This is a genomic window from Rhizobium sp. CB3090 (assembly GCF_029714285.1).
Classification (GTDB): Bacteria; Pseudomonadota; Alphaproteobacteria; order Rhizobiales; family Rhizobiaceae; genus Rhizobium.
On the sequence record NZ_CP121662.1, the window covers coordinates 2329359 to 2384923 of the forward strand.

Annotated in this window: 59 protein-coding genes (2 of these 59 cut by a window edge); 31 read left to right on the forward strand and 28 right to left on the reverse strand. The window is 59.4% G+C overall.

Features of this window, described 5'->3' with window-relative positions; translation table 11 throughout:
* Positions 1 to 564: the final stretch of an MFS transporter gene (locus QA646_RS11285; protein WP_283055549.1), read on the forward strand. Its footprint begins 837 nt before the window's first position; the window shows 564 of its 1401 coding nt (coding positions 838–1401); the start codon falls outside the window, past its left edge; the stop codon is at positions 562 to 564.
* A 106-nt stretch (positions 565 to 670) separates the two neighbouring features.
* Here QA646_RS11285 and QA646_RS11290 read toward each other — a convergent pair whose 3' ends face one another.
* Together QA646_RS11290 and QA646_RS11295 are read right to left on the reverse strand one after the other, a co-directional pair.
* Positions 671 to 1939 (reverse strand): RNA polymerase sigma factor, encoded by a 1269-nt coding sequence (locus QA646_RS11290; RefSeq protein ID WP_283055550.1) that lies wholly within the window; start codon positions 1937 to 1939, stop codon positions 671 to 673.
* Positions 1940 to 1970: 31 nt separating this feature from the next.
* Positions 1971 to 2366, reverse strand: a complete 396-nt coding sequence (locus tag QA646_RS11295; protein WP_283055551.1) for a YciI family protein — start codon at positions 2364 to 2366, stop codon at positions 1971 to 1973.
* Between the two features lie 435 nt (positions 2367 to 2801).
* Here QA646_RS11295 and QA646_RS11300 point away from each other — a divergent pair, with 435 nt between their 5' ends.
* Both QA646_RS11300 and QA646_RS11305 read left to right on the forward strand, forming a co-directional pair.
* The gene (locus tag QA646_RS11300; protein ID WP_283055552.1) at positions 2802 to 3179 is read left to right on the forward strand and encodes a VOC family protein; all 378 of its coding nucleotides are present in this window, start codon (positions 2802 to 2804) and stop codon (positions 3177 to 3179) included.
* A gap of 164 nt (positions 3180 to 3343) precedes the next feature.
* Positions 3344 to 4135: a phosphatase PAP2 family protein gene (locus QA646_RS11305; RefSeq protein ID WP_283055553.1), complete on the forward strand. Its 792-nt coding sequence runs from the start codon at positions 3344 to 3346 to the stop codon at positions 4133 to 4135.
* 23 nt (positions 4136 to 4158) lie between these two features.
* Here QA646_RS11305 and QA646_RS11310 read toward each other — a convergent pair whose 3' ends face one another.
* The gene (locus QA646_RS11310) at positions 4159 to 4569 is read right to left on the reverse strand and encodes a response regulator (protein WP_283055554.1); all 411 of its coding nucleotides are present in this window, start codon (positions 4567 to 4569) and stop codon (positions 4159 to 4161) included.
* 197 nt (positions 4570 to 4766) lie between these two features.
* Between QA646_RS11310 and QA646_RS11315 the strand changes: the two genes are divergently transcribed.
* A complete protein-coding gene (locus tag QA646_RS11315) occupies positions 4767 to 6488 on the forward strand; it encodes a phosphoethanolamine--lipid A transferase (RefSeq protein WP_349254251.1) in 1722 nt (573 codons plus the stop codon).
* A 482-nt stretch (positions 6489 to 6970) separates the two neighbouring features.
* On the forward strand, positions 6971 to 8011 hold the full coding sequence (locus QA646_RS11320; protein ID WP_283058844.1) for an LLM class flavin-dependent oxidoreductase: 1041 nt from the start codon (positions 6971 to 6973) through the stop codon (positions 8009 to 8011).
* Between the two features lie 38 nt (positions 8012 to 8049).
* Here the strand turns inward: QA646_RS11320 and msrB are convergent, their stop codons facing one another.
* Positions 8050 to 8538 (reverse strand): peptide-methionine (R)-S-oxide reductase MsrB, encoded by a 489-nt coding sequence (gene msrB, locus QA646_RS11325; RefSeq protein ID WP_283055556.1) that lies wholly within the window; start codon positions 8536 to 8538, stop codon positions 8050 to 8052.
* A 200-nt stretch (positions 8539 to 8738) separates the two neighbouring features.
* On the opposite strand from msrB, the gene QA646_RS11330 reads away from it, so the two are divergent.
* The 3 genes from QA646_RS11330 to QA646_RS11340 all read left to right on the forward strand — a co-directional run bounded on the left by QA646_RS11330 (position 8739) and on the right by QA646_RS11340 (position 10377).
* Positions 8739 to 9494: a COG4280 domain-containing protein gene (locus QA646_RS11330; RefSeq protein ID WP_283055557.1), complete on the forward strand. Its 756-nt coding sequence runs from the start codon at positions 8739 to 8741 to the stop codon at positions 9492 to 9494.
* Positions 9491 to 9697: a hypothetical protein gene (locus QA646_RS11335; RefSeq protein ID WP_283055558.1), complete on the forward strand. Its 207-nt coding sequence runs from the start codon at positions 9491 to 9493 to the stop codon at positions 9695 to 9697. The genes QA646_RS11330 and QA646_RS11335 overlap by 4 nt, the downstream gene beginning before the upstream one ends.
* Before the next feature lie 98 nt (positions 9698 to 9795).
* Positions 9796 to 10377 carry a histidine phosphatase family protein gene (locus QA646_RS11340; RefSeq protein WP_283055559.1) on the forward strand — a complete coding sequence of 194 codons (582 nt, stop codon included), beginning with the start codon at positions 9796 to 9798 and terminating at the stop codon, positions 10375 to 10377.
* Here the strand turns inward: QA646_RS11340 and QA646_RS11345 are convergent.
* Positions 10352 to 11779, reverse strand: a complete 1428-nt coding sequence (locus QA646_RS11345) for a PLP-dependent aminotransferase family protein (protein WP_283055560.1) — start codon at positions 11777 to 11779, stop codon at positions 10352 to 10354. The two genes, QA646_RS11340 and QA646_RS11345, sit on opposite strands and share 26 nt — an antisense overlap.
* A gap of 94 nt (positions 11780 to 11873) precedes the next feature.
* Here QA646_RS11345 and QA646_RS11350 point away from each other — a divergent pair, with 94 nt between their 5' ends.
* The 4 genes from QA646_RS11350 (at position 11874) to QA646_RS11365 (ending at position 18052) form a co-directional block, all read left to right on the forward strand.
* Entirely contained in the window at positions 11874 to 12557 is a 684-nt protein-coding gene (locus tag QA646_RS11350) for a pyridoxamine 5'-phosphate oxidase family protein (RefSeq protein WP_283055561.1), read from the forward strand.
* A 26-nt stretch (positions 12558 to 12583) separates the two neighbouring features.
* Positions 12584 to 13246, forward strand: coding sequence for a GNAT family protein (locus QA646_RS11355; protein ID WP_283055562.1), 663 nt, complete (start codon positions 12584 to 12586; stop codon positions 13244 to 13246).
* A 250-nt stretch (positions 13247 to 13496) separates the two neighbouring features.
* Positions 13497 to 14498: a sterol desaturase family protein gene (locus tag QA646_RS11360; protein ID WP_283055563.1), complete on the forward strand. Its 1002-nt coding sequence runs from the start codon at positions 13497 to 13499 to the stop codon at positions 14496 to 14498.
* Between the two features lie 230 nt (positions 14499 to 14728).
* Entirely contained in the window at positions 14729 to 18052 is a 3324-nt protein-coding gene (locus QA646_RS11365; RefSeq protein WP_283055564.1) for a thiamine pyrophosphate-dependent enzyme, read from the forward strand.
* 89 nt (positions 18053 to 18141) lie between these two features.
* On the opposite strand, the gene QA646_RS11370 is transcribed toward QA646_RS11365, so the two are convergent.
* The 14 genes from QA646_RS11370 to QA646_RS11435 all read right to left on the reverse strand — a co-directional run bounded on the left by QA646_RS11370 (position 18142) and on the right by QA646_RS11435 (position 32099).
* On the reverse strand, positions 18142 to 18987 hold the full coding sequence (locus tag QA646_RS11370; protein WP_283055565.1) for an aspartyl/asparaginyl beta-hydroxylase domain-containing protein: 846 nt from the start codon (positions 18985 to 18987) through the stop codon (positions 18142 to 18144).
* A gap of 359 nt (positions 18988 to 19346) precedes the next feature.
* Positions 19347 to 19736: a fluoride efflux transporter CrcB gene (crcB, locus tag QA646_RS11375; protein ID WP_283055566.1), complete on the reverse strand. Its 390-nt coding sequence runs from the start codon at positions 19734 to 19736 to the stop codon at positions 19347 to 19349.
* Between the two features lie 394 nt (positions 19737 to 20130).
* Positions 20131 to 20955 carry a class I SAM-dependent methyltransferase gene (locus QA646_RS11380; protein WP_283055567.1) on the reverse strand — a complete coding sequence of 275 codons (825 nt, stop codon included), beginning with the start codon at positions 20953 to 20955 and terminating at the stop codon, positions 20131 to 20133.
* A 126-nt stretch (positions 20956 to 21081) separates the two neighbouring features.
* Positions 21082 to 22182 (reverse strand): helix-turn-helix transcriptional regulator, encoded by a 1101-nt coding sequence (locus QA646_RS11385; RefSeq protein ID WP_283055568.1) that lies wholly within the window; start codon positions 22180 to 22182, stop codon positions 21082 to 21084.
* A 295-nt stretch (positions 22183 to 22477) separates the two neighbouring features.
* Positions 22478 to 23521, reverse strand: a complete 1044-nt coding sequence (locus QA646_RS11390) for a Gfo/Idh/MocA family oxidoreductase (protein WP_283055569.1) — start codon at positions 23519 to 23521, stop codon at positions 22478 to 22480.
* Positions 23522 to 23529: 8 nt separating this feature from the next.
* Positions 23530 to 24315 carry a ThuA domain-containing protein gene (locus QA646_RS11395; RefSeq protein ID WP_283055570.1) on the reverse strand — a complete coding sequence of 262 codons (786 nt, stop codon included), beginning with the start codon at positions 24313 to 24315 and terminating at the stop codon, positions 23530 to 23532.
* Positions 24316 to 24516: 201 nt separating this feature from the next.
* Positions 24517 to 24858: an SMR family transporter gene (locus tag QA646_RS11400; RefSeq protein WP_283055571.1), complete on the reverse strand. Its 342-nt coding sequence runs from the start codon at positions 24856 to 24858 to the stop codon at positions 24517 to 24519.
* A 121-nt stretch (positions 24859 to 24979) separates the two neighbouring features.
* Complete coding sequence (locus tag QA646_RS11405; protein ID WP_283055572.1) at positions 24980 to 25543, reverse strand: TetR/AcrR family transcriptional regulator; 564 nt, start codon at positions 25541 to 25543, stop codon at positions 24980 to 24982.
* Positions 25544 to 25625: 82 nt separating this feature from the next.
* A complete protein-coding gene (ugpC, locus tag QA646_RS11410; protein ID WP_283055573.1) occupies positions 25626 to 26726 on the reverse strand; it encodes a sn-glycerol-3-phosphate ABC transporter ATP-binding protein UgpC in 1101 nt (366 codons plus the stop codon).
* Positions 26727 to 26779: 53 nt separating this feature from the next.
* The gene (locus QA646_RS11415; RefSeq protein ID WP_283055574.1) at positions 26780 to 27664 is read right to left on the reverse strand and encodes a carbohydrate ABC transporter permease; all 885 of its coding nucleotides are present in this window, start codon (positions 27662 to 27664) and stop codon (positions 26780 to 26782) included.
* Between the two features lies 1 nt (position 27665).
* Positions 27666 to 28568: a sugar ABC transporter permease gene (locus tag QA646_RS11420; protein WP_283055575.1), complete on the reverse strand. Its 903-nt coding sequence runs from the start codon at positions 28566 to 28568 to the stop codon at positions 27666 to 27668.
* 72 nt (positions 28569 to 28640) lie between these two features.
* Entirely contained in the window at positions 28641 to 29909 is a 1269-nt protein-coding gene (locus tag QA646_RS11425) for an extracellular solute-binding protein (RefSeq protein WP_283055576.1), read from the reverse strand.
* Positions 29910 to 30157: 248 nt separating this feature from the next.
* On the reverse strand, positions 30158 to 31051 hold the full coding sequence (locus tag QA646_RS11430) for a sugar phosphate isomerase/epimerase (RefSeq protein WP_283055577.1): 894 nt from the start codon (positions 31049 to 31051) through the stop codon (positions 30158 to 30160).
* Between the two features lie 13 nt (positions 31052 to 31064).
* The gene (locus QA646_RS11435; protein WP_283055578.1) at positions 31065 to 32099 is read right to left on the reverse strand and encodes a Gfo/Idh/MocA family oxidoreductase; all 1035 of its coding nucleotides are present in this window, start codon (positions 32097 to 32099) and stop codon (positions 31065 to 31067) included.
* A 133-nt stretch (positions 32100 to 32232) separates the two neighbouring features.
* On the opposite strand from QA646_RS11435, the gene QA646_RS11440 reads away from it, so the two are divergent.
* The 3 genes from QA646_RS11440 to QA646_RS11450 all read left to right on the forward strand — a co-directional run bounded on the left by QA646_RS11440 (position 32233) and on the right by QA646_RS11450 (position 34142).
* Entirely contained in the window at positions 32233 to 33276 is a 1044-nt protein-coding gene (locus QA646_RS11440; RefSeq protein ID WP_283055579.1) for a substrate-binding domain-containing protein, read from the forward strand.
* A gap of 90 nt (positions 33277 to 33366) precedes the next feature.
* Positions 33367 to 33756 (forward strand): group II truncated hemoglobin, encoded by a 390-nt coding sequence (locus QA646_RS11445; RefSeq protein ID WP_283055580.1) that lies wholly within the window; start codon positions 33367 to 33369, stop codon positions 33754 to 33756.
* An 8-nt stretch (positions 33757 to 33764) separates the two neighbouring features.
* Positions 33765 to 34142 carry a DUF423 domain-containing protein gene (locus tag QA646_RS11450; protein WP_283055581.1) on the forward strand — a complete coding sequence of 126 codons (378 nt, stop codon included), beginning with the start codon at positions 33765 to 33767 and terminating at the stop codon, positions 34140 to 34142.
* A gap of 44 nt (positions 34143 to 34186) precedes the next feature.
* Here the strand turns inward: QA646_RS11450 and QA646_RS11455 are convergent, their stop codons facing one another.
* From QA646_RS11455 to QA646_RS11475, 5 genes are all read right to left on the reverse strand, one after another.
* On the reverse strand, positions 34187 to 34501 hold the full coding sequence (locus QA646_RS11455; RefSeq protein WP_283055582.1) for an antibiotic biosynthesis monooxygenase: 315 nt from the start codon (positions 34499 to 34501) through the stop codon (positions 34187 to 34189).
* A gap of 18 nt (positions 34502 to 34519) precedes the next feature.
* Positions 34520 to 34798 carry a hypothetical protein gene (locus QA646_RS11460; RefSeq protein WP_283055583.1) on the reverse strand — a complete coding sequence of 93 codons (279 nt, stop codon included), beginning with the start codon at positions 34796 to 34798 and terminating at the stop codon, positions 34520 to 34522.
* The gene (locus QA646_RS11465; RefSeq protein WP_283055584.1) at positions 34795 to 35193 is read right to left on the reverse strand and encodes a DUF2325 domain-containing protein; all 399 of its coding nucleotides are present in this window, start codon (positions 35191 to 35193) and stop codon (positions 34795 to 34797) included. The genes QA646_RS11460 and QA646_RS11465 overlap by 4 nt, the downstream gene beginning before the upstream one ends.
* A gap of 126 nt (positions 35194 to 35319) precedes the next feature.
* Complete coding sequence (locus tag QA646_RS11470) at positions 35320 to 36609, reverse strand: TonB family protein (RefSeq protein ID WP_283055585.1); 1290 nt, start codon at positions 36607 to 36609, stop codon at positions 35320 to 35322.
* Positions 36610 to 36613: 4 nt separating this feature from the next.
* Positions 36614 to 37057, reverse strand: a complete 444-nt coding sequence (locus QA646_RS11475) for a hypothetical protein (protein ID WP_283055586.1) — start codon at positions 37055 to 37057, stop codon at positions 36614 to 36616.
* A 185-nt stretch (positions 37058 to 37242) separates the two neighbouring features.
* Between QA646_RS11475 and QA646_RS11480 the strand changes: the two genes are divergently transcribed.
* The 7 genes from QA646_RS11480 (at position 37243) to QA646_RS11510 (ending at position 42293) form a co-directional block, all read left to right on the forward strand.
* Positions 37243 to 37416, forward strand: coding sequence for a hemin uptake protein HemP (locus tag QA646_RS11480; protein WP_283058845.1), 174 nt, complete (start codon positions 37243 to 37245; stop codon positions 37414 to 37416).
* 9 nt (positions 37417 to 37425) lie between these two features.
* Positions 37426 to 38493: a ChuX/HutX family heme-like substrate-binding protein gene (locus QA646_RS11485; protein ID WP_283055587.1), complete on the forward strand. Its 1068-nt coding sequence runs from the start codon at positions 37426 to 37428 to the stop codon at positions 38491 to 38493.
* A 10-nt stretch (positions 38494 to 38503) separates the two neighbouring features.
* Positions 38504 to 39436, forward strand: a complete 933-nt coding sequence (locus QA646_RS11490; protein ID WP_283055588.1) for an ABC transporter substrate-binding protein — start codon at positions 38504 to 38506, stop codon at positions 39434 to 39436.
* 37 nt (positions 39437 to 39473) lie between these two features.
* Entirely contained in the window at positions 39474 to 40550 is a 1077-nt protein-coding gene (locus QA646_RS11495) for an iron ABC transporter permease (protein ID WP_283058848.1), read from the forward strand.
* A 7-nt stretch (positions 40551 to 40557) separates the two neighbouring features.
* Positions 40558 to 41349: a heme ABC transporter ATP-binding protein gene (locus QA646_RS11500; RefSeq protein WP_283055589.1), complete on the forward strand. Its 792-nt coding sequence runs from the start codon at positions 40558 to 40560 to the stop codon at positions 41347 to 41349.
* A 179-nt stretch (positions 41350 to 41528) separates the two neighbouring features.
* On the forward strand, positions 41529 to 41879 hold the full coding sequence (locus QA646_RS11505) for a hypothetical protein (protein ID WP_283058849.1): 351 nt from the start codon (positions 41529 to 41531) through the stop codon (positions 41877 to 41879).
* Between the two features lie 9 nt (positions 41880 to 41888).
* Positions 41889 to 42293 (forward strand): hypothetical protein, encoded by a 405-nt coding sequence (locus tag QA646_RS11510; protein ID WP_283055590.1) that lies wholly within the window; start codon positions 41889 to 41891, stop codon positions 42291 to 42293.
* Between the two features lie 28 nt (positions 42294 to 42321).
* Here the strand turns inward: QA646_RS11510 and QA646_RS11515 are convergent, their stop codons facing one another.
* Both QA646_RS11515 and QA646_RS11520 read right to left on the reverse strand, forming a co-directional pair.
* Entirely contained in the window at positions 42322 to 42873 is a 552-nt protein-coding gene (locus tag QA646_RS11515) for an RNA polymerase sigma factor (RefSeq protein WP_104823976.1), read from the reverse strand.
* Positions 42874 to 42885: 12 nt separating this feature from the next.
* Positions 42886 to 43092: a NepR family anti-sigma factor gene (locus QA646_RS11520; protein WP_283055591.1), complete on the reverse strand. Its 207-nt coding sequence runs from the start codon at positions 43090 to 43092 to the stop codon at positions 42886 to 42888.
* Between the two features lie 267 nt (positions 43093 to 43359).
* On the opposite strand from QA646_RS11520, the gene QA646_RS11525 reads away from it, so the two are divergent.
* From QA646_RS11525 to preA, 4 genes are all read left to right on the forward strand, one after another.
* Positions 43360 to 44154 (forward strand): response regulator, encoded by a 795-nt coding sequence (locus tag QA646_RS11525; protein ID WP_283055592.1) that lies wholly within the window; start codon positions 43360 to 43362, stop codon positions 44152 to 44154.
* Between the two features lie 225 nt (positions 44155 to 44379).
* Complete coding sequence (locus tag QA646_RS11530) at positions 44380 to 45336, forward strand: sensor histidine kinase (protein ID WP_283058850.1); 957 nt, start codon at positions 44380 to 44382, stop codon at positions 45334 to 45336.
* Between the two features lie 587 nt (positions 45337 to 45923).
* Positions 45924 to 47285 (forward strand): NAD(P)-dependent oxidoreductase, encoded by a 1362-nt coding sequence (locus QA646_RS11535; protein ID WP_283055593.1) that lies wholly within the window; start codon positions 45924 to 45926, stop codon positions 47283 to 47285.
* A gap of 13 nt (positions 47286 to 47298) precedes the next feature.
* The gene (gene preA, locus QA646_RS11540; protein ID WP_283055594.1) at positions 47299 to 48612 is read left to right on the forward strand and encodes an NAD-dependent dihydropyrimidine dehydrogenase subunit PreA; all 1314 of its coding nucleotides are present in this window, start codon (positions 47299 to 47301) and stop codon (positions 48610 to 48612) included.
* 98 nt (positions 48613 to 48710) lie between these two features.
* Here the strand turns inward: preA and QA646_RS11545 are convergent, their stop codons facing one another.
* A complete protein-coding gene (locus tag QA646_RS11545; RefSeq protein WP_283055595.1) occupies positions 48711 to 49355 on the reverse strand; it encodes a TetR family transcriptional regulator C-terminal domain-containing protein in 645 nt (214 codons plus the stop codon).
* A gap of 299 nt (positions 49356 to 49654) precedes the next feature.
* On the opposite strand from QA646_RS11545, the gene QA646_RS11550 reads away from it, so the two are divergent.
* The 3 genes from QA646_RS11550 to hydA all read left to right on the forward strand — a co-directional run bounded on the left by QA646_RS11550 (position 49655) and on the right by hydA (position 53213).
* The gene (locus QA646_RS11550; protein ID WP_283055596.1) at positions 49655 to 50908 is read left to right on the forward strand and encodes a Zn-dependent hydrolase; all 1254 of its coding nucleotides are present in this window, start codon (positions 49655 to 49657) and stop codon (positions 50906 to 50908) included.
* Positions 50909 to 51015: 107 nt separating this feature from the next.
* A complete protein-coding gene (locus QA646_RS11555) occupies positions 51016 to 51549 on the forward strand; it encodes a DUF559 domain-containing protein (RefSeq protein ID WP_283055597.1) in 534 nt (177 codons plus the stop codon).
* Positions 51550 to 51758: 209 nt separating this feature from the next.
* Positions 51759 to 53213: a dihydropyrimidinase gene (gene hydA, locus QA646_RS11560; RefSeq protein ID WP_283055598.1), complete on the forward strand. Its 1455-nt coding sequence runs from the start codon at positions 51759 to 51761 to the stop codon at positions 53211 to 53213.
* A 183-nt stretch (positions 53214 to 53396) separates the two neighbouring features.
* On the opposite strand, the gene QA646_RS11565 is transcribed toward hydA, so the two are convergent.
* On the reverse strand, positions 53397 to 53810 hold the full coding sequence (locus QA646_RS11565) for a cupin domain-containing protein (protein WP_283055599.1): 414 nt from the start codon (positions 53808 to 53810) through the stop codon (positions 53397 to 53399).
* A gap of 124 nt (positions 53811 to 53934) precedes the next feature.
* On the opposite strand from QA646_RS11565, the gene QA646_RS11570 reads away from it, so the two are divergent.
* Both QA646_RS11570 and QA646_RS11575 read left to right on the forward strand, forming a co-directional pair.
* The gene (locus QA646_RS11570; protein ID WP_283055600.1) at positions 53935 to 54726 is read left to right on the forward strand and encodes an ABC transporter ATP-binding protein; all 792 of its coding nucleotides are present in this window, start codon (positions 53935 to 53937) and stop codon (positions 54724 to 54726) included.
* Positions 54727 to 54816: 90 nt separating this feature from the next.
* On the forward strand, positions 54817 to 55565 hold the 5' portion of the coding sequence (locus QA646_RS11575; RefSeq protein ID WP_283055601.1) for an ABC transporter permease. Its footprint extends 139 nt past the window's final position; only the first 749 of its 888 coding nucleotides appear in the window; it begins with the start codon at positions 54817 to 54819; the stop codon falls past the right edge of the window.

A 55565-nucleotide genomic window follows, 5' to 3' on the forward strand; every position in this document is an offset into this window, starting at 1 on the left:
GGGGTCTATGTCGGCTTCCAGTTCATCGCGACGCTCTATTACCAGAATGTCGTCGGCTGGTCGGCCTTCGCTACTGGTTTCGCCTTCGCCCTCGGCGGTGTCTGCGTCATGTTCCTCGCTCCCCGCTTCGCCACGATCGGGCAGAACCGCGGCACGACCTTGCTGATGACGCTGGGCGCGGGGCTGCAGGCCATCAGCTATATCTTCTGGGTTCTCTCGGTCGGCAACATCAACCCGATCCTGCTCGTCGCCGTCTCTCAGCTATTGCTCGGTGTCGGCTATGCCATGACCTATCCGTCAGTGCAGGTGGCGGCATTGTCCGATGTAGAAGATGACAAATCGGGCCTCGCCTCCGGGCTGTTGTTCGCCTCGTTCCAGATCGGCGGCGGCATCGTACTGGCAGCCGCATCCGCCATCTTCGGAGCGGCCCCAAGCTTCGGCTGGAATCCCTATATTGCCGGCACCGCCTTCGTCGCGATACTGGCCGCCACGGTGACATTGCTGGCCGCGGTCGGTCCGAGAACGTCGACATCGCGTTCGAATGCATACCAGGCGGCAGAATAGTTGATGTCGCGAATACCCGCGTCGTTTGGCGCGGGTATTCGCAATCAGACGGTTTCGATCGTCCTGAAGCTGATTGCAGGAAGCTGCCATTATCCGGCGAATACCATTATGACGATAGCGATGCCGCTTCGGCGGCACGTCGCAACAGCAAGTCACGCTCCCGCTGGTTTCCGGCAAGTGCGGCGGCCGCTTCGAAAGCGGCTCTCGCCTCTTCGTGGCGAGCGAGCTTCTGAAGCAGGTCGCCGCGAACGCTCGGCAGTAGGTGATATCCGCTGAGCGCAGGCTCGTCTGCAAGCTGATCGACGATCGCCAGCCCCGCCTCCGGCCCCTTCGCCATACCCACCGCGACCGCACGATTGAGTTCGATGATCGGCGACGGCACAACCGCCGCCAACTCCCCATAAAGCCCGGCAATGCGCGACCAATCGGTCGCCTCAGCCGTTCGAGCTTCCGCATGGCAGGCGACGATGGCCGCCTGCAGCGCGTAAGCACCGCCCGCACCGCCGAGATCCCGCGCCCGTGCAAGTGCCCGCAGTCCCCGCCGGATCTGTAGCAGATCCCAAAGGGCGCGGTTCTGTTCCAGCAGAAGGATCGGCTCGCCGGCTGCGTCCGTACGCGCCGCGGTGCGTGAGGCATTCAGTTCCATCAGCGCGAGCAGCGCATGCGCTTCGGGTTCGTTCGGCGCGACGGAGGTGAGAATACGGCCCATGCGCAATGCTTCGTTGCAGAGCTGCGGCCGCAACCAGTCCTCGCCGCGTGCCGCCGTATAACCCTCGTTGAAAATCAGATAGACGACCTCCAATACGGAGGCGAGCCGCTGCGCGAGTTCGTCGCCGCAGGGTGTCTCATAGGCCAGCCCCGATTCCGAAAGAGTTCGTTTGGCGCGGACGATGCGCTGGGCGATCGTCGCCTCCGATAGCAGGAACGCTCTGGCGATCTCCTCCGTCGTCAAGCCGCAAATCATCCGCAACGCCAGTGCGACGCGGGCTTCCCGCGATATCAGCGGATGGCAGGCGGTGAAGACGAGACGGAGCAATTCGTCGCCAATGTCGTCATCGAGGGCAGCGTCTGGATCGGGCATGGCCTGCTGCTCCTCATCCATATCCAGAGCGATCATCTCATGCTTGCGCTCGATCATCGGGCGGCGGCGCAGATGATCCAGCGCCCGCCGCTTGGCGGTCGCCATCAGCCATGCACCCGGTCTTTCCGGAACGCCGGTCTCGGGCCACCGCTCCAGCGCGGCCAACAGCGCCTCTTGCGTCAGGTCTTCGGCCAAAGGGACGTCGCGTAGCATCCTTGCCAGGCTGGTGATCAGCCTGGGCTGCTCGATCCGCCAGACGGCCAGGATCGTGCGATGGGCGTTGGCGGCCGTCATGGCCGCCTATCCCCTCTTTCGGCTGCTAGCTTCAAGCGACCTCAACCGTGACCGAGTGTGTGCTGCATGGGTTCATATCCGGCGGGAAGAACGGACGAACCTCGCACGTGCCTTCCCAGCCCGGCATGTGATCTATGTGGAGCTGCATGAATTCGACCGTCAGCGCCAAAGCCTCCTCCTTGTTCTGAAATTCGAAGATCGCATAGCCACCGACCACTTCCTTGGCTTCCACGAACGGGCCGTCGACGATGACGAGCTTTCCATCCTTGATGCTGACCCGGGCTCCGGTTTCCATCGGCATAAGTCCGGCGGTATCGATCATGCGGCCAGCCTTGATCTCGCGATCGGCGAGCTTACCGATGGCTTCCATGAGTTCCGGCGTCGGCATGCCGACCTGAGCGGAAGTGATGATAGACATGAAACGCATTTGACCATTCCTTTCGAGCCGAGCCGCTGGCGCCATTGCCGCGGAATTGTCTCGCTCAATATGACGACGAAGCAACCCTTCGGAAATCGACAAGCGATTTAAAAAAATACGCATTCGAGACGCCAATTCGATTCGAGGGTGATGCAGATCGATCTAATGTCCCGCAACGACTGCAATTCCTCCGGGGCATCGAGAGCAGTCCACCCGATCAATTCAGCACATGCAGGCAACCTGCCCCATGCTGGAATTCGGAGGCTTCCTGTTCAAAGTCGCCAATAGGCGCCCGACACTCTTCCCCGACACTCTTCATTGACTTCGAAAGGGCGTTGCAAGATGGTTGGCATCAACGCCGAAGCCATTGGATTTCGAAAGGGTAACGTACCCTCAGCCTTGGCAGGCATCAAACCGCGGAGTGGACAACCGGAGCCTGCATCTATGTTCGATCATATCTCGATTGGTGTAAAAAGCCTGGAAAGAGCACGGCAATTCTATGATGCGACGCTAGCGCCGCTCGGCTATGAGCGACTGTCGAATTTCGACGGCACGATCGGATATGGCGCGGAGCGGGCGCAGTTCTGGGTCATGGAGGTCGAGCGCCCCGTTCCGGCAGATCGCGGCTCCGGCCTGCATTTCTGCTTCGTCGCGCCGAGCAAGGAGGCTGTCGACGCCTTCTATGCCGCAGGCCTTGCCAATGGCGGCTTAGACAACGGAAAGCCCGGTATTCGGCCCGACTACAGTCAATTCTATTACGCAGCCTTCATCATCGACCCTGACGGCTATCGTCTCGAAGCCTATTTCCAGACCGGCGAGTAACGGAGGTGCAAAGCAGAACAACAATACCGCCGTCGAGGAGACAAACCGCATTTCCCAAGCGGTTGATGTTTCAGGCTGCTGTCAGGCTTCTACCGTAGGGAACACTGGGCGAAGATCGTCAGCGCGTTTCGCGAGAGTCGAACCCTTGCCCCGTTCCATATGCGATGACGGAAGAAGACGGCCTTTTCCCGATGTATGATGATTATGCTGTTTACCCCAAACGTGCTGCGCCGTTCGGCAATCCGCTTGCCTCCTTCCTGGCACTGTCTGCACTTTGGTGTTTGCTCCTTATTCTCTTCAACAGATTTCCTGAGATCGATCTTTCCGTCGCCCGCAGCGTCTTTACGAACGCGCCTTGCCCATGGTCCGATCCGGCAGACGATGTCTGCGGCATGTTTGCCTACGACAAGGATCGGCTTTTCGTTATCCTGCGCTCCATCACACTCGCTTTACCCTATGTCGCGATTGCCGTGCTGCTCGCAGTTCTCTTCCTGTCTTGGAGGAAACTCGGATCCAACTGGCGCACGCCGAAAATCGATCGGTGCATAGCAGCGCTGCTGTCGCTTGCGCTTGGCTGCGGCCTCATTGTCAATCTGATCCTGAAAGCTTTCTCCGGCCGACCGCGTCCCCGCGATACCGATCTTTTCGGCGGCGCGTTCGATTTCGTTCAGGCAGGCTCGTTTGCCGGCAAGTGCCTCAGGAATTGCTCTTTCGTCTCCGGAGAGTCGTCATCGGCCGGATGGCTTCTCTGTCTTGCCCTGCTGCTACCGCCGCGCTGGCGCCTCCCGCTCGGAGTACCGCTCGCCGTGATATCGGTTATGATGCCGACGATGCGTGTTCTGACCGGCGCCCACTATCTGTCCGACGCAGTCCTGGGTTGGCTTTTGTCGCTGGTCATGTTCGCAGCCATGCTGACCATTTTCGAGATCTTCAGCCCCAGATCGCAGCAGCCTTGATAACAGCATCGCGGCTGCGCCCTTCAGCCGGCTTTCGGAAGAATGTGCGAGCGGCAATTTCCCGATTGTCCGGCGCCTGAAGGCGTCGTTGCTTTGCGGATGCGAGCAGTGAGTTCGCTAAGCCCGAACGGCTTTATGAGATAATCGACCGCACCAATGCTCATTCCGGCCATCTGGTCCGATAGCTGATCATAAGCGGACATGATGATCACCGGCATCGAGGAGACCTTCGGCCCCATATATCTCAGCAGTTCCAGGCCGCTTCCGTCCGGCAGGCGAAGGTCGAGGAGGACCACGTCATAAGCTTCGCCAGCGACCGCCGTCATCGCCGTCCGAAGGTTCATCGACCAATCGACTGCCCAGCCCTCGGCAAGCAAATGATCCTGTACCGCATTGCCGATAGTGGCATTGTCTTCGACCAGCAAAATCCGCACGACTTCTCCCTTGTTCGAGAAAAGAAGCTATGATCGGGATTTCTGACGGCGACCTGAAATTGACGTGCCCTCGGGCCGAAAAGAGTAGATAAGGGGCGGCGATCAACAATCAGTAGTGCACAAACGAATATCGTTCAGGTAAATGTCAGCAATGGCGGGCAGGTTCCCGCGCTTTAAAATGGTCGAAGTCGCGCCCTATGCGCTGCGGTTTACGGTTTCCGACCGCTCTGCGGGAAACGCTTTGGAGAAAAACATTGAACGATAAAAACACGCAGCCTGGCCGACAAAGCGTCCGGCCAGCAATCGGCAGCGTCACTCTTTGCCTTTTAACCACGATTTATATCCTTCTTGTGACGAACCAGACGTTTTGGACCAAGGCTTATGGCTATTTCGTCGCGGAACCGACCGCCTTTGCCGCCTTCGCCATTGGCATCTCCGCGGCCATCATGGCGCTCTTTACGTTTTTCTCCGCCAAATACGTCACCAAGCCGGTCCTGATTTTCTTTGTTCTCGTGGCGGCGGTGTCCTCCTGGTTCAACGATCAGTTCGGGGTCATCATCGACAAGGAGATGATCCGCAATGCGGCGGTATCGACGGGTGCGGAGGCCGGTCACCTGATTACGCTGCGTTTCGCAACGCATGTGCTGCTGACGGGCGTTCTACCCTCTCTGGTGATTGCATGGGTGCGCATTGCACATCGTCCGATCCTCAAGAAGCTTGCCTATAATACCGCCGTCATCCTCTCCTGCCTCGCCGTCTTCGTGGTTGCAGGCACCAGCTTCTACAAGACGTTCGCCGGTGTCGGCCGCGCGCACCCCGATCTCGTGGACACGCTCAATCCGGTCATGCCGATCACCAGCGCCGTGCGTTACGCCATCAACTCGCGAAAGGATTCAAGCATCGTCGCACAGCCCCTGGGCACGGATGCTCACAAGGTTGGCACGACCGACAATGGCAAGCCGCGCGTGACCATCATCGTCGCCGGTGAAACCGCGCGAGCTCAAAACTTTTCGCTCGGCGGCTATGGCAAGATGACCAATCCGGAGCTGGCGAAACAGAATGTAGTCTATTTCCCCAAGACCAGCAGTTGCGGGACGGCGACGGCAACTTCGATCCCTTGCCTGTTCTCCGTTTATACACGGGAGCAATATACCCACCTGAAGGGCCTCGAAACGCAGAACCTGCTTGACGTGCTGACCCATGCCAAAGTCGATGTCACTTGGCTCGATAATGATACCGGCAGCTATCACGTCACCGACCGCGTCCCCTACACCTATCTGCCGACATCGGCTGATCCCCGCTTCTGCAAGGATGGCGAATGCCTGGATGCGATCCTAGTGGACAAGGTCGATAATTGGCTGGACCATATCAAAGGCGATAGCGTTCTCGTGCTGCACCAGCTCGGCAGTCACGGCCCTGCCTACTACCAGCGCTATCCCGATGAGTTCCGCCGCTTCACGCCCGATTGCCGCGCCAATGATTTCGGCAGTTGCACCCCGGAAGAAATCACCAACGCCTATGACAATACGATCCTCTATACGGACCATATCGTTTCGGCGGTGATCGATAAATTGAAGCAGCGCTCAAACTCGCTGTCCGGCGCAGTCGTGTATTTCTCCGATCATGGCGAGTCGCTTGGCGAGAACGGGATCTACCTGCATGGTACGCCCTATCTCATCGCCCCGTCGGAACAGACCCATGTGCCGTTCCTGGTCTGGCTGGCCGACGATCTGGCGAGGACGGGCGGCTATGACATGACCTGCTTGGCAAAGCATGCCGCTGACGGCACCTATTCTCACGACAATATCTTCCACAGCGTCCTCGGTCTGATGGATGTTGCGACGAAGGTTTATGACCCCAGCCTGGATGTGTTCGCCGGATGCCGCCGTCCGCCGAACAAGCTGGCTCAATTGAATTGATGGCTGTCAGCCTCGAACTCGATCTGCGATCTCGCCAAGCGGAGACCGCAGATCGTCCCACACCGTTCAAAGCCGCGCCGGCTGACGCACCGCCGCCATTCTCCTCGCGCAGCTTCATGCGAAGCGTGCCTTTGATTACGAGAAACAATTCGTCTTCTTCTTCGTGATGATGCCAATGAAAGGCGCCTTCGAGTTTGATCTGAAAGTCGTTGATGTCGCCGCCAATGTGCGGGATCCAGGGCTCGCTGAAACCCGCAAAAGCTTTCGTGAGATTGACCTTCTTCAGCTCTGACATGCGCTTCCTCCTTCTTCCTCCAGCGATCGGATGCACACCCAAGCGCAAAGTCCCGGCAATTTAGGGGCACGACCACAGCCATATCGAATTCTTCGAAGGAAACCTCCGAAACTTTGCGGGTGGTTCACCTGCGGGAACGCGGGTAAATGCCCACGACGCAATCGCGATAGGCGACGGAAACATCATGATGGCAAATACTGTCGAATTCGGGCTCGATACGTTCGGCGACGTGACCCAAGACGAAAACGGGACTCCGGAATCTCACGCACAGGTCATCCGCAATGTGATCGACGAAGGCGTGCTTGCGGACCAGCTTGGGATCGACTTCTTCGGCATCGGCGAGCATCATCGTGAGGATTTCGCCGTCTCATCGCCGGAAACAGTGCTTGCCGCCATTGCCGGCCGCACGTCGCGCATCCACCTCGGCTCGGCGGTGACGGTCCTGAGTTCCGATGATCCCATCCGCGTCTTCCAGCGCTTTTCCAGCCTGGACGCCGCCTCGAGCGGACGCGCCGAAGTGATCCTCGGCCGCGGTTCCTTCACAGAATCTTTCCCGCTCTTCGGCTTCGAGCTGTCGCAATATGAAAAGCTGTTCGAGGAAAAGCTCGATCTCTTCGCGGCCCTACTTTCCAACGAGCCGGTCACCTGGAAGGGAACGACCCGCCCGCCGCTCAGCAATCAGCGCGTCTTCCCGACGATCGAGAAGGGTCATCTGAAAACATGGATCGGCGTTGGCGGCAGTCCGGCTTCAGTCGTCCGCGCCGCGCAATATGATCTGCCGCTGATGTTGGCAATCATCGGCGGCAGCCCCTATCGCTTTCAGCCCTATATCGATCTCTATCACAGGGCATTCGCGCAATTGGGCCGCCCTGTTCAGCCGATCGGCATCCATTCTCCAGGCTATATGGCCGATACCGACGATCAGGCTCGCGAAGAACTCTGGCCGAGCTACAAGGCGATGCGCGACCGTATCGGCCGCGAGCGCGGCTGGCCACCGATGACGCGCGACGAATTCGAAAGCGAGATCGAAAGCGGCTCACTCTATGTCGGCTCTCCCGAAACGGTCGCCGCCAAGCTCGCGCCGGTCATCAGGACGCTGGGCATCAGCCGCTTTCAATTGAAATACAGCGCCGGCACGCTCAGCCATGGCAAATTGATGCACTGCATCGAGCTTTACGGCAAGAAGGTGATCCCCGCAGTACGGGCGGCGATAAACGGCAACGCCTGAGAGCCAGCTTTTCAGTCAAAGGGCTCCGCTTTCGGCGATCAAGCCGAAATCGCATGGAATGTCATGGCGATGCCATTCATGCAGTAGCGCAGACCTGTCGGCTTTGGCCCGTCGGGAAAGACATGGCCGAGATGGCCGCCGCAGCGGCTGCAATGCACCGCGGTACGCATCGTGCCGAAGGAATGATCCTCTGTCGTGCCGACCGCACCGTTGATCGGCGCCCAAAAGCTAGGCCAGCCGGTGCCGCTGTCAAACTTCGTGCTCGAAGAGAAAATATCCTGCTGGCAGCCGGCACAGGCGAAGTTGCCCTTGCGCTCTTCGTGCAGCAACGGGCTGGAAAACGGATATTCCGTCCCCTCTTCGCGCAGTACGGAATATTGCTCCGGCGTCAGCAGCTCGCGCCATTCTTCGTCGGTATGGGTAACGGGGAATTTCCCGGCTGCAATGGCCGGGCCCGATGCCGAACCAAATCGGGCCGCAACCGCCCCGAGGCCGGCAGCGATGAGGAGAAGTCGTCTGGTCAACATTCCTGGAACCTCCCATGAAAGGGACGATCACCGTCCCGTAAATATACGGCTTTGACGCGGATTTTGTTACATATCTGAGCGGGAAGCACCGAAACGTGATTATGAATCCGGCTTTCGGCCGATCTTACCTGAAAAATTCGAGTGGCTTTCGGATAAGATCATGCAAAATCAATAGCTATCCGTTACCCAGGATTCATTGCATGAACGGTCTCACACCCATCCTTTCCACCATAACGGCGTCCTTCCTCGGTTCCTTCGTTGAAGTCGTGGAAGCCTTCACCATCGTCCTTGCCGTCGGCATCACGCGGAGTTGGCGTCCGGCGCTGACGGGTGGCGCCCTCGCGCTTGCGGTGCTTGCTGCCCTCGTTCTGATCTTCGGGCCGCTGCTGGCGCTGGTGCCGATCGCTACACTGCAATTCGTCGTCGGCGTTCTCCTGATCCTTTTCGGCATGCGCTGGCTGCGAAAGGCCATTCTCCGTTCGCTCGGCGTCATAGCCCTGCACGACGAGGAAGCGGCCTTCTCCAAGGAAACCGCGGTGCTTCGGCAGCAGTCCGGAAACCGGCGCGCCGACTATCTCGCCGGCCTCGCCTCCTTCAAAGCGGTACTATTGGAAGGCGTCGAGGTGGTCTTCATCGTCATCGCTGTTGGCGGCGCCCATGGCCTGATGCTCTATGCCGGTCTCGGCGCCCTCGCCGCCTTCATCCTGGTCATGCTGATCGGCCTGCTGGTGCATCGCCCGCTTGCCATGGTGCCGGAAAATACGCTCAAATTCGTAGTCGGGCTGATGTTGACCAGCTTCGGCATCTTCTGGACCGGCGAAGGCATCGGCGCGGATTGGCCCGGCGCCGATCTTGCGCTTATCGCCATCTTCGCAATCGTTGCCCTGGCGTCCTTCGCCATCATCCGTAGCCTGCGCGACTCCGTCGGCAAATCCACAGCAAAGGCAGCCCAATGAACGTTATTCGTATCCTTATATCCGAGCTCATCGGTATGTTTATCGACGACGGCAGTCTAGCGGCTTTTTCGCTGATACTGGTGATCGCCGTCGCCGGCGCAGTCAAGCTTCTTGCCCTGCCGCCGCTGATCGGCGGTCTTCTTCTGCTGCTCGGCTGCCTTGCTATTCTGGTGCATAGCGTCCGCCGCGCTGTCAAACGATGAGTTGAATACCCTCCCGAAGCGCCGACATACTCCCTCGACAGAGCATCTCGCGGATGCGAAGAATTGCGGGAGCTTCAGCGCGATCGAGAGGCGTTCAGATGAGCAGCGCGTATCCGGAAATCTACCTGGTTCGGCACGGACAGACGGAATGGAGCCTGTCCGGCCGGCATACGGGGCGAACCGACATCCCCCTCACCGCCGCCGGTGAAGAGGCCGCCCGCAAAGTCGCAGGCCGCCTGCCCGCCATGGATTTCGCCGCCGTCTGGTCGAGCCCGTCCCAGCGAGCCAAAACCACCAGCACACTGGCAGGCTTCGGCGAGGCGCGTGTCGTCAAGGACGATCTGGCGGAGTGGAATTATGGCGCCTATGAAGGCGTCACCACCAAGGAAATCCTGGATCAGCGTCCCAGCTGGCAACTCTTTCGCGACGGCTGCCCTGGTGGCGAGACCGCAACCGATGTCGGCGCGAGAGCCGACCGGATCATCAGCGAGCTTCGGGAGGTGAACGGCAATGTGCTGATCTTCTCCAGCGCGCATTTCTTGAGGGTCTTCGCCGCCCGCTGGCTCGGCCTCCCGCCGCAAAGCGGAGCGCATTTCGTGCTCGACACCACCAGCATCAGTATTCTCGGTTATGAACACGATTTGAGCGAACCGGTCATCCGCCACTGGAACCAGGTTTGATCAGCCTCGCGATCTTTGCCGCCGCAGCGTCCGCCGCCTCAGGCGCCATGCGTGCTATGCCGAACAGCAGCCCGGGCCGCGGAGGGCCAAGATGCAGTGCGGACATGGGGCGAAGCGCGAAGCCCTGAGCATTGATCCGCTGGACGGCCGCTCGATCATCGGCGCCAGCCTCCCGAAACCAGGTGGCCAGTTGCAGCCCGCCGGTGCCCTCGCCGATCTCGAGCCGATCTCCGCAATGACGGCGCAATGCGGAAACGGCCGCCGCCATCCGCGCAGCATAGACGGCATTCATGTGTCTCAGATGCGCACGAAAACGGCCTTCGCGGATGAAATCGGCGAGCGCCGCCTGGATGTGGATCGGCACGACAGCCCCTCTCAGCCGCTGCGCAGCCGCGGCCTCGGAGACAAGCCAGGACGGCACGACTGCGTATGCGACGCGCAGGCCGGGGGCGAGCGTCTTCGAGAAAGTGCCGAGGTAAGCAACCACTTCGCCGCGATCGATGCCCTGCAGCGCGGCGATCGGGCGGGAAGCATACTGGAACTCGCTGTCATAATCGTCTTCCAGCACCACCGATCCATTGGCGCGGGCGAATTCCAGCAGTGCCAGACGGCGCGGCAGGCTCATCGTCACGCCGGTCGGATATTGATGCGAGGGCGTGACATAGATCAGCCGTGGCGTCGGACCGGCGGCTCTGCCGACATCGATGCCCGCCTGATCGCACGGCACCGGCACGAGATCCGCACGCGCCATCCGCAGCAATGCCTGCGCCGTTGCATAACCCGGCTCTTCCATCCAGGCGACCTTCCCATCCGGGCGGTCGGGCCGCAACAGGACACGCGCCAGCAGATCGATGGCGGCTGCGGTAGAGGGAACGATGAGAACTTGTTCCGGGCGAGCGATCACGCCGCGCGTGGCAGAAATATGGTCGAGTATGGCCTCACGCAGCTCGCGAATGCCGCTGTGAGCGCCATAGCCGAGATCGTGGACCCGCAGCGAACGGCCGCGGGCGCCGAGACATCGCGCCCAGGCAGCGTGCGGAAAGGTAGCGACATCCGGCACGCCCGGCTCGAACAGACCGCCCGCGGCACCCTCGACCACCGGCATCGGACTGAGCGGCGTGGATGCAGCTTGCCCCTGCAGAGGCGGTGTCGTGAATGCGGCGACGCGGGTCGCAGCACCCGTCGTCGATTGCAGATAGCCCTCCGCTTTCAGCCGCTCATAGGCATTGACCACAGTGGAGCGCGCGACGCCGAGCGAAATTGCCAGCATTCGCGTCGACGGCAGTCGTTGTCCCGGCGGCATTTGCCCCTGGAGAATGCGATCGCGCATCACGCGATACACTTGGCCCTCCAAGTCGCCTGCCACCCGATCGAGCGCCGGCCATTGTGCAACGGGTGCCATGATATCTCCAATTGGTCTGCAAGAAATAGAAAAACTGGCCGTTTATAACCTACCTCTTTGGCGGCATAGATCAATTGATACCGATGAGGAAACCATGGCCGATCTTTACCCGCCACAGACAGACGACTATCCGACCACCGAACGCTCGCGCGTACGGCGCTCACCCAACCGCGGCAGTCATGCTCGCGCCGATGTCCATGCCATTCTGGACGCATCGCCCCTCTGCCATGTCGGCTATGTCATCAACGGCGCGCCCTATGTGACGCCGACGCTGCATTGGCGCGAAGGCGACTATGTCTATTGGCACGGTTCGGCGGCGAGCCGCTTTCTGCGTGCGGCTGAGGATATGCCTGTCTGCCTCACCTGCAGCCTCATGGATGGTTATGTTCTTGCCCGTTCCGCCTTCAACCATTCGGTCAACTATCGCTCTGCCATGGTTTTTGGCACGGCCCGCCTTGTGGAAGATGTCGAGGAAAAGGCCGATGCACTCCGCCGCTTCATCGAAAATCTATTTCCCGACCGCTGGGACAGCCTGCGGCCGATGACCCGCCAGGAGGTGAAAGCGACATCGGTCCTGAGGATGGAAATCGACGAGGCGACGGCCAAGGTCCGCAACGGCCCGCCGGGCGATAGCGACGAGGCGGATTTTCCCGTCTGGGCAGGCGTCCTGCCGGTGCGAAGCCATCTGGCCCCGGCGGAAGCAGCGCCCGGATTGCCGGATGGGATAGAGCTACCCGAACCGCTCGCGGCACTGATACAATCGGGCCGGATTCGATAGATTATTTGAGACCAAAGGACTTCGACATGGACCTCGCGAATTGGAATGGCGTGCCGCGCCCGGAACGGATCACCCTGGAAGGCCGCTACGTCCGGCTGGAGCCGCTCGACGCGGCACTCCATGGCGCCGATCTCTATGCTTCGGCGCAAGCGCCCGGAGCCGATGATCGCTTCCGCTATCTGTTCGAGGATGCACCGGCCAATCTCGCCGCCTTCACGCCCTGGCTCGAAAAGGCCGCCGCCAGCGCCGATCCGCTGTTCTTTGCCACGATCGACAAACGGACCGGCAAGGCCGAAGGCCGCCAAGCGCTGATGCGCATCGATCCCGTGCATGGCGTCATCGAGATCGGCAGCATCCTCTGGGGACCGGCGATCGCCCGCACCCGCGTTACCACCGAAACACTCTATCTCTTCGCCTCCTACGTCTTCGATACGCTCGGCTATCGCCGTTTCGAGTGGAAATGCCACAATCTCAACGAGCCGTCGAAGCGCGCTGCAGAACGTTTCGGCTTCACCTTCGAAGGCATTTTCCGCCAGCACATGGTCGCCAAAGGCAGGAATCGCGATACCGCCTGGTTCGCCATGATCGATGCCGACTGGCCGCGCCTGAAGGCCGGTTACGAGCGCTGGCTGTCCCCCGAGAATTTCGACGAGGCCGGACAGCAGAAAAGCAAGCTGACGTTCGCGTAGAAACGAGGCTTATCGACCTTGCATAGGGGACACAACCATGTGTTCCCACCAAACCATTCGGAATGCGCCTCGTTTCGTCTCGACGACCTCCGCAATCGGCGGCCCGTGCCATCGCCCATAACACGGCGAAATACAAAGCGCTTCGACTTCGGATAAAAATTTCTCTTTCTCGCCCACAATCATCGCGGTACATATCGCGCATATTTTACGCGCCAACCCACCTGATTGATTAGAATCCGAGGATAATGGCATGACATTTCAAAACAGTTCGCGTCTCTACGCTGCTGTTTCATCCTTCTTGTGGCCGGTGATCTTTTGTGCCGGACTGACGGGTGCCTATTTTGCGTTTCAGTCTCATATGCAGCTCCTTTGGTTCAACGTCGTCTATCTCTCCATCGTGGCGACGATTGCGCTTTTCGAGCGGCTTATGCCCTACGAGGAGGCCTGGCTGGAGCGTGACGGCGAGACGTTTAGCGATGTCGCACACACGCTTTTGAGCAAAGGCAGCGTGCAGATCGCGGCAGCCATCGGCACGTCGTTTCCGATGGCGGTGGCGACCGTGGCGCAACCTTTTCTAAGCCACCAGGCACATATCTGGCCGGAACAATGGCCGATGGCTTTGCAGGTCGTGCTGGGGTTGATCATCGCCGAATTCGGCCTCTATGTCGCCCATCGCCTCGCGCATGAGTACCTGTCGCTTTGGCGTTTCCATGCCCTGCATCACAGCGTCGAGCGGCTGTGGGTCATCAATACCGGGCGTTTCCACATCATCGATTCGCTGTTCAAGATCGCGCTCGGCCAGATCCCGCTCTATCTCCTCGGCGCACCGCTGCCGGTTTTCCTGTGGATTGGCGCGGTGACGGCGTTTATCGGTCTCCTGACCCATTGCAACATTGACGTGCGCACCGGCCCGCTCGACTGGATCCTCTCGACACCGCGCCTGCACCGCTGGCATCACTCTAAGCTGCTTTCCGAGGGCAATACCAATTACGGCGAGAACCTCGTGATCTGGGACCAGATCCTGGGCACTTACTATAACCCCCCGCGTCCCTCCTCCACCGACATCGGCATCAGCGGCAAGGTCGCCAAAGGTTTCCTTGCCCAGCTCGCGCAGCCCTTCTCCACCACGGGGCGCAGGCAAATCATTGGGAAAAAGCCGAAAGAGTTGCTGGCAAAGGAGGCGCTGGCAGCTAGGAAGGCCTCTCTTCGCGACGAAACCGAAGAGCCGATCCGCAAACGAGCTGAGGGATGACGAACAGCATCCGCTGGTTGGCATCGCGCGTGTGCCACGGCGAATAGTGCCAGGATGCATGGATTTTTTATCGAAGCCGGCGCCGCCAAAATCGAAGATGCAACCAATGCTCGGAAACCTATTTCAAACCGAGAAGATATTGTCATTTAACGTGTATTGAAAAAGATACCCCACGGGGTTACCTATCCGACGCAAATTGATGGTCATGACAGATTAGGAAAATCATTGAAATGGAAGGGAGATTTACCCCAGATCATCTCAAGCAACTTCATAGAATATTTTTCGCATCTCGTGAAATAGACCGGCTTGAACGAGAATTCATCAAGCAAGGCATAGCACATTTTCACGTTTCTGGTGCCGGACATGAGTCGACGGCGCTGCTCAACGAATTCCTCCATGAAGACGACTGGTTGCATCTGCATTATCGCGACAAGGCCTTGATGCTGGCGCGCGGCATGCCCATTCGTGAGTTTTTCTCCAGTCTTCTCGCCACAGCCAATTCCCATTCCGCCGGAAGGCAGATGAGCGCGCATCTTTCCTCCCGCGCTCTCAACATTACCTCGATCGTCGGCCCCGTCGGCAACAACGCGCTGCATGCTGTCGGCGTCGGCGCCGCGCTGAAACACAAGTCCGGCATGCCGATCGCCATTTGCTGCCTCGGTGACGGCACCACGCAGCAGGGCGAATTCGTCGAAGCCGTGGCCGAGGCCGTGCGCAGCCAATATCCTGTCGTCTTCGTCGTCGAAGACAATAGTTTCTCGATCTCGACGCGGACCACCAAGCAAACCTTCTTCGATCTGCCGACCGGACCCGCGTCGTCCTTCTACGGCCTCGATATCATCCGTGCCGATGGTGCCGATCTGCAGGCGTCGCGCGAAGCGTTCCGCAAAGCTGTCCGCCACAGCCGCAACAACCGCACGCCAAGCCTCGTGGTTCTCAATGTCGAGCGCCTGTCCGACCATACCAATGCCGACGATCAGAAAACCTATCGCACTCTGGAAGAGATCGAGACCGGCTCCGTCCGCGATCCGCTCGTCAATTTGCGCGCTGCCCTGCTGGAAGCAGGTGTCGACGCTGCCGCGCTGGAACAGATCGAGAGGGAACTGACCGCCGAGGTGCAAGCGGAAGCAGCTCTTGCCCGCAAGGAAGATGCGCCGCATGTCGAGCCGGAAGCGAAAGCGCCCTACCCGGCTTCTTTCGACAAGGCCACGGAATATCGCGGCGGCAAGAGCGCGACCACGCTGACCATGCGCGAGGCGCTGAACGGCGTACTCGACAAGCAGCTTGCCGACAATCCCGATGTCGTCCTTTTCGGCCAGGACATCGAAGACCCCAAGGGCGATGTCTTCGGCGTCACCCGCGGCCTCAGCACGAAATATCCCGAACGGGTGCACAATGCGGCGCTCAGCGAATCCACCATTGTCGGCACCGCCGTTGGTCGGGCGCTTGCCGGCCAGCGTCCGGTCGCCTTCCTGCAATTCGCCGACTTCCTGCCGCTCGCCTATAACCAGATCGTCTCGGAGATGGGCAGCATGTTCTGGCGCACTCAAGGCGCCTGGGAATCACCCGTCATCCTCATGGTGAGCTGCGGCGGCTATAAGCCGGGCCTCGGGCCGTTCCACGCGCAGAGCTTCGAGAGCATGCTGGCGCACACGCCCGGTATCGACGTCGTCATGCCCTCCAGCGCCGGCGATGCCGCTGGCCTGCTCAATGCGGCCTTCGAGTCACACCGTCCGACCGTCTTCCTCTACCCCAAGGCCGTGCTCAACAATTCCGACGGCCGCACATCCACCGATCTCGACAGGCATTTCGTCCGACCCGGCCTCTCGCGCTACGTCGCTCGCGGCCGCGACCTGACGCTGGTCACCTATGGCAATACCGTTTCGCTCTGCGCTAAGGCGGCAAGCGCCTTCGAAGCCCAGGGATTTTCGGTTGAAGTCATCGACCTTCGCTCGATCTCGCCCTGGGACGAAAAGGAAGTGCTTGCGAGCGCCAAGCGCACCAGGCGCCTGATCGTCGTGCATGAAGACAATCGCACGGTCGGCATGGGCGCCGAAATCGTCGCGACCGTGACCGAAAAGACCGACGTACCTGTCATCGTCCGCCGGCTCGCCCGCTCGGATGCGCATGTTCCCTTCAATTTCCGCAATCAGTTGGAAACACTGCCCTCCTACAGCAAGCTGGTCGATCTGATGGCCGAGGTTCTCGAATGCGAGGTCACCTGGCATGAAGAGGACAAGACAGGTCCGACCGCAGCCATCAAGGCCATCGGCTCCGGCCCTGCCGATGAAAGCGTGCTGGTGACCGATATGCTGGTCAAGCCTGGAGATACGATCGAAGTCGGCCAGCTCGTCGCCGTGGTGGAGGCGACCAAAGCCTCGGTCGAAATCTGCGCCAATATCGGCGGCGTCGTTCAGGAGGTTTTCGCCAAGATCGGCGATCAGATCGCCACTGACAGCGCGCTTTTGACCGTCGATGCCGACCGTGACCTCAGCGAACGCAATTTCGCACTCGCCTCGGAAGCCCATAACAAATTCGTGCTGCGCCGGCTGAAATCCCATTCGATCCCTGCGCTACGCCGTCATTCCGGCAACTTCTCCGAAATCGCCGTCAGTGGCATGGGTTTTGCGACCGGCGCCCGCCGCGTCAGCAATGAAGACATCATCCACAATTGGCCGAACCGGCGTGCCGAGGAAATCTTTGCGCTGACAGGCATCAAGAGCCGCTTCTGGATCGGCCCCGACGAAGGCACGTTGAGCCTCGCGACCAAGGCTGTCCGCGATCTCCTGCGCCAGACCAATATGACGATCCACGATATGGACCTCGTCATCGCCGCCACCGGCACGCCCGATATCGCCACTCCGTCGCTGGCAAGCCGTGTTGCTGTTGCCGTTGCCGAAGACGGCGTGCGGCCATCGCTTGCCGCCTATGACATGGGAGCCGCCTGCTCTGGCTATCTCTATGCCCTGCAGCAGGCCTACGACTTCATCGCTCAACAGAACGACGCCAAGGTGCTGATCGTCACCTCCGAAGTGCTGTCGCCACTGCTCGACATGAGCGATTTCTCGACGGCCATCCTGTTCGGCGATGCCGCAACGGCCTGTCTGGTGACCAGCCGCGACATGGCGCGCAATCCGCTGTTTGCGGCGAGTCGTCCCGTCATCAGCGGCCGTCCGGAGCCGGGCGACCTCCTCTACGTGCCGCTGCCCGAAGAAGGCGTGATTTCAATGAACGGCCGCTCGGTCTTCACCGAAGCCGTGCATTCTATGTCGCGCTCGATCGAGGACGCTTGCGTCGATGCCGGACTAGAGCTCGCCAATCTCGATCTCCTGGTGCCGCATCAGGCCAACCAGCGCATCATCGACACCATTGCCAAGCGCAGCGGCAGGCCGGCGCTCAGCGTCATCGAGACCTATGGCAACACCAGTTCCTCAAGCATCCCGCTCGCTATGATGCACGTCGCCAATGAACATCCCGAGCCGCTCAACCTCGGCCTCGTCGCCTTCGGCGGCGGCATGACGTCGGGCGCAGCCATCGTGCGCACGATCAAATAGCTGTAGAGGGCTTCCAACAGGCCAAAACAAAACCCCGGAATCCGCAGAGGATTCCGGGGTTTTTCCTAAGATCCACAGGCTGATATGCCTTATGCCTTTGGACGATTTCTCAGCGCTTCGGCTTCGGCATAAAACTTCTTTTCCCATTCCTTGTGATTGTCGAGGCCTTCGCGGATGAAGGGCGTGAAGATCGCCAGGTTCATCAGCGCCCAATTGACCAGGCGGGCCGGGAATTTCAGCGGCTTGACGAAATCGACGAAAAGCACGACGCGGGTCTTGTCGGTGTGGTTCCAGGCCTCATGCTCATAGGCATCGTCGAAAATCAGCGCCTTGCCTTCCTGCCAGTGGCAGACCTGCCTGTCGACGCGGATGGCAAGCTGATCGTTCGGCTCCGGCACGATAAGGCCCACATGCAGTCGCAGCACGCCGTTATAGGGGCCACGATGAGCCGGAAGGTGCTTGCCTGGCTCGAAGATCGAGAACATCGCCGTTTTCAGGCCAGGAATTTTCTGCACGGCCGCCCAGGTGTTCGGGCAGGCTTTGATGTTCTGTTCCGACTTCACGCCGAAGCCGAGAAGGAAGAAGGTCTTCCAGCGGCTATCCGTCGAAATCGTCTTCACATCGGTGGAGATATCCTGGAAGGTCGGCAGCTCGCTCTGCCGCAGCAACACCTTTTCCAGTTCGGCGCGGATCGTGGGATAGTCCTTCTCGATCTCGGCCGCCCAGGGAAAGGTTGCATTGTCGTAGACCGGCGGATTGCCGAGCTTGGCATATTTCAGATTGAGACCTTCGGCCCAGGCGACGATACCCATGAAAAAGCGCGTCATAGCGCTGGGGCGATCCATCGGCGCGATGCCGGTCGTGCCGAAGGTTTGTTCCGGAGCACGCTGTCCGGTGGTTGTGGGAGCTGGTGCGCTCAAAATGCTCTCCGTCATGTCTGTCTGATAAGGGCTGTATTGGGGGAGGAAATCTTGTCTTAGGAGAAATTGCGTGGAAATCTTGGAGGGCGACAGTTCGGCAATTCGGGTGCTTGCCTGGCCCATCCCCTGATCGGCGCGCGACTCCTCTGTTATGCAATGATCATAATAGGCGATTATATGAGTTCGTTGGTCGAATTTCGCAAGGGGAACCGTTCATGAGAGCGGCGCCTCGTCGTGCGATGAAATCCCAACGAATTTCCCGAAATGCTGCGCCGCGGAATCGGCAAAAATACGGCCGGCAACAATGCTTTTTGCCGCAGGCAGCTTCACATTTTCGATAGCCGCGCGTCATCGACAGCATGCAGAGCCGATAGCTATGCCAATTGGTTTTGTCCGAGCAGCCGGATGATCATGAGCCCGGCGACCAATGCGCCCAATGACAAAAAGACGGAAAGCGCGACATAGATCAATGAGGTCGCCCATTGGCCCCGCTCCCAGAGAGCGATGGTATCCAATGAGAAGGTCGAGAATGTCGTAAAGCCGCCAAGAACGCCTGTAGTCAGAAACAGCCGCAGTTCCTGCGACAGACCACTGCGGAGCACGAAATATTCCGTTAACAGACCCATGACCAATGAGCCGACGATATTGACTGCGACCGTCCCAAAGGGAAAGCCGAGTCCAAACAAACGCAGCGCGGCCTGATTGACACCGAGACGAAAGGCGCCGCCCAATCCAGCGCCAAGGAAGACGATTAGATAATTCATAAAACTCCCCGGGTAAAAATTAGACACGATATCTGTTTTTTGGAACCGCGATCGACATCATCGCCCCATCACGATGATCCGTTTGAGGATGCTGCGAAGTTGCTGAAAACGATGGAAAAACAAGGATGCGGACATCAATTCGCCTCTCCCGGAAGACCAGCGGCGAATCTTTCGAGGAAAATGATCGTTGAACAAGAAAGGGGTAACAACAGAATTGCAGACATGGCTCTACTCCTTCGCCCCATCGGGCGTATCGAGTAGGAGTCATTAGCGTCCCTGGAAATTCAGAGCAGCGGTTCGGCCACCATGGCCCGGCAGAATCCATTGCCGTTGGATTTTCCATATAGACAGGCGAACGCCCCTGTCAATCCGGACACAGCAGGCTTGGCTTTCATCACTCGGCCTTGGCAACCATTTCGATCGGTGCAACCAGCCCGCTTCCGACTGCCGTGCTGATATTGCCCATCCGCTCCGCCGCTCTCGGCCCCATCAGCGCGCCGAGACTCAGTCCCTGCCAGCTGTTTGCCGCACTTGCACGCATTTCCTGCGCCATCCGGATTGCCAGGGCGCTACGGTCCTGCTCGAACTCCACCGTGAAGCCTGCCTTTTTGAGCAGCTGGCGATAGGTCATTGGGCTGCACACGAAACTTGTCTCCGGCGTCATTGCCCACGGCATCGGATAGGGCAAAGCGCCGTCGCGGACCTGCATGATCTCGTAGAGACCGAACCGGCCGCCACGCTTCAGCACCCGCCGTACTTCGGCAAACAATCTCGCCTTGTCCTCGATGTTCATGCCGACATGGATCAACGTGGCGCGGTCGAAGCTTTCATCTGCCACAGGCAGCGCCAGCGCACTTCCTTGATGGAAGGACACTTGCATGGCCATGCCGCAGCGCGCCGTCAGGTCATTGGCGACATTGACGAACTCGTCAGTCAGATCGACACCGGTGACGATACAGCCATAGGCGCTGGCGATATAGCGCGCGGAGCCGCCAAGCCCCGATCCGATGTCGATGAGCCGCATGCCGTCGAGCAGATCGAGATCTTTTGCAAACTCCACCGTGGCCTCGCGCCGTCCGAGATGGAACTCATCGACACCGGCGAGATCGTCGGTGCTGAGATGACCTATATCCTTGCCGTTGGCCGTGAGCGCGCCAAGGATCGTCGCCCCCAGCGATCCATGCGTATAGTGGCTAGCAACCTTTTCTTCGGTGGACATGACCCCTTCTCCTATGACCTCGCATTCACACGATCATGGAAGAATGCTGCTCCCCTGCCCCCGCTCCGTCAAGCGGTTGCAATAACGGAGTATGAGAGCACATCACTGCGCAGTCCCAGTGCCGTCTCAGGCCATCCTAATCCCTGCCAGCAGCAGGGAGAGTTCGGGTTGCCGGTTCGTGTCGGTCTTGCGATAGATCGACTTCAGATGGGCGCGGGCCGTCTGATAGCTGACGGTACGCTGAGCGGCGATGTCGTGCAGGGTCATGCCCTGGGCGAGCAGCAGGGCGATTTCCGCCTCGGCGCGGGTCAATCCAAAAAGCTTGGTCAGCGTTGCCGGGCGCTGGCGGACTTTTTCCTCCGGATCCTCGATGGTCGCAAAGGCGCAGGAATGGCAGAAGATATCCTGCATGTCGCTATCGAGACGCTGCATGCGAACGATCAGCGGCCGCCTGCCTTTGCGGCTGAGCAGCAGGATGTCGGGCTCCCCTGTCGTCAGCAGATTTTCCTCGCCCAATATGGCCTTGAGCTGCCGGTCGAAAGCGTTTGCGTCCTCCTTGCGGACCGGCCGCATTTGCCCCTGGCTGATTTGCAGATCGGGGCCGAGCAATCGGCGCATCTTCTCGTTGACGGTGGTCACAAGACCCATCCGATCGAAAAACACGCAGGCGACATTGGCCATCTCGAAGGCGGTCGCCATGCCCTTCACTTCACTTGCGGATATGTCGCGCATAATTCTCGCCGTGATCATAAGTTTCTGACGTATGCGGTGCAAATGTCTTGCTTCGTCTCGGCTATAGGGACCGTCCTCGATCCGCCTTTGCAAGGCAAATCCCAGGAGGTCGTCGTCGGACGAAAAACCTATTATTGCCGACCAACGCAGGCCAAAACGTTCTTGTGCGCGGTAGAAATCGAGTGTCTTGAACTCGTCTTCACCCGCAAAATCCTGCTCGAGCATCACGCCCGCTTGCCGCATCATCGGTACGTGACGCCTGCGAAAATCCTGCCTGTACCATTCTTCCGCGAAATAATTCTCCATCGCGGGAGCAAGGCTTTCCGTGACGATGAAGGTGTCAAGCAACCGACCCGCGATCGGCGCGATGTTAGCGCCGTAGGATCCGGTTGCCACCGCGACCTTCTCCAGCACGATCGGCCACAGCGCCGGATCCAGCGCAGCGCCGAAAAATCCGTCCGTTGCCCGGTCGAGCGCATGGAGATCGAACCGCATAGTCCCCTCACCTCGGCCTCATCGGCCGATCCAAGCACTTCGCATAATACCCAAAAGTATTCTGCGCGAATCAGTTTATTGATACGAATTTTAAATAATACAAGAAACATTTTTGGTATTAGCGATATTTTATAGAATATGTTAAATATACACAGTATCTAATATATATGAAATCTTCAACGATATCATCGCGTTACCAAAAGTAGCAAAATATGCGTACAAATTCTACTGTTTCCAAAAGAAACGGCCACCTGAAGGCGGCCGCGTCAATGTCGGAGACAATGCAAAGGCGCCATCAAACCTTCAGTTCGCGTCTCTCCACTTCCGTGACCATCGCAAGATCGAGCACCCGCTGCAGGTTGGCGGCATGGCGGAAGGTCGGGTCCTGGTGGCTGCCGGTCATGACGGCCTCAGCAAAGCGCTGATAGTTGGTCGGCACAGGCGGAACTTCGAGAACCTTCCATGTCGCCGTTTCCGTATCGTCGCCGAGGCAAGCCCGCAGTTCGGAGCCAGCCGGACTGTGGGAAATCTCCAGCCCACCGCGCTCGCCATAGATACGCAGCTTCAGCTCGTTAAGATGACCCGTGGCCCAGCGGCTCGCATGCACGACACCGAGCGCGCCGTTGGCGAAATCGACCGTCATCGAGAAGCTGTCGTTGGCATCGAGCGTATATTCGCCGATGCGCTCGTCCGGCGCCTTGTTGAAGGTCTTCAGCCGGGCGAAGACATGGTCGATATCCGTCGCCGCGCCATAGGCGGCGAAATCGAGGATATGGATGCCGATATCGCCGAGCACGCCGTTCGAACCGTGACCGGTCGATAGCCGCCACAACCACTTGGATTCGCTGCGCCAATCGCCCCAGGCCCTTGAGACGAGCCAGCTCTGCAGGTAGGACGCCTCCACATGTTTCACTGTGCCGATCTCACCCGATATCACCATTTCGCGTGCCTTCTGCAGCGGCGCGACATTGCGATAGGTCAGGTTGACCATGTTGACGACGCCGGCGCGTTCGGCTGCCTCCGTCATTTCCAGCGCCTTGTCGTAATTCTCCGCAAGCGGCTTCTCGCAGAGCACGTGCTTGCCGGCGGCAAGCAGCGGCAAGGTGGTCGGATGGTGCGCCAGGTCCGGCGTAACATTCGTCGCCGCGTCGAACTCGCCCCAAGCGAGCGCTTCATCCAGCGACGAAAAGCGTTTCTTGATATCGAACATATCGGTGAAGGCCGTGAGCCTTGTCGCATCCGTATCCACGGCGCCCACGACCTCGACACCTGGAATACGGGCGAAATGCTCCACATGGTTCTTTGCCATGCCGCCCGTGCCAACAACTATGAGACGCATATTGTACCTCAGCGATAACCGGCTTCGCCGGCCTGGTGGAGTTTCGGGCCGCGCTCGACGATCGGCTCTAGCGCCTTTTCGACTGGGACATTCGGCGCATCGTGGATACTTGCTTGCGTGCCGAGCGGATTGTGCGCCCACTTGACGGCGTTGATCAGCACCTTCTGCACGGTCTCATTGTGATAGGTCGGATAGGTTTCGTGGCCGGGGCGGAAATAGAAGATATTGCCCGCACCGCGGCGCCATGTCATGCCCGAGCGGAAAACTTCGCCGCCCTGGAACCAGGAAATGAACACCGTTTCCAGCGGCTCGGGAACGGAGAACTGCTCGCCATACATTTCCTCGTTTTCCAGCTCGAAATGCTCGCCAAGACCGGCGGCGATCGGATGGCGGGGATTGATGACCCAAAGGCGCTCACGTTCGCCCGCCTCGCGCCACTTCAACGCGCAGGGCGTGCCCATCAGCCGCTTGAAGATTTTCGAGAAATGGCCGGAATGCAGCACGAGCAGGCCCATGCCTTCCCAGACGCGCTTGGCGACGCGCTCGACGATTTCGTCCTTAACCGCGCCGTGGTCCTTATGACCCCACCAAACCAGGACATCCGTGTCCTTCAGCCGTGCCTCGCTCAGGCCATGCTCGGGCTCCTGCAGCGTCGCCGTCGTCGCCTCTATGCCGGCATCGGCGTTCAGCGCTTTGGCAATCGTCGTGTGCATCCCTTCGGGGTAGATTTCGGCGACGACCCTGTTGATTTGCTCATGAATATTCTCCCCCCAAACGACTGTGCGAATGGTCATTCCCGTGCTCCTCTAAAACACATTTGAGTGAATGGTTTGCCGATCCAAAGCGCTTTGAGAAATAGCCGCTCACGTCTCCTGTCGGCCTCCTGAGCAAGACATAGCCGCTCGTTGGCGATTTGACAAAGCCAAAATCGCCGCAACCGAAAACGTTTTCGGTCACATGTTATAAACCGTGAATGTCAGGTGTGTAGCGCGGCTCTAATGCGACACGGATTTCGAAAAAAGGTTGACCACGAGCACGCCGGCGATGATCAACAGCAGCCCGATGACGGCCGCGAGATCCAGCTTCTGCCGAAAAAACACCAAGCCGACGGCGGAGATCAGCACGATGCCGAGCGCGCTCCAGATGGCATAGGCGATGCCGACGGGGATGACACGCAGCGTCAGCGACAGGAAATAGAAGGCGGCGACGTAGCAGAGCACAAGCACGATCGAGGGACCGAGGCGGGTAAACTGCTGTGACATCTGCAAAGCCGTCGTGCCGATCACCTCCAGCACAATCGCCACCAGCAGCATCGCGTAGACAGATGCATTCGCCATTTACGGTCTTCCCTTGATTTCAAAAACAGTTCAGCGTTTCACGGAATCGCTGAACCGTTCTATCCTTTTGTTTTTACGCATTCCGGACGGAAAACCGCTGCGCAATTTTCCTGGAAGTGCTCTAAAGCTGTGTGAGTTCGATCAGCCGGTCGACCAGCTTCTCGCGGGCGCTCTCGTCCATCTCATGGCTGCCAAGCAGGTCGGCAAGCCAGATCCCGTCGGTCGCCAAGCGCACGATCGCGGCATCCGCCGACGAGTCCGTGCCGACATATTCTTCGCTGCGCTCGCGCACCCAATCGCGCCAGCGTTGCCGCAACTGCGGTTCGCTGAGCAGCACCATCGTCACCTGCGCCCAATCCCTCGTTTCCTGCGGCTGATCGCGAAGCGCGAGGCAGGCACGAAGATAGCCGCGCGTAAAACGCCCGTGCGGCATAGGATCGGCGCGCATCGCCTCTTCGATTGCCCCGTCCAGGCGTTCGAGCAGACTGTCGAACAACGCCTCCAGAAGCGTATTCTTGTTGGGAAAATGGTGCAGCAGCCCGCCCTTGCTGACCCCGGAAGCGCCGGAAACGGCATCCAGCGTCACCGCGGTCATCCCCTTTTCCGAGGCCAGCCGTGCTGCAACCTCCAGCAACTGCTGGCGGACGAGCAAAGGCTGCTTCTTTCTGTGGTGTGCATCGGACATATCGACATAACATACCAATTAGACGGTTTCGTCAATGGCAGGTTTGACGCCCCGCGCCGGCCGCAGCGATTATTTTCGGTTCCTAGTGCGTTCCTTCGATCGCGGAGTGATGGGCCACGTCGTTCTGGTCGAAGATCGTCAGCTTGGCGCTGTTGACGGTAAAGGCGATCGGCGCCCCCGTGGCGACGGCGGTCATGCCCGGATCGGTCCCGATGATCTTCGAGCCGTCCTTTAGCCTGACATGGACGAGCGAGCGGTCGCCCAATCTCTCCACCGTCTCGACGGTGCCGGCAATGTCGCCCTTCTCCGCCGTCGTGACCACCAGATATTCCGGCCGGATGCCGAGCGTCAGTTCGGACCGCGTGATACCATTCAGCGGAACAGACGTCTTAATGATCGATCCATCGGGCAAGGTCGCCGCCGCAAAGCCGCCGGCTTCGCCCACATCGGCGACATTGACGAAGTTCATGCCAGGAGAGCCGATGAACTGGGCGACATAGCGCGTTGCCGGACGCGTATATATCTCCACTGGTGTCGCCACCTGTTCGATCTTCTTGTTGTTCAGCAATACGATCCGGTCGGCAAGCGTCATCGCCTCCACCTGGTCGTGGGTGACGAAGACCATCGTTGCGCCAAGTCGTTCATGCAATTGAGCGAGCTCGACACGGGTGCGGGTGCGCAGACCGGCATCGAGATTGGACAGCGGCTCGTCGAACAGGAAAACCTCGGGTTCGCGCACGATGGCGCGCCCGATGGCGACACGTTGGCGCTGGCCGCCGGAGAGTTCGGAAGGCCGGCGGTCGAGCAGATGCGGCATTTCCAGTATCTTGGCGGCGGCATCGATGCGCTTGGCGATCTCAGCCTTCGGCGTCTTGATGTTCCTGAGGCCGAACGACATGTTGTCACGAACCGTCATGTGCGGATAAAGCGCATAGGACTGGAACACCATCGACACGCCGCGCTCGCCAGGCGGAAGCTGGTCGACGCGCTTGCCCCCGATCCAAATCTCGCCGCTCGTAATCGACTCGAGCCCGGCAATCATCCGCAGCAAAGTGGACTTGCCGCAGCCGGACCCGCCGAGGAACACGACAAACTCTCCACGCTCAATCGTCAGGTCTATGTCGTTGAGAACCTGCACCGCACCGAAATGCTTGGTGAGGGATTTGATGTTGATACCTGCCACTTTTTCCTCCTCCGGGAGAATTGAACTTCGTCAGACCTGCCTTTTCCCTCGGTCTATTTGACGGCACCAACGGCCACGCCACGCGTCAACGTGCGCTGGAAAATCAGGAAGAAGATCACCGTCGGCGTGACGCCGAGCAACGACGCCGCCGCAATCGCGGTCGGGTCCTGCGTATTGGCGCCCGACAATACGCCCATGGCGACGGAGACCGTCTGGTTATTGTTGGAGACCAGGAAAACCAGGGGAATCAGGAATTCGTTCCAGGTCCAGATGAAGAAGAAGGTTGCGAGCACCGCGAGCGTCGGCCGCAGCACCGGCACGATCACCTTCCAAAGAATTTGCCATCGGCTCGCATTGTCGAGCTGCGCCGCCTCGATGATCTCGCGCGGGAACGTCGTCAGGACCGATGACAGAAGATAAGTGCCGAACGCGGTGTGCAAGACGCCGAAGATCAGGATGACGGCGAGCATAGAGTCGAACAGGCCCACCTGCTTCGCCATATAGTAGAGCGGATAAACCAAAGCCTCCTGCGGGGCCATGATGGAAATCAGCAAGATCACCAGCAATGCTTTTCCGCCGCGGACGCGCCCGATGCCGATCGCATAGGCATTGAGCAGACTGAGGACCACGGCCAAGATAGCCGTGCATCCGCTGATCAGAATGCTATTGAAGAGCTTGCGGGTGAAATCGACAGTCGCCCAGAAGTTCTTGAGTGCCGTCAGGTCGAAACTATGCGGCAAGGCAAGCGGACCATTGGCCCCATAGTCTACCGGCGTCTTGATGGCGTTCAAAGCCGCCAGCAAGAACGGAAAGAGCGTGGCGGCGAGAAGCACGAGCAGGATAGTCAGGACGATCCAGCGGGCAAAGCCCTTCTTCTGGCCATGATGCACATGCATGTCCGATGCAACTTCAGTCGAAAGCGAAGCCGTGGTCGTCATGTCAGCGCCCTCCCTCTTGTTTCGACTGCATGCGCAGGAAGACGATGCCGAGCACGATCGTCATCGCTGTCTGCAAGGTCGCGATCGCCGCTGCGTAACCGACGCGGTTTGTCGTGAAGAAATGATAGTAGGACAGATAGGACGGCACCGTCGTCGCATTGTCGGGGCCGCCGGACGTCAGAACGTAGATGGGCGCGAAGACCTTGAGGGCCGCAATCAGCGTCGTCAGCGCGACAACAAAAATCTCCGGCATGAGCATGGGGATGGTAATGTAGCGGAAACGCCCGAACCAGCTCGCATTGTCGAGTTCTGCTGCCTCATAGAGCGAAGGATCGACGCGCGCCAATCCGGACATGAATACGACGAGGCAATAGCCGACCTGCACCCAGACGATAACGGCAGAAACGGCCAAGAGCGCAAAGCTTGCGTCCCCCAGCCAGTTCTTCGCCAGGAAATCGAGGCCAATTCCTTTCAGCACCGCGTTGATGATACCCACCGGGTTGAGGATCCAGGCCCAGAGAACACCGGCGGCTGTCAATGGCAAAATTTGCGGCAGATAGAAGCCAGCGCGAAAGAAACTCGACCACATTTCGCTGAACTGCGCACTGATATAGTCGAACAGAACCGCCGCCAGAACCAATCCAAGCAGAATGGGCACGATCGTCATCGAAATGATGAACAGAACCGTGTGCTGGATCGAGCTCCAGAATACCGTATCGGCGAGCAGCCTCTGGTAGTTCTCAAGTCCGACATAGCGCGGTGCAATGTTTCCGCCTTTCCAGGTGGTAAAACTGATCGCGAAGTTGGCGATCAATGGAACGAGCACCACCAGGATAAATCCCAGCATGCCTGGGACTATATAAAGATAGTACCCTGCTCTCCCGGCGTTCTGCGACTTCTCCATCGAATTCCTCCAGTTCGATACGGCGAGGCGGCCTTGAAGCCGTCCCGCCGCCGTGAATTGCCGCCGATGGTGTTATTGAGCCGCCTGCACGTCGTCGTAGGCCTTCTTCAGGCGCGCGACGAACTGATCGGGCGTCGTGGAGCCGTTCACCAGACCGGTGGTCGCCTGGATGAGAAGCTCGTAGTAGCCCGGCACCGGCCAATCCGGATAGAAGCCGAGGCCGCCCTTGCCGGAGATCTGGTTGAAAAGCTCGACGTTGCGCTTGCCGACTTCGTCGGTGACCGTGGCCGGATCGGCGGCGATGGCAACGCCACCGAGATTGGCCTGCAGGTTCTGGTTTTCCTTGCTCAAGACGAGATCAATGAACTCGTAGGAGAGATCCTTGTTCTTGGAGCCCTTGGGCACCATGAACAGGTTGCCGGTCGAACCCGTGCTGTACTTCGGGGTCGGGAAGATGAACTGGCTCCACTTGAAGTTCTTGATCGAACTCGCGAAGTTACCATTGTTCCAGGTACCGCTGACGAACATCGGAGCCTTGCCCGACGAGAAGAGATTGTCGGCGCCGCCGGTGCCCTTCAGGCCCGTCGAGTCCTTCGAAATGTAGCCCTTGCTCACCCAGTCAGCGATTTTCTGCGCGGCGAACAGGAAGGGTTTGGTATCAAGCGGCGCCTTGAGTCCCTGATAATTCTTGACCCAGGTGTCGTCAGCCTGCGTCAGCGCCAGCGTATAGAGCAGGTGCTGTGCGTTGGAATCGACCGTACCGTAGGCTAGCGGCGTAATGCCCTTCTTCTTGAAAGTGTCCAGCGCAGCTTCGAACTCGTCCAGCGTGGTCGGCACTTTCACGCCGTTGGCCTGGAACATGTCGATATTATAGAAAACCGAAACGAATTCGCCATAAACGGGAATACCAATAATCGGACCGGAACCATAGATGCCGTTTGCATCGTATTTGCTGAGCTGGGTATTGGTTTCATTAAGAATCTTGTCCCAGCCCCGCGCCTTGAATTGATCATCGAGCGACGTCAACAGGCCTTGCGAGGCGACGAGACCCGCCGTGGCATTGCCCTTATTATATTCCAGGACATCGGGCGCCTGATCCGAATTGAGGATGAGGCTGCCTGCCTTCTGCAATTGCTCGAATGTCTTCTGTTCGAAATTGATCGTGACGTCCGGATGCTTGGCTTTCAGTTCTTCGAGCGCCTTGGTCCATGCCTTGGCCTGTGAAGTATCCGGCAGTTCGAACCACCAGACGTTAAATGTCTTGCTCTGGGCTTGCGCCACGCCGGCAGCCAACAGGAGCGACATGCCGGCCGAGATAGCCAGCTTCGAAAACATGTTCATATATTCTCCTCCACTTTGCGAACCGTGACGGTACCCGCCCGACGGCATGGCTCGCGATGCCTATCGGCGTTTCCTCTTGGCTTTATGTCTGTCCGCCATCCTGAGCCCGGCAAACAGTCTTTTGACTTCGCTACGCTCCTCCGTTTCGACGCCCGGGCTGGGCTGGAGCGTTATAGAGAGCCGCTCCAGCTTCCCGAATGAGCGCACAACCCCTCCCCTAAATCGATCCAGATTCAGGCTGCTGCGCGCTACTCGACGAATTCGCCGCCGCGACTCTTCTTGAGATAGTTCAGGCCATGGATCTGGCCAGTCATTTCCAGCTCATCGCGATAGACCGGATCATGCCAGCCTTCGATGTCGATCGAGCCGGACCAGCCGGCAAGACGCAATTCGGAGATGATATCAGTCCAATTGCTGTCGCCGAAGCCTGGCGTGCGCATGAAGACGAACTTCTCCTTGCCGAAAATGCCGTGTTCCCTGATGACATCCCAGCGGATAGTCGCATCCTTACCATGGACGTGGAAGATCTTCTTCGCCCATTTGCGGATCTGCGGCAGCGGCTCGATCAGATAGACCATCTGATGGCACGGCTCCCATTCCAGGCCGAGATTGTCGTCCGGGGTCTCGTTGAACATCAGCTCCCAGGCATCGGGGTTATGCGCGATGTTCCAGTCGCCGGTCGCCCAGTTGCCGTCCATGGCGCAATTCTCGAAAGCAATCTTAATGCCCTTGTCGGCGGCGCGCTTGGCAAGCTCGCTCCAGACCTGCTTGTAGCGCGGCAGGCTGTCGGTGAGCGGCTTGTTGCGGACGCGGCCGGTAAAGCCGGCAACGCAGGTTGCGCCGAAATGATGGGCGTTGTCGATGCAATCCTTCCAGCCCTGCAGCGTCTGCTGATCGAGATCCGTGCTTTCGAGCGGATTGCCGAACATGCCGAGTGTCGAGATCGTAATATCGCGATTGCCGATGGCATCGAGGCAGCGTTTGCCGAGTTCGGCAAGGTTCTGCCCGTTGGTCGTCTGCCAGAAGAAGGGTTCGAAGCTTTCGAAGCCGAGATCGGCGATCTTGGCAATGCCCGCGGCGGCATCTTCGTTGGTCGCCCTGATCATCGTGCCGATGCGGATGGCCTTTACCGGATTTGTCATGATCTCACTGTCCTTATGCTGAAATGTCTATACGTCGGCCCGATTTGGCGCTTTCGATCGCACCGAGGACCATGGCGAGGCTATGGATGTTGTCGCGGCTTTCGGTTTCCGGCCGCTTGCCCGTCTTCACCGCCTCGATGAAGGACGCGATGACGCTGGCATGCCCATGCGTCTCCTCATCATGCTCGGGACCGGGAACTTCGATTGGGGTAAAACCGTGCAGCAGGCCGGGTTCATGCCCCGCAACGGAAGCTTCGAAATGCTCTTCGCCGTCCCAGGTCAGCATGCCCTTGCTGCCGGTGAGCCGCCATTGGCTCTCCCAGCTCGTGCGCTTGCCTTCGGCACACCAGGAGCCGCGATAGCTGAAGACGACATCGTCGGAAAATTCGAACAGTGCATGCGCGGACGCACCGTGCTTGTACCATGAGCCAGCGGGATTCTTCTCGACGCAATAGACGGCAATTGGCGTCTTGCCGGCAACGAACCGGGCAGCGTCGAAGGTGTGAATCGCCATGTCGAGGAGAAGCACGTTGTCCATCTCCTCCCGGAATCCACCAAAATGTGGCGCCAGAAAGAAATCGCAATGGATGCCGGTAAGCTCGCCGATCGCCCCCTCCTCTACGAGCCGGCGCATGCGGCGCACGCCCGAGATAAAGCGGCGGTTCTGGATGATGGCGTGCACCTTGCCGGTTTCAGTGGCGAGATCGATAAGGGCCGCACCCTCGGCCAGTGAGGTTGCCATCGGCTTTTCGCTCAGGACATGGCAGCCGGCCTTCAGCGCGGTCGACACGATGCCGAAACGGGCAGCGGGAATGACGACGTCGAACACCAGATCGGCCTTCGTCGCGGCAATGACCTCGGCGAGGTCCGAGCCGATGACGGCATTTTCGAGAGAAAACTCCCTCGCAAGGCTTTCAGCGGTCGCTCGATTGAGATCGACCAGGCCGACGATCTCGATGGATTCGGCAAGCGCGGGCGTCGAGGCGATGGCTTTGAGCCAGCCCTTGGACATAGCTCCGCACCCGCACAGAATGGCGTTAAATTTCACGATTTCCTCCAGCGAACGGCGCCAAACTCCTCGTGACACACGTCCCGTAAACGTTTACGATCCTATGCGAAAAGATTTTACTGTGTCAATAGAGGGAGACCGGAAATTGCCGCAGCAAGGAAAATCGCAGTCTATGAAGGGAATCCGTCAGCTTGCCGAACATCTCGATATCTCGATCGGCACGGTATCGCGGGCGCTGAACGGCAAACCGGATGTCAACGAAGAGACCCGCAAGCGCGTGCTCGCCGCCGCAGAACAGCTTGGCTATGTGGCGAACCAATCAGGCCGCAGCCTGCGGCAGGGCACGACGAACGTCATTGGCCTCATGATCCAATCCAGCCGGGAAACCGTTGAAAACAGCGACAATTTTTTCCTGACTGTGACGGGCGGACTGCAGAGCGTGTTCTCGCGCCACAAACTCGATCTGATCATGTTGCCCTGCCCGCATGACGAAGATCCCTATGAATATCTGAAACGGATGGTGGCAAGACGCATCGTCGATGCGCTGATCATTTCGGAGACGCAACGCGTCGACAAGCGTTTCGACTTGCTCGCCAAGACGAAAATCCCTTTTGTGGCTCTTGGCCGCAGCCTTTCGGACGGCAACGCCTCCTGGATCGATTTGGATTTCGATGGTGTCGTCAACAGCGCCGTCGACCGCCTCGTGGCGCATGGGCATCGCCGCATCGCAATTAGCGCCCCTTCCAGCGACATCAATCTCGGTTTCATTTTCGTGGAAGGCTATCGCCGGGCGCTGGAGCGGCATGGCATCGCCTATGACCCGGCCCTGGTCATTCGCGCCAAATCGAGCGAACAGGGCGGCTATCAGGTTGCGGATGAGCTTTTGCGCCTCGAAGACAGGCCAACGGCCGTGATCCTGATCTACGAATTGATGGCCATTGGCTTCTATCAGCGCGTGATGGAATCCGGCATCGTTCCGGGGCGCGACATCGCCGTCGTAGGCTTTCGCGAGGCGCCGCGTGCCAAATTCCTGCAGCCGCCGCTGACCTGCTTTCGCACCTCGCTGCATGATCTCGGCGTCGAACTGGCCGAGATTCTGCTTTCCGGCATGCCCGCCTACAGTCAGGAATATCCCGGGAAAACGCGTCAGACGGTCTGGCCGCTCGAGCTCATCCCTGGGGAAAGCGACGCTTTCGAGCTGACGACCAACAAATAAAGCAGCGCCGAAACGCCGCACCGGCCGCTTCGATGGTTGCGGCATAGCCTGTCAGTTGCCATGTAGGACATCGCAAAGAGGGGCCGGCATTTGAGCGAAGAGACCATCACACTTTACCAGGCAATTGGCGGCGATCGGACCGTACGGACACTGACGGCGCGTTTCTATGAACTGATGGATACGCTACCGGAGGCAGCGAACTGCCGCGCCGTGCATCCGCCAAGCCTCGAAGGCTCCAGCAAGAAACTCTATGAATATCTGACCGGCTATCTCGGCGGACCGCAGCTCTATATCGAAAAACGCGGCCATCCGCGCCTGCGCAGCCGCCATTTCGTTGCCGCCATCGGCCCGAAAGAGCGCGACGAATGGCTCCTCTGCTTCCGCCGCGCCATGGACGAAACCATCGAAAACGAGAAGCTTCGAGCCATCATCTGGGAGCCAATCGAGCGCCTTGCCTTTCATATGCAGAACCGGGAATGAGAAGAGACATGAGCTTCAATGCCATAATCCGTCCACTCACCCTGTTTGTCGCCGGCATTCTCGGCGGCGCGGGTGTCGCGCTCGCGGCCGCGGCATCCCATGGCGGCGATACGCATTTTCTCGGCTCTGCTTCGACTATGTGCCTTGCACATGCCCCTGCCCTGCTTGCCCTCTATGCCGGATACGACCGTATCCGCACCGCGCCGGCGGCAGCGGTGCTGCTTGGGTTGGGAACACTGATCTTTGCCGGCGATCTCGTCAGCCGCCATTTCGGCGGCAATTCGCTTTTCCCGTTGGCCGCACCAACAGGAGGGCTCGGTATGATAGCGGGTTGGGCTGTGGTAGCTCTGGGAGCGTTCTTTAAAAGAGCAGTGACGGAAGCTTGAAGAACCGGCGACTTATCTCGCCTGACTGATATGTAACGACGCCGTCAAACCCCGGCCACCACATTGAATCCCTCGAAGCGAGGCGGTCCCCAGTAGAGGGCCTTGTTGTCTCCGGCATTGCGGTGCGCCATGCGGAAATTCTCGGATTTCGTCCATTTCAGGAAATCCTCTTCACTGCGCCAGATCGTATGCGAGGAAAACAGCGTAAAGCCCTCCTCCACATTCGTACCGCCCCGCAGCAGACGGAACTCTACGAAACCCGGAACCTCATCCAACCGTGAATCGCGGCCTTTCCAAATGTCCTCGAAAGCGCCTTCCGAACCGATGATGACCTTGAAGCGGTTCATCGCAATGTACATGGCTGGATCTCCCGACGGTCAAACCTTCTTGCGGCGCTCGGCAGTTTTGCCCGGTCGTGGAGCAAAGGCAATGACATTCGTGCCGTCATGTGCAGAAATGCCGAGCGGCGCATCCGGTGCTTTACCTGGAAGCCGCGCCTTCCAAAAGGGGAAAGCCGTCACATTTCGAGCCTGTCGCTGCTCTTCCGCGCGGCGTATCAACAGCTCATAGAGTTCCGGTACCAGGCCGTCGCCATTCTGCGAGGCCAGCTTGTGCAGGCCGATCATCGTGAACCCGTCAGGGCCTTTGTCAGTCATCGGGAATTGTCTCGTTCGTTCATAGTCTGCAGCGCCCGCTCGAGGCTCGATTTGCTGCCATTGCGCAAAGGTATGAAAGCCTTGCCGAATTTCTTGCAGCCGGTCTTCACCCGCAGGCAAGCGTCGTGGCTGATACAGTCGATGGGGCAAAAGACGCAATCGACGGAAGGCAGCACGGTATCGATGCGCGACACCGCTTCGCGCAAACCGCCGTCGTGATGGATCAGCTCGGCGCCGAAGCTGCTGGCGATCTGGCGAAGATGCGCGACCTGGCAATCCCGGCCGCCGACATAAAGGAAGCTGCGCCCGTCGAGACCGGTTCTTGCCGATTCCTGCGCCGGCGTTTGCGTCTGGCGGTTATCGCGGCCAGAATCCCTTTTCCCCTTACGCGCCATGCATCACCTGTTTGCCTGCTGGTTGCTCTTTTGTGCTCGATTCCATCGAGCGCGAGGCGACCATATTAAAGTTGAGTTTTGCAGTAAAGAATAAAGTTGATAATTGCGGTCATATTTTATTGCGACCTATCGTCCGGTCACCTGAACCTCTTGCGTGAAGGACCAGCTGGGCTTGCCCCATTCTGGAGGCAGAGGCGGAAACGGCGCAGCGCGTCGAACACCATCCGTCACGGCATCATCCAGTTCAGGAATGCCGGAACTCCGCGCTACGGAAAGCGAACTGAGCTCACCGCCCGCACCGATCGTCAGACGGATACGAACCATCATGCCCTTTTCGTATTTCGAGGACAGACGGACGGCGCGGCGAATGCGGGACTGCACTTTGCCTGGGTAGTTGGCAACTGCCGCACTGCCCGAACCGCTGCGCTGGCCATCGGCCTGCGAATTCGCGTTCGACTGCGCCGTTTCCGTCCCTTCGGCAGCGCCCTTCTTCGAATCCTGCTCGCTCTCACCACCGGAGCCGGCCTTCTTCGCCACCTTCGGCGGCTGCTTCTTGACGACATTCTTTGGTTTTTCGACCGGTTTGGCTGGCTTGACCGGTTTCTCGACCGGGGTCGTCACCACTTCGCTGGGCGGCACGGCTGCTTGTGTGATTTCCGTCGGCTGCACGTCGACCGGTTCCGCCTCGGCGGGCCGAATTTCGGCAGGCTCAGCATCTGTCGGCTGCACAGACGTCATCGATTGAACCACTGTCGTCTCAGCCGGCGCCTGCGTCGCCAGCACCTCCGGCTCCGGGCTGACGACCGTTTCCGGAGACACCTGCTGCAGCGGTTGCGACGGCTGCGCGGCCTCCACGGTCTCGGTCACCGGCTGAACAGCTTCCATTTCAGCGGGCTTTACATCGGCCGGCTGCACCGTCTCCGGCTGCACGGCGTCTGCCGTTATCTCTTCCGGCTGCGGCTCCTTGCTTTCCTCACCTGCCGACATCTGGTCCAGATCGGAGCTGCCGAGCATGATGACGCTGACAGTATCGCCCGCCTCTTCCACAGCATCTTCGGGCGCCGTGACCATCGTCACCAACAAAGCAGCAACAATGACGGCGTGAAAGAGGAACGAGCCGAGGCAGGCGAAGGTGACTGTTTTCTTGCTCGTGGAAAGGCCGCGACTTGGCCCGTCCGCCGGCAACTCCATGGTGGGCGGCTCGGACGCATCGGGCACAGGTTCGGCGGGATGGGCGGGAAAAGAGCCAATATGAGCAAAACGGCTGTAGTGAACTACCGCCTCGGCGGCTGGCGGCCTCGGCACGTCGTCAAGGCCGGTCAGCTCGTGCCCCGGAAGAACGCTCGGATGATTGTCATTCATGTCACCGACAGCGCGGTGACGCTCGATGGAAACCTTGGCCGAGCGGGAGGCCATGATCTCAGCCTTCGAAAGAAACGGAGAGCTGTAAACGTGTGGTGAGCGCGGCCTTACACTCCCCCGCCGCCGGGCCTTCACACACCGGCGTATCGTTGATGATGATACGGCTGACGCTCTCGCACTTCACTCCAGGCATATCGAATTGCCGCACCCGCTTTTTGCCGACCGGCAGGTCGCGAAAATCCAATATGGTCACGCGATCGACCGCATTCTTATCGTTGAAGAAGGCGAGCTCGAAGGAGATCTTGCCGATCGGCGCCGCCAGATCGTTTTCCGCAACGAAGGTCATCATGCAGCCCTTCTGAGACGGCACGAGCGCGTTGAGTTCGACATTGAGCTTCTGCGCATTCGTTGAGGCAGTCGCATCCTGGGCTAAGGCCTGGAGGCAGTAGGCAATGGTGAACAGCCCGCCGGCGGCCACCGCCAAAATCGTCTTCGTCGGCATCGGCAATCTCCCCTGAATATCTGCTGGCAGCGCGGATCAATGCCGCGTGTCCATCGCCTGAAATTAAAACTTGACTCTTTAAGTCTCCTATTGTGTCTTTAGGAAACCTTGAGTATGTTAGTCAAGATAAATCTGGCGGGAACAGAGCCCGGCTTCCTATGAATTTTCAGGCAAAACCAAGCAGGATGATTGCTGAGAAAACACCAATACAGCCGGTGCCGCCGATGGCCGCACCGCACATTAGAATTGTCGAGAGCACGGATATTTTTCGTGGACAGACTGAAATCATGATCAGGCACGAGGGCAGCATCTACCGGATGAAAATCACGCGCCAAGGCAAACTCATTCTCAACAAATAGGCATTGCAGATGACTGAGACGACCAAAGAAACGACCCGATTGGCCCCAGCCGATATCCGCGCCTTTCGGGCTGAAAATTCGAAAATGCGCGAGCGCGATATCGCGGCTCGATTGGGTGTTTCCGAAGCAGCGCTGGTTGCCGCCGAAGTCGGCATTTCCGCCATTCGCATCGATGCCGATGCCCATCGGTTCCTTGCCCACGTCGCTTCCCTCGACGAAGTCCTGGCGCTGTCACGCAACGAAAGTGCCGTGCATGAGAAAATCGGGGTCTACGAAAACATCAAATCAGGCGTGCAGGCGGCCATCGTGCTTGGCGAAAACATCGATCTGCGCATCTTCCCGAAGCGCTGGGCGCATGCCTTCGCCGTCACCAAGACCGATGGCGACCAGCAGCGGCTCAGCCTGCAATTCTTCGATAAGGCCGGTGATGCCGTTCATAAGGTGCACCTGCGCCCCGCCTCGAATGTCGAGGCTTATCACGCCATGGTCGCCGAGCTGCGGCTCGAAGATCAGTCGCAGGATTTTGTCGAGGATCACTCCGGCTACGAGAATAGCGAGATCGACGGCGATGTCAGCCGGGACGAGCTGCGAGACCACTGGAGCCGCATGACGGATACGCACGAGTTCTTCGGCATGCTGAAAAAGCTGAAGATCGGCCGCCAGGCGGCGATCCGTACCGTGGGCGACGACTATGCCTGGAGGCTGGAGACGAGCGCTGTCGCCGAGATGATGCATGCTTCCGTTCGCGAAGGTCTGCCGATCATGTGCTTCGTCGCCAATGACGGTATCGTGCAGATTCATTCCGGTCCGATCTTAAATGTGCAGACGATGGGTCCCTGGATCAACGTCATGGACCCCACCTTTCATCTGCATCTGCGCCAGGATCACATTGCCGAAGCCTGGGCCGTGCGCAAACCGACAAAGGACGGTCACGTCACCTCGCTCGAAGCCTACAACGCCAAAGGCGAGATGATCATCCAGTTCTTCGGCAAGCGGAAGGAAGGCTTCGACGAGCGTCCGGACTGGCGCGCCATCATCGAAAATCTGCCGAAGGCCGACGCCAGCGTCGCCGCATAGGGATCGAGCCATGACGATGTTGAAGAACCTCAAGCGCATAAAGCCTTGGGAAATCGCGCTAACCGCGCTGGTGATGGCTCTGCCGCTTATTCCAGCGAGCCCGGTCAAGGGTGGCTATGGTCTGATCGAACGCGCCCATGCCGCGGAAGCGCCAAAAATCGATACATCCCGCCTCGTTTCGGTCGGCGGCGACGTCACCGAAATCATCTACGCGCTCGGCGAGGAAAGCAGGCTGATCGCCCGCGACTCCACCAGCACGTATCCAGAGGCCGCAGCCAAGCTGCCCGATGTCGGCTATATGCGAGCGCTGTCGCCGGAAGGTATCCTCGCCGTCAATCCGACCGCCATTATCGCAGCGGACGGTTCCGGTCCGCCGGAGGCTTTGGCCGTGCTGCGCAATGCCAGCATACCCTTCGAGACCGTGCCGCAGACCTATGACCGTGACGGCATCCTGAAGAAGATCAATGTCGTCGGCTCGCTGCTCGGCGTGCCGGACAAGACGAAGACGCTGGAGGACAAAGTTGCCGCCGATCTCGATGCGGCAATTGCCGACTCCGAGAAGCGCCCGCAGGCCGAACGCAAACGCGTGCTTTTCATCCTCAGCAACCAGAACGGCAAGATCCTCGCCTCCGGCAGCAACACCGCCGCTGAGGGCATCATCAAGCTGGCAGGCGCCATCAATGCCGTCGGCAATTTCTCAGGCTACAAGCCGCTGACCGATGAAGCGATCATAGAGGCCAAGCCCGACGTGATCCTCATCATGGACCGCGAGGGTCCGCTGTCGATGAAAGACGACGACCTCTTGCAACAGCCGGCGATCTCGCTGACACCCGCGGCCAGCCACAAGGCGATCGTCCGCATGGACGGCCTGCATCTGCTCGGCTTCGGGCCGCGTACCGCCAGCGCCGTGCGCGAGCTAAATGCCGCGATCTACGGGGGCTGAGGTGGCGCTCAACGAGGTCATGCCGGGACTGAAGCGCATGTCGCACCGAAGGGACCGCCGCCGCCGCGAAGGCGACCGCACTGCGCTCTCCCTTTTCGTGTTGATGGGCCTCGTCATCGCCGCTCTCATTGCTTTCGTCTTTTCAATCACGACAGGCGCATCCGATGCCTCGATCGTCGACGTCATCGGCAGTATGGTGAGCGGCGGCACCGACAATGCGCTGAGCAGCCGCGACCGCATCATCATCTTCGACATCCGCCTGCCCCGCGCCATTCTCGGTTTTCTGATCGGCGGCGGGCTCGCGGTTTCCGGCGCGGTCATGCAGGGCCTGTTCCGCAATCCGCTGGCCGATCCCGGCCTGATCGGCATTTCGGCCGGCTCGAGTCTCGGCGCTGTGGGGATGATCGTCCTCGGCGGCGGCATCCTCGCGCCGGTCGCACATGCCTTCGGCATTTTCTCCCTGCCGATATCAGCCTTCATCGGCGGCCTCGTCACCACCATACTTCTCTACAGAGTGGCGACGCGACACGGATTGACATCCATAGCGACCATGTTGCTGGCCGGTATTGCGCTCGGCGCGCTGGCGCTGGCGGCCACCGGCTTGCTGATCTACATGGCCGACGACCGGCAGTTACGTGATCTCACCTTCTGGAGCATGGGATCGCTTGCCGGTGCCACATGGTCCAAGATCGCGGCCACCGGACCAATCATCATTCTCTCCATGCTGCCCCTGCCCTTCATGGCGCGCGGTCTCAATGCGTTGACTCTCGGCGAAGCAGCCGCCTTCCACATGGGCGTCGCCGTGCAGCGGCTGAAGAATATAGCCATCGTCAGCGTTGCGGCCGCGGTCGGCGCCTCCGTCGCGGTCAGCGGCGGGGTCGGCTTCGTCGGCATCATCGTGCCGCATATCCTGCGCATGGCCATCGGCCCGGACCACCGCTTCCTGCTGCCGGCTTCCGCCCTTCTCGGCGGCTCACTGCTCATCATCGCCGACGTGCTGGCTCGCACTATCGTCTCGCCGGCCGAACTGCCGATCGGCATCATTACCGCCGGTGTCGGCGGGCCTTTCTTCCTGTGGATGCTGCTTCGGCAGCGCTCGCGCCTCAGCCTGTGAGTTTTCGATGATTGATGTCTCGAATCTTTCCGTCCGGCTCTCCGGCAAGACAGTCGTGCAGGACGTTTGCTTTACCGCTAAGGCCGGCGCACTCACGGCGATTTGTGGGCCGAATGGCTCGGGCAAGACGACGATAATAAAAGCCATTTCCGGAGAGCTTGCCTATCAGGGTTCGGTACGTCTCGGCGCATCGGAGATCGGCAGCCTTCAAGCCTGGCAACTGGCTGAAATGCGCGGCGTGCTGCCCCAGGCGAGCGCCCTCTCCTTTCCCTTCACCGTTCGGGAGATCGTCCGTATGGGACTGACCAGCGGGCGCAACGGCCATCCCGAACAGCCCGATCGCATCGCCGCCGAGGCGCTCTCCTCCGTCGATCTCGCCGGCTTCGAGGGGCGCTTCTATCAGGAGCTTTCCGGCGGCGAGCAACAACGTGTGCAACTCGCCCGCGTGCTTTGCCAGATCTCCGAGCCTGTCGTCGACGGCAAGCCGTGCTGGCTGCTTCTCGACGAGCCCGTCTCCAGCCTCGACATCAGTCATCAACTGACCATCATGACGCTTGCCCGGCAATTCTGTCGATGCGGCGGCGGCGTCATCGCCGTCATGCATGATCTCAACCTCACTGCCCTCTTCGCCGACCAAATGGTCTTGCTCAAGAATGGGCGGTTGCGGGCGGCAGGTCCGGTTCGGGACGTTCTGACCGACCGACATTTGCAGGATGTCTTCAGTAGCGCACTAAAGGTCAATCGTATCCCCATCGACGGCGTGCCCTTCGTTCTCGCCCACAGCGCACTGACGGACTGACCTTCCTTTCGCCAAATCTGGAACTTTTCGTTGCATCGCCGCGTTGATGATCGGTGATCCAGATCAATGTTCTGCGCGATCGACAGCGCAATATGTCTGGCAGCATTCGCTTATTGCAAAAGCCGGCGCAGCTTTGCAGCGCCAGGCCAAAGACGCTAACGACGCAAGGGAGAAAGACCATGGCAACATCCATCCTCCATTCGGCGCGAGCTAAGCGTAATGGCGGCAGCCTGCACGACCTCGAAGCCAGCATCGAGGAGCAGATCGAACATCTGCGCAACGAAATTGCCGCTTTCGCCAAGATCGTCGGTGAAAACAGTGCTGTCCAGAGCAAGGCGATGCGCGCGCGCGCCGAGACCGGGTTTGAGGATTTGGCGGCTCGTGGAGAAGACTTGCTGCGTGAATTGCAGCACGGTTATGCCAGGGGCACGCGCGAAATGCGCAGAACCGTGCGCCAACATCCCATCGCCACTATCGGGGCTGCTGCAGCTTTCGGATTGGCGTTTGCCCTGCTTCTGTCACGCCGTTAAGGAGCTGCAATGCTGGCTCCACTCCTCGGCCTGCTTCTCTCGGGCACATTGAGCCGCACCGTTGCGCGTACAAAGCGCGACGGTGTTTTCATTGGCATCGCCACTATCCTCCTTCTAACGGCCTATTCTTTTGCCCTCATAGCTGCCGCTATCTGGTTGGCAACGATCTATGGCCTAGCCGTTTCGGCGCTGCTGATTGCCGCCGGCGCTCTGCTGCTCGCGCTGATCGTTCTCGTCATCATGATCATCATCGATAAGCGGGAAGAACGCCGTGCCCGCGAACGCCGCGCCGCCTTGGAATCGATGGCTGTCGCGGCGCTCGGCCTTGCAAAATCGCAACCGCTGCTAACCGCCGCCATCGCCACCGCCCTGGTGTTCGGCAACTTGCTTGGAACGAAGACGCGGGACGATTGAGAGCGGACTTGATACAGATTGGCTTTATCTAAAAAGCAAATGCCTTGGACGTCAAAGGTGCTGAGGTGGCATCCGGGCCGAAGTCCGCTTCTCCGGAAATCTGCAGCAATTCCTGCAGCCGCTGGCGGGCGCGATTGACCCGGCTCTTGATGGTGCCGACAGCGCAGCCGCAGATTTCGGCGGCTTCTTCATAGGAAAAGCCGGACGCGCCGACCAGGATGATGGCTTCACGCTGATCGGGCGGCAATTGATCCAGCGCCTTGCGGAAATCCTGCAGGTCGAGCGCTCCGTATTGCGAGGGATGCGTCGCCATCGATTCCGTGAACAGCCCGTCGCTATCCTGCACCTCTCGGCCGCTCTTGCGCATCTGGCTGTAGAGTTCGTTGCGCAGGATGGTGAAGAGCCAGGCCTTCATATTTGTGCCCATCTCGAAATGGTCCTGCTTGGCCCAAGCCTTCATGATGGTGTCCTGCACGAGATCATCGGCACGGTCATGGCGGCCGGTCAACGAGATCGCAAAGGCACGCAGGCTCGGCAGGGCGGCCAGGAGTTCGCGCTTGAAGCTCGGTTGCGGTTCCATGACGCTTCCTCCTTAATCGGAGACTTTTGCGGAAGCCAAACGTTCGGCCTGATCCAGCTTCTCGAGTAGGTCGAGCAAGCGATCCGGAATGGCCTCATCCTGCACCGCGGCATAGAAGGAGCGCAGCCGGTTGCCGATTTGATTGTTGGGATCGAGGATATCGACCGCACGCACGTCAGGCCCTTTGCGGTCCGCATCCTCTTGATTTTGGGTGGTCATTTAGCCTGCTCGCTTCCGCATTTCTTGCGTTCATGGATTCAGGGTGTACCTCTATGCACCCCGGTGTGGAAGGCCACTGCCCCCCTCACATCCGCCTTGGCCCGAATTCGGAGAGGTTGAAGCCTACTGTTCGTCGGCAGGGGTAATGTCCTTCCTCAAAAAAAGTTCCGATGCCGAGGAACTTTTTTACCGAATTTGCGTTTGTTTGTCATTGCAGTCTTGGAGGCTGTGTTTCAATTAGGAATTGATAAAGGGCGGGAGCCATTGATGACACTTTCCACACGCATTGCGCCGCATCTTCCTTATTTGCGCCGCTATTCCCGTGCGCTGACGGGGACACAGACGTCGGGTGACGCCTATGTCGCGGCGGTTCTGGAAGCGATCATTGCCGATCTTTCCATCTTCCCGGACACGCCCAACGACCGCGTTGCACTCTATAAACTCTTCACACAACTCTTCGGTTCCACGGCGATCCAGATCCCGGAACCGACCTCGCCCTATGCTTGGGAGCAGCGCGCCTCGGTCAATCTTGCCAAGGTTTCTCCAGTCGCCCGCCAGGCCTTCCTACTCGCCTCCGTCGAAAACTTCCGTCTCGGTGAAATCGCCGACATTCTCGACGTGACTGAAACCGAGGCCATGAATCTGCTCGACAAGGCATCACAGGAAATTTCACGCCAGGTCGCGACCGACATCATGATCATCGAGGACGAACCGCTGATCGCGATGGACATCGAGCAGATGGTGGAAAGCCTCGGACATCGCGTCACCGGCATCGCCCGCACCCATGCGGAGGCGGTTGCCCTGCATGATGCCACCAATCCCAGCATGGTGCTCGCCGACATCCAGCTTGCCGACGGCAGCTCCGGCATCGACGCCGTCAATGACATCCTCAAGACATCGAGCATTCCGGTCATTTTCATCACCGCTTTCCCCGAGCGGTTACTGACCGGCGAGCGGCCGGAGCCGACCTTCCTCGTGACCAAGCCATTCAATCCCGACATGGTGAAAGCTCTGATCAGCCAGGCGCTTTTCTTCAACGAAACCACAAAGGTGGCCGCCTGACCCGAATCGACATTTTGTCGCGGAACAAAAAAAGCAACGGGACGTTCCGGCAGCTTAGGGACGCTTTACCGACTGTTATAGCGAGTGACCGTACAAACCGGATTAAGTTCTTCCGGCTGAGAATACCCTGTCGGCAGGGTTCTCGAAATTGGAGTGAAAGGCAAGCCGGTGAACACGACTGAACCATTATCCGGCGCGCCTTTAAGTTTTGAAGGCAAGACCGCTATGATGGAGCGGGCGCTGGGCAGTGCCGGCATCTCGATCCTCTTTCAAGACCCAAGCCTTGCGATCCGCTATGCGGAAAACCTGCCAGATCATCTGAAATCGTCCCTCATCATCGGCGGCACGGACATCCATCTCTTCGGCCAGAAAGATGGCGAACATCTGTCTCACCTGAAACGCGGGGTGCTTCAAAGCGGCAAGCCTGTCAGCGCGGAAGTGGAGTTTGTGACCGGCGACGGCGTGCGCATTTACGAGCTGAAAATCGAGCGCCTCGGCGGGCGCAAGCCGCAGGGACTTCTCTCCGTCATCACCGAGGTGACGGAGAGCCGCCACCGCGAAAAAGTATTGAAATCGCTGCTGCGAGAGCTGTCGCATCGCTCCAAGAATCTTCTGGCGATCATCCAGGGCATCGCGACGCAGACGGCGCGTCACACGCTGTCGCTCGACAACTTCCTGATCAAGTTCCGCGGACGCCTGCAATCGCTCTCGAATTCACAGGACCTGATCACCGATTCAAGCTGGCGTGGCGCCTATCTGTTCGAACTCGCCGAAAAGCAATTCGCCCCCTATTGGCCCGATGCCGGAGTGCCGATGCCGATCTATGGGATCAATGCGCATCTCACGCCGAATGCCGCCGTCCATCTTGGGCTTGCCCTGCACGAGTTGATCGTCAATTCCGCCTCGCACGGCGCCATCTCCGCCGGCGCCACCAGCATCACGCTGAATTGCAAGGAGGCCGAACTCGATGGCAAGAAGGCGATCGAGGTGGCCTGGTCGGAGCGCTTCTATTTTCCAGCCGATCATGAGTTCGAGGACAACAGCTTCAGCCGTACCGTGCTGGAGCGGGTCGTGCCGACGTCCATGAACGGACGCGCCCAGTTCGCGATCGATGATGACAGCATCGGCTATCGCCTGACGATACCCGAAACCGAATATGAAATCCTGAAACGCCAATTCTAGAGCACTTCCAGGAAACGTGCGAAGCGGTTTTCCGTCCGGAATGCTTGGAAATTAAGGGATAGAGCGGGAAAGCGATTCTGTGAAACGCTGAACCGCTCTACGCAGACCACAAAAGAAAACAGCCAGTGCGAGGGCGGCGCACTGGCTGCTTTTCACTCATCGGGAGGGGACCGTGAGTAGATGTCCGGTGATGAGTTTTGGGGGCGTGCATCGGTTGATGCGATCATCACCAAGACACCTCCTAAACGATGGCCTCGAACCTTGGTTCCATCTTTCTAAAAAAAATTTGGATTTTTTCTCCAGCGTCTATCGCTAATGTCAACAATGGTCACCAACGGGCATTTCAGCCAGCGCTGAACCTGGGAGCCTATAGTTTTGCGCTCCGGTCAACCGGCAAGTGTTCCTCGAAAATAAAACCAAACCATATGCTTGGAAGAAATCCCGCGGCTGCATGCAGCGCTGTGCAGCCGCGACCGCAATGCCTGCGCTCGCAATGGCGGAACGCTCCAAAATTTTACCGTTTGATAAATTTTTTATCCTGAGTTACCGTTCGTACCACTAGCCGTTTACTATAAGAGGGAACTTCAATGGGACGACTGGAAACTGGGATTCATAAAGGCAGGCTGACGCCTGCCGAATATGATGCGAATTTTTCCGATCTGCATCCGCGCCTTGACCGTCACGAGGCTTTGGTCGCTGCCGACCGCTGTTATTTTTGCTATGACGCGCCGTGCATGACGGCCTGTCCGACCTCGATCGACATTCCGATGTTCATTCGCCAGATCTCGACCGGCAATCCGATCGGCTCGGCCAAGACGATCTTCGACCAGAATATCCTCGGCGGCATGTGCGCCCGCGTCTGTCCCACCGAACAGCTCTGCGAGCAGGCCTGCGTGCGCAATACCGCTGAAGAGCGCCCCGTAGAAATCGGCCGCCTGCAGCGCTATGCCACGGACACGGCGATGGCTGAAAACAAGCAGTTCTATGTCCGTGCCGCTTCAACCGGCAAGAAGATCGCCGTTGTCGGCGCCGGTCCGGCCGGGCTTGCCTGTGCCCATCGCCTTGCGGTGAATGGCCATGGCGTCACCATCTTCGACGCCCGCGAAAAGGCCGGTGGCCTCAACGAATACGGCATTGCGACCTACAAGACAGTCGACGATTTCGCTCAGAAGGAAGTCGATTATGTTCTGTCGATCGGCGGCATCGAGGTGAAGAACGGCCAGGCGCTCGGCCGCGATTTCAGCCTTGCCGATCTTTCCTCACAGTATGATGCCGTCTTTCTTGGCCTTGGCCTTGCCGGCGTCAATGCCCTGCGTGCCGAAGGCGAAGACCTCGCAGGTGTTGCTGATGCCGTTGGCTATATCGCCGATCTGCGTCAGACCAAGAACAAATCCGACATCGCCATCGGCCGCCGCGTCGTCGTGCTCGGCGGCGGCATGACCGCGATCGACGTTGCCGTACAGGCAAAGCTCCTTGGTGCTGAGGAGGTGACGATTTGCTATCGCCGCGGCAAGGAACATATGAACGCCTCGGAATACGAGCAGGATCTCGCCGCCTCCAAGGGCGTCATCATCCGCCACTGGCTGGCGCCGAAGCGCATCCTCGACAAGGACGGCAAGGTCGCCGGCATCGAAGTCGAATATACCGAGTTGCGCGACGGCAAGTTGACCGGCACCGGCGATACCGGCGTCATCGCCGCCGACCAGATATTCAAGGCGATCGGCCAGACCTTCGAAGCCTCAGGTCTTGGCGCGTTGCGCATGGACTCCGGCCGCATCGCCATCGATGGCGAAGGCCGGACTTCGATCGAAGGCGTGTGGGCCGGCGGCGACTGCGTGCTCGGCGGCGATGACCTGACGGTCTCTGCCGTAGCGCAGGGTCGCGACGCGGCCGAATCCATCAACCGTGCGCTTGGCTCCGCCGTGCAGCCGGCCGCTGCAGTCGCCTGAAGGGAGAACCGACATGGCTGATCTCCGCAATAATTTCATCGGCATCAAATCCCCGAACCCGTTCTGGCTCGCCTCGGCGCCGCCGACCGACAAGGCCTATAACGTCGAGCGCGCCTTCAAGGCGGGCTGGGGCGGCGTGGTCTGGAAGACGCTCGGCGAGGAGGGCCCACCGGTCGTCAATGTCAACGGTCCGCGTTATGGCGCGATCTGGGGCGCCGACCGCCGCCTGCTCGGCCTCAACAATATCGAGCTGATCACCGACCGCGACCTCTACACCAACCTGCGTGAAATGAAGCAGGTGAAGATGAATTGGCCGGACCGCGCCCTGATCGCCTCGATCATGGTTCCCTGTGAGGAACAGGCGTGGAAGGCCATCCTGCCGCTGGTGGAAGAAACCGGTGCCGATGGCATCGAGCTCAATTTCGGCTGTCCGCACGGCATGTCCGAGCGCGGCATGGGCTCCGCGGTCGGACAGGTGCCGGAATATATCGAAATGGTCGTGCGCTGGTGCAAGCAGTACACCCGCATGCCCGTCATTACCAAGCTGACGCCGAATATCACCGATATCCGCAAGCCGGCCCGAGCCGCCAAGGCCGGTGGCACCGACGCCGTGTCGCTGATCAACACGATCAACTCGATCGTCTCCGTCGATCTCGACAATTTCGCGCCAAACCCGACAGTCGGCGGCAAAGGCAGCCATGGTGGCTATTGCGGCCCGGCGGTCAAGCCGATTGCGCTCAACATGGTGGCTGAGATCGCGCGCGATCCCGAAACCCAGGGCCTGCCGATCTCCGGTATCGGCGGCATTACCACCTGGCGCGACGCAGCCGAATTTCTGGCCCTCGGCGCCGGCAACGTGCAGGTCTGCACCGCAGCCATGACCTATGGCTTCAAGATCGTCCAGGAAATGATATCCGGCCTCTCGGATTGGATGGACGAAAAGGGCCATAGCAATCTGGACGACATCATCGGCCGCGCCGTACCGAATGTTTCCGACTGGCAGTATCTGAACCTCAACTACATCGCCAAGGCGAAGATCGATCAGGACGCCTGCATCAAATGCGGTCGCTGCTACATCGCCTGCGAAGACACCTCGCACCAGGCCATCACCAACATGGTCGACGGCGCCAGACATTTCGAGGTGATGGATGAGGAATGCGTCGGCTGCAATCTCTGCGTCAGTGTCTGTCCCGTCGAAAACTGCATCACCATGGAAGCCTTGCCGGCCGGCAGCCTCGACAAGCGCACCGGCAAGACCGTCGACCCCAACTACGCCAACTGGACGACCCATCCGAACAATCCGATGGCCCGGCAGGCGGCGGAGTAAAACCGGCGAGGATTCGCGTGAACAAGGAGGCGGTCGTAGCTTGCTACGGCCGCCTTCGTCCATGTGGGACGTAATCCTTTCGAGGATTGCGTCACCGCTCAAGTGTGGCGAATGCGGAGCCCGTCGACGAAAAGCTGTTCGAGGTAGCGAGCCGCATCTTCGAAACGCCCATCGCCTGAATGTTCCTGTCCGAGCACGGCGCGTACCTGCACATCGAAATCCGCATAATGCTGCGTTGTCGACCAGATGGAGAAGATCAGGTGATAGGGATCGCATTTGGCGATCTTGCCGGCCTTCGCCCAAGCACGAATGACCTCGGCCTTTTCATCGACAAGGCTCTTAAGAGGCCCCCGGAGTTCGTCTTCGACATGCGGCGCCCCCTGCAGCATCTCGTTGGCGAACAGGCGGCTTTCCCGCGGGAAATCGCGGGCCATCTCCAGCTTGCGGCGGATGTAGGAGCGGATCTCGCTTTCGGGGTTGCCATTGGCGTCGAAAGCACGCAGCGGCTCAAGCCAGGTAAACAGCACCCGGTCGATCAGCGCGCGGTGCATGGCCTCCTTTGTACGGAAATAATAGAGCAGATTGGGTTTTGACATGCCGGCGACTTCGGCGATCTGGTCGATGGTGGAGCCGCGAAAGCCATGCACGGAGAATACGTCCAGCGCGGCCTCGAGTATCACTTCCTCTTTTTCTTCCTGAATTCGGGTGCGGCGTTGCGTCTTGGCGGCTCTGGGGATGGCCATGTCTGCTTTGTATCTCCTTGAAATCCAAGCCCTTCAGCCAAGCTCTCAATCCCCTGCCCTTGCTCAGACTTTGGGCAATTGCCTGTAATTTTGTCGGGAATTTTCGTGCTTTTCGTCTTGAGCGCCGCCACGGAAGTTGTAATGTTTACCAATCGGTCAAATTATCTGTCAGATGTCTTTTAAAGGCAACCGGCGATTTTCCGGGGCGAGAAAAACAAGCAAGCGCGCCGGAAGCGACCATCGGGAACAATTGGGCATGCACCTTGCATGACCCGGGACAAACAGGTGAGGATTGCATCATGGTGGCAGCGCCAGGAGAAAACATGCGTATCAACGGCGATCGCCTTTGGGACGCACTGATGGACATGGCGAAGATCGGCCCAGGCGTCGCCGGCGGCAACAATCGCCAGACGCTCACCGACGCCGACGCCGAAGGCCGCAACCTTTTCAAGACATGGTGCGACGAAGCCGGCTTGACGGTTAGCGTTGATAAGATGGGCACGATGTTCGCGACCCGCCCCGGCACTGATCCGGACGCGCTGCCGGTCTACGTCGGCTCGCATCTCGACACTCAGCCGACCGGCGGCAAATATGACGGCGTGCTCGGCGTGCTCGGCGCGCTGGAGGTTGTTCGCACGATGAACGATCTCGGCATCAAGACCAAGCATCCGATCGTCGTCACCAACTGGACCAATGAAGAGGGTGCGCGCTTCGCTCCCGCCATGCTCGCCTCCGGCGTTTTCGCTGGCGTACATTCGCTGGACTACGCCTATGGCCGCAAGGACCCGGAAGGTAAAACCTTTGGCGAGGAGCTGAAACGCATCGGCTGGCTCGGCGAGGAAGAGGTAGGCAGCCGCAAGATGCACGCCTATTTCGAATATCACATCGAGCAGGGCCCCATCCTCGAAGCCGAGGACAAGACCATCGGCGTCGTCACGCACTGTCAGGGCCTGTGGTGGCTGGAATTCACGCTGACCGGCAAGGAAGCCCATACCGGCTCGACGCCGATGAACATGCGCGTCAATGCCGGGCTTGCCATGTCGCGTATTCTCGAAATGGTGCAAGGCGTGGCGATGGAAAACCAGCCGGGCGCCGTCGGCGGTGTCGGCCAGGTCTTCTTCTCGCCGAATTCGCGCAACGTGCTGCCGGGCAAGGTGGTCTTCACGGTCGACATCCGCTCGCCGGACAAGGCGAAGCTCGACCGCATGCGCGCCAAGATCGAGGCGGAAGCGCCGGTTATTTGCGACGCCCTCGGCGTCGGCTGCTCGGTCGAAGCCATCGGCCACTTCGAACCGGTGACCTTCGATCCGAAGCTCGTCACCGCCGTGCGCAATGCGGCGGAGAAGCTAGGCTACAGCCACATGAATCTCATCTCCGGCGCCGGTCACGACGCCTGCTGGGCCGCCAAGGTGGCGCCCGCGACGATGGTCATGTGCCCCTGCGTCGGCGGCCTGTCGCACAATGAGGCCGAGGAGATTTCCAAGGAATGGGCAACCGCTGGTGCGGATGTGCTGTTCCATGCGGTCCTGGAGACTGCGGAGATCGTGGCGTGAGGATGATGCCTACCGGAAACGCCCCCTCACCCCGCGCTTCGCGCGACCTTCTCCCCGTGGGGGCGAAGGTTGGGTGCTTCACACCCTCCCGGCTTCCATCTTACTCCTTGGATGACAAGATTTTGTTTGACGCGACAGGCGCGGTGCGGCTTTCCTTCGCCCCGGCGGGGAGAAGGTCGCGCGAAGCGCGGGTTGAGGGGGCGTTACCGGTGTCGGATGACAGCAATGTGACCAAACGTCGTCCTGGTAAAACGCAGCAGGCCCGTAAGCTTCGGCAAAACGACACTGAGGAGGAATATCGCCTCTGGAGCGATCTGCGCGACCGTCGTCTAAACGGGTATAAATTCGCCAGACAAATTCCCCTCGGCTCTTACGTTGTTGATTTTCTCTGTCGCGAGAAATTGCTGATCGTTGAAATCGACGGCTTCCAGCATGCTTCCTCCCCCTCCGATATCATCCGCACGGGTTGGCTCAATGCACAGGGTTACTCGGTGTTGAGATTTTGGAACCCCGAGATCACGTGGGAGCGCCGGGCGGTCCTGGAGACAATTCTCGCTGCGCTGGAGAGTCGGATATTCGAAAGAGACGACATTCTGCGCTTTTATCCTGCGATCAAGCCGACGGGGGAAATAAGCGAGTGACATATTCGAACCATGCCCCCTCATCCGCCCTTCGGGCACCTTCTCCCCGAGGGGAGAAGGAGACAGCTACGCTGATTGTGACCAATCGGTTCTTGTTTGACATCAATGCCACGGCAAAATTCCCTTCTCCCCTTGGGGAGAAGGTGGCCCGAAGGGTCGGATGAGGGGGCGCCACAGATGCCAGAGTCTCAAAAAAGGGAACAAACACCATGAGCATAGTCATCAAGGGTGGAACCATCGTCACGGCCGATTTGACCTACAAGGCCGATGTCAAGGTCGAAGGCGGTAAGATCGTCGAGATCGGGCAGAACCTGTCCGGCAATGAAGTGCTCGACGCCACGGGCTGCTATGTCATGCCAGGTGGCATCGATCCGCATACCCATCTCGAAATGCCGTTCATGGGCACCTATTCCTCGGACGATTTCGAAAGCGGCACCCGCGCTGCCCTTGCGGGCGGCACGACGATGGTGGTGGATTTTGCCCTGCCCTCGCCCGGCCAGTCGCTGCTAGAAGCGCTGACCATGTGGGACAACAAGTCGACGCGGGCGAACTGCGATTACTCGTTCCACATGGCGATTACCTGGTGGGGCGAGCAGGTTTTCAACGAGATGGAAGCCGTCGTCCGCGACAAGGGCATCAACACCTTCAAGCACTTCATGGCCTATAAGGGCGCGCTGATGGTGGATGACGACGAGATGTTCTCCTCCTTCCAGCGCTGCGCCGAGCTCGGCGCACTGCCGCTCGTTCACGCCGAGAATGGCGACGTGGTCGCGCAGATGCAGGCGAAACTGCTTGCCGAAGGCAATAACGGCCCGGAAGCGCACGCCTATTCACGCCCGGCCGAAGTTGAAGGCGAAGCGACGAACCGCGCCATCATGATCGCCGATATGGCCGGCAGCCCTGTCTACATCGTGCATACCTCCTGCGAACAGGCCCACGAAGCCATCCGCCGCGCCCGTCAGAAGGGCATGCGCGTTTATGGCGAACCACTGATCCAGCACCTGACGCTCGATGAGAGCGAATATGCCAATGCCGATTGGGACCATGCCGCCCGCCGCGTCATGTCGCCGCCCTTCCGCAACAAACAGCACCAGGACAGCCTCTGGGCCGGCCTCGCCTCCGGGTCGCTGCAGGTGGTCGCCACCGACCATTGCGCCTTCACGACCGAGCAGAAGCGTTTCGGCTTGAATGACTTCACCAAGATCCCGAACGGCACCGGCGGCCTGGAAGACCGCATGCCGATGCTCTGGACCCATGGCGTCAACACTGGCCGCCTGACAATGAACGAGTTCGTGGCGGTGACTTCGACCAACATCGCCAAGATCCTCAACGTCTATCCGAAGAAGGGCGCGATCCTCGTCGGCGCCGATGCCGATATCGTTGTCTGGGACCCGAAGCGTTCGAAGACCATCACCGCCAAGGCCCAACAGTCGGCGATCGACTACAACGTCTTCGAAGGCAAGCAGGTGACGGGCCTGCCGCGCTACACGCTGACCCGCGGCGTGGTCGCCATCGAGGAAGGCACGGTGAAGACGCAGCAGGGCCATGGCGAGTTCGTCAAGCGCGAGCCTTTCACCGCCGCCAACCGCGCACTCTCGACCTGGAAAGAGGTCACCGCGCCGCGCAAGGTCCAGCGCAGCGGCATCCCGGCGAGTGGGGTGTGACGCTTGATCATGTGGAACGGCGACAGTTCCGGCATTTGTCTACCTTCTCCCCAGCGGGGAGAAGGATGCGCGAAGCGCAGGTTGAGGGGGCGTTGCACCGTAAAGCTGTCTTTCGCTCTCCGCTCAAGATGCTCATTCGGCGCTCACGCGCCACCTTCTCCCCGGCGGGGAGAAGGTAAAACATCACAAAGGCACATACCGCTCCAGATCCGGCAGCAGGATGACACTTTCCTGCTCGTTCGGATCGGTGCGGGCGATAATAGCGGTCGCCGGCCGGTCGCTGAGATTGGCGGGCAGATGCGGAACGCCGGCTGGAATGTAGAACATCTCGCCGGCATGAACGACAACATGCTCTTCCAGTTGATCGCCGAACCAGCAATGCGTCTCGCCGGACAGCGCGTAGATCGCCGTCTCATGCGCCGCATGCAGATGCGCCTTGGCGCGTCCGCCTGGCGGAATGGTCAGGAGATGCATGCAGATGCCCGTCGCCCCCACTGTCTCGGCGGCAATCCCCTCGAAGTAGTTGAAGCCTTGTTTCCCGGCATAGGTGCCGCCGGGCTGCACGATGCGGCAGGTAGGCTTCGATGAAACGCTCATGCCATTCCTCCATAAAATTCGATAGATCTGCGGCATCCTCCGGTTCTAAAACCACCGCCATGCCGTATAGGATAACACGCAATCCGCCTCGGCTGCGCGGCGAAAACATGACTGGTAGGTATTAATGACGTCATCCGCTTCCTCCGTCGTCTCCGCGCGGAACCTCTGTCTCACCTACGAGACAAATGACGGGCCGGTGCATGCGCTAAGCAATGTCGATCTCGACGTGAGGAAGGGTGATTTCGTCTCCTTCATCGGCCCGTCCGGCTGTGGCAAGACCACCTTTCTGCGCGTCATCGCCGATCTCGAGCGCAAGACCTCCGGCGACATCACCGTCAACGGCATGACGCCGGAAGAGGCACGCACCAACCGCGCCTATGGCTATGTTTTCCAGGCGGCTGCCCTTTATCCCTGGCGCACGATCGAAAAAAACATTGCTCTGCCGCTGGAGATCATGGGCTACGCCAAGGCCGATCAGACCAAACGCATCGAGCAGACGCTTGATCTGGTCAATCTGACCGGCTTCGCGCACAAATATCCCTGGCAGCTCTCGGGCGGCATGCAGCAGCGCGCCTCTATCGCCCGCGCGCTCGCCTTCGATGCCGACCTTCTGCTGATGGACGAACCCTTCGGCGCTCTCGACGAGATCGTCCGCGATCATCTTAATGAAGCGCTGCTGAAACTTTGGAAGCGGACGAATAAGACCATCTGTTTCGTGACGCACTCGATCCCGGAGGCGGTTTATCTCTCCACCAAGATCGTCGTCATGTCGCCCCGCCCCGGCCGCGTCACCGATGTCATCGAATCCACCCTTCCGCACGAACGCCCGCTGGGTATTCGCGAAACCCCGGAATTTCTGGAGATCGCCCACCGTGTCCGCGAGGGGTTGAGAGCGGGGCATAGCTATGAGGAATAGGGTGATGTCCTGCATTTCCCCCTTCTCCCCTCGACTCGGCATCGTCGCGATGGCGCTGATGCTGTTTCCGGCGGAAAGAGGAGCGTGACCATGGAGAAGGAGCATTTCTTCAAACACAAATTCCTGCCGGTCACAGCCATCCTGCTGGCAATACTCGTGTTGTGGTACGCCTTTGCCGTCATGCTCAACGCGCCGTTCCAGCGCGATCTCGACCGGCGCGCCAACGTCACCTCCGGCACGATGGAATTCATCGGCAAGACGCTCGCGCAGCCGAAACCGATCCTGCCGGCACCGCATCAGGTGGCGCAGAATGTCTTCGAAAACACATTTCTGAGACCGCTGACAAGCAATCGCAGCCTCGTCTACAATGCCTGGGTGACATTGTCCTCCACGGCTGTCGGTTTCGCTTTCGGCACCCTGCTGGGCATCCTCATTGCCGTCGGCATCGTGCATGTCGTGGCACTCGACCGCAGTCTGATGCCCTGGATCATCGCCTCGCAGACGATACCGATCCTGGCCATCGCGCCGATGGTCATCGTTGTTCTGGGTTCGATCGGCGTTACCGGCCTTATCCCCAAGGCGCTGGTCGCAACCTACCTCTCCTTCTTTCCCGTCGCCGTTGGCATGGTCAAGGGATTGCGATCGCCGGAAATCATGCATCTCGATCTGATGCGCACCTACAATGCCAATGCGCTGCAGACCTTCTGGAAACTGCGTGTCCCCGCGTCGGTCCCGTTCCTCTTCACCTCGATGAAAGTCGCGATCGCGGCAAGCCTCACCGGAACGATCGTCGGCGAACTGCCGACGGGCGCAGTCGCCGGCATCGGAGCCAAACTGCT

Bases quoted from the DNA above. Each gene is read 5' to 3' on its own strand.
- QA646_RS11290 (WP_283055550.1), bottom strand. From the start codon at position 1,939: ATGACGGCCGCCAACGCCCATCGCACGATCCTGGCCGTCTGGCGGATC.
- QA646_RS11295 (WP_283055551.1), bottom strand. From the start codon at position 2,366: ATGCGTTTCATGTCTATCATCACTTCCGCTCAGGTCGGCATGCCGACG.
- QA646_RS11300 (WP_283055552.1), top strand. From the start codon at position 2,802: ATGTTCGATCATATCTCGATTGGTGTAAAAAGCCTGGAAAGAGCACGG.
- QA646_RS11305 (WP_283055553.1), top strand. From the start codon at position 3,344: ATGACGGAAGAAGACGGCCTTTTCCCGATGTATGATGATTATGCTGTT.
- QA646_RS11315 (WP_349254251.1), top strand. From the start codon at position 4,767: ATGCGCTGCGGTTTACGGTTTCCGACCGCTCTGCGGGAAACGCTTTGG.
- QA646_RS11320 (WP_283058844.1), top strand. From the start codon at position 6,971: ATGGCAAATACTGTCGAATTCGGGCTCGATACGTTCGGCGACGTGACC.
- msrB (WP_283055556.1), bottom strand. From the start codon at position 8,538: ATGTTGACCAGACGACTTCTCCTCATCGCTGCCGGCCTCGGGGCGGTT.
- QA646_RS11330 (WP_283055557.1), top strand. From the start codon at position 8,739: ATGAACGGTCTCACACCCATCCTTTCCACCATAACGGCGTCCTTCCTC.
- QA646_RS11335 (WP_283055558.1), top strand. From the start codon at position 9,491: ATGAACGTTATTCGTATCCTTATATCCGAGCTCATCGGTATGTTTATC.
- QA646_RS11340 (WP_283055559.1), top strand. From the start codon at position 9,796: ATGAGCAGCGCGTATCCGGAAATCTACCTGGTTCGGCACGGACAGACG.
- QA646_RS11345 (WP_283055560.1), bottom strand. From the start codon at position 11,779: ATGGCACCCGTTGCACAATGGCCGGCGCTCGATCGGGTGGCAGGCGAC.
- QA646_RS11350 (WP_283055561.1), top strand. From the start codon at position 11,874: ATGGCCGATCTTTACCCGCCACAGACAGACGACTATCCGACCACCGAA.
- QA646_RS11355 (WP_283055562.1), top strand. From the start codon at position 12,584: ATGGACCTCGCGAATTGGAATGGCGTGCCGCGCCCGGAACGGATCACC.
- QA646_RS11360 (WP_283055563.1), top strand. From the start codon at position 13,497: ATGACATTTCAAAACAGTTCGCGTCTCTACGCTGCTGTTTCATCCTTC.
- QA646_RS11365 (WP_283055564.1), top strand. From the start codon at position 14,729: ATGGAAGGGAGATTTACCCCAGATCATCTCAAGCAACTTCATAGAATA.
- QA646_RS11370 (WP_283055565.1), bottom strand. From the start codon at position 18,987: ATGACGGAGAGCATTTTGAGCGCACCAGCTCCCACAACCACCGGACAG.
- crcB (WP_283055566.1), bottom strand. From the start codon at position 19,736: ATGAATTATCTAATCGTCTTCCTTGGCGCTGGATTGGGCGGCGCCTTT.
- QA646_RS11380 (WP_283055567.1), bottom strand. From the start codon at position 20,955: ATGTCCACCGAAGAAAAGGTTGCTAGCCACTATACGCATGGATCGCTG.
- QA646_RS11385 (WP_283055568.1), bottom strand. From the start codon at position 22,182: ATGCGGTTCGATCTCCATGCGCTCGACCGGGCAACGGACGGATTTTTC.
- QA646_RS11390 (WP_283055569.1), bottom strand. From the start codon at position 23,521: ATGCGTCTCATAGTTGTTGGCACGGGCGGCATGGCAAAGAACCATGTG.
- QA646_RS11395 (WP_283055570.1), bottom strand. From the start codon at position 24,315: ATGACCATTCGCACAGTCGTTTGGGGGGAGAATATTCATGAGCAAATC.
- QA646_RS11400 (WP_283055571.1), bottom strand. From the start codon at position 24,858: ATGGCGAATGCATCTGTCTACGCGATGCTGCTGGTGGCGATTGTGCTG.
- QA646_RS11405 (WP_283055572.1), bottom strand. From the start codon at position 25,543: ATGTCCGATGCACACCACAGAAAGAAGCAGCCTTTGCTCGTCCGCCAG.
- QA646_RS11415 (WP_283055574.1), bottom strand. From the start codon at position 27,664: ATGACGACCACGGCTTCGCTTTCGACTGAAGTTGCATCGGACATGCAT.
- QA646_RS11420 (WP_283055575.1), bottom strand. From the start codon at position 28,568: ATGGAGAAGTCGCAGAACGCCGGGAGAGCAGGGTACTATCTTTATATA.
- QA646_RS11425 (WP_283055576.1), bottom strand. From the start codon at position 29,909: ATGAACATGTTTTCGAAGCTGGCTATCTCGGCCGGCATGTCGCTCCTG.
- QA646_RS11430 (WP_283055577.1), bottom strand. From the start codon at position 31,051: ATGACAAATCCGGTAAAGGCCATCCGCATCGGCACGATGATCAGGGCG.
- QA646_RS11440 (WP_283055579.1), top strand. From the start codon at position 32,233: ATGAAGGGAATCCGTCAGCTTGCCGAACATCTCGATATCTCGATCGGC.
- QA646_RS11450 (WP_283055581.1), top strand. From the start codon at position 33,765: ATGAGCTTCAATGCCATAATCCGTCCACTCACCCTGTTTGTCGCCGGC.
- QA646_RS11455 (WP_283055582.1), bottom strand. From the start codon at position 34,501: ATGTACATTGCGATGAACCGCTTCAAGGTCATCATCGGTTCGGAAGGC.
- QA646_RS11460 (WP_283055583.1), bottom strand. From the start codon at position 34,798: ATGACTGACAAAGGCCCTGACGGGTTCACGATGATCGGCCTGCACAAG.
- QA646_RS11465 (WP_283055584.1), bottom strand. From the start codon at position 35,193: ATGGCGCGTAAGGGGAAAAGGGATTCTGGCCGCGATAACCGCCAGACG.
- QA646_RS11470 (WP_283055585.1), bottom strand. From the start codon at position 36,609: ATGGCCTCCCGCTCGGCCAAGGTTTCCATCGAGCGTCACCGCGCTGTC.
- QA646_RS11475 (WP_283055586.1), bottom strand. From the start codon at position 37,057: ATGCCGACGAAGACGATTTTGGCGGTGGCCGCCGGCGGGCTGTTCACC.
- QA646_RS11480 (WP_283058845.1), top strand. From the start codon at position 37,243: ATGATTGCTGAGAAAACACCAATACAGCCGGTGCCGCCGATGGCCGCA.
- QA646_RS11485 (WP_283055587.1), top strand. From the start codon at position 37,426: ATGACTGAGACGACCAAAGAAACGACCCGATTGGCCCCAGCCGATATC.
- QA646_RS11490 (WP_283055588.1), top strand. From the start codon at position 38,504: ATGACGATGTTGAAGAACCTCAAGCGCATAAAGCCTTGGGAAATCGCG.
- QA646_RS11495 (WP_283058848.1), top strand. From the start codon at position 39,474: ATGTCGCACCGAAGGGACCGCCGCCGCCGCGAAGGCGACCGCACTGCG.
- QA646_RS11500 (WP_283055589.1), top strand. From the start codon at position 40,558: ATGATTGATGTCTCGAATCTTTCCGTCCGGCTCTCCGGCAAGACAGTC.
- QA646_RS11505 (WP_283058849.1), top strand. From the start codon at position 41,529: ATGGCAACATCCATCCTCCATTCGGCGCGAGCTAAGCGTAATGGCGGC.
- QA646_RS11510 (WP_283055590.1), top strand. From the start codon at position 41,889: ATGCTGGCTCCACTCCTCGGCCTGCTTCTCTCGGGCACATTGAGCCGC.
- QA646_RS11515 (WP_104823976.1), bottom strand. From the start codon at position 42,873: ATGGAACCGCAACCGAGCTTCAAGCGCGAACTCCTGGCCGCCCTGCCG.
- QA646_RS11520 (WP_283055591.1), bottom strand. From the start codon at position 43,092: ATGACCACCCAAAATCAAGAGGATGCGGACCGCAAAGGGCCTGACGTG.
- QA646_RS11525 (WP_283055592.1), top strand. From the start codon at position 43,360: ATGACACTTTCCACACGCATTGCGCCGCATCTTCCTTATTTGCGCCGC.
- QA646_RS11530 (WP_283058850.1), top strand. From the start codon at position 44,380: ATGATGGAGCGGGCGCTGGGCAGTGCCGGCATCTCGATCCTCTTTCAA.
- QA646_RS11535 (WP_283055593.1), top strand. From the start codon at position 45,924: ATGGGACGACTGGAAACTGGGATTCATAAAGGCAGGCTGACGCCTGCC.
- preA (WP_283055594.1), top strand. From the start codon at position 47,299: ATGGCTGATCTCCGCAATAATTTCATCGGCATCAAATCCCCGAACCCG.
- QA646_RS11545 (WP_283055595.1), bottom strand. From the start codon at position 49,355: ATGGCCATCCCCAGAGCCGCCAAGACGCAACGCCGCACCCGAATTCAG.
- QA646_RS11550 (WP_283055596.1), top strand. From the start codon at position 49,655: ATGGTGGCAGCGCCAGGAGAAAACATGCGTATCAACGGCGATCGCCTT.
- hydA (WP_283055598.1), top strand. From the start codon at position 51,759: ATGAGCATAGTCATCAAGGGTGGAACCATCGTCACGGCCGATTTGACC.
- QA646_RS11565 (WP_283055599.1), bottom strand. From the start codon at position 53,810: ATGAGCGTTTCATCGAAGCCTACCTGCCGCATCGTGCAGCCCGGCGGC.
- QA646_RS11570 (WP_283055600.1), top strand. From the start codon at position 53,935: ATGACGTCATCCGCTTCCTCCGTCGTCTCCGCGCGGAACCTCTGTCTC.